Origin of the sequence: Micromonospora sp. NBC_01392 (genome assembly GCF_045040125.1) — a bacterium.
Lineage (GTDB): Bacteria > Actinomycetota > Actinomycetes > Mycobacteriales > Micromonosporaceae > Micromonospora.
On record NZ_CP109549.1, the window covers coordinates 964,369 to 1,019,978 of the forward strand.

56 protein-coding genes, 2 tRNA genes and 2 pseudogenes (2 of these 60 only partly in view) are annotated in these 55,610 nt (G+C 73.5%); 38 read left to right on the forward strand and 22 right to left on the reverse strand.

The annotated features are described in order from the left end of the window. The 3 genes in view from OG767_RS04640 to OG767_RS04650 are tightly spaced (at most 42 nt apart) and all read left to right on the forward strand, a layout consistent with a single transcriptional unit that may run on beyond the window. A protein-coding gene (locus OG767_RS04640; RefSeq protein ID WP_405092305.1) for a PHP domain-containing protein crosses the window boundary here: on the forward strand, positions 1–315 show its end. The gene continues 552 nt to the left of window position 1, outside the view; 315 of the gene's 867 nt are visible here — the last part of the coding sequence; the start codon falls outside the window, past its left edge; it ends in the stop codon at positions 313–315. Positions 316–346: 31 nt separating this feature from the next. Next, a complete protein-coding gene (locus tag OG767_RS04645; RefSeq protein WP_343443615.1) occupies positions 347–961 on the forward strand; it encodes a MarC family protein in 615 nt (204 codons plus the stop codon). 42 nt (positions 962–1,003) lie between these two features. Next, positions 1,004–1,957, forward strand: a complete 954-nt coding sequence (locus tag OG767_RS04650; RefSeq protein ID WP_405092306.1) for a RecB family exonuclease — start codon at positions 1,004–1,006, stop codon at positions 1,955–1,957. Between the two features lie 110 nt (positions 1,958–2,067). Here OG767_RS04650 and OG767_RS04655 read toward each other — a convergent pair whose 3' ends face one another. Both OG767_RS04655 and OG767_RS04660 read right to left on the reverse strand, forming a co-directional pair. Next, complete coding sequence (locus OG767_RS04655; RefSeq protein ID WP_405092307.1) at positions 2,068–2,919, reverse strand: oxygenase MpaB family protein; 852 nt, start codon at positions 2,917–2,919, stop codon at positions 2,068–2,070. 59 nt (positions 2,920–2,978) lie between these two features. Beyond that, positions 2,979–3,407 carry a Fur family transcriptional regulator gene (locus OG767_RS04660; protein WP_405092308.1) on the reverse strand — a complete coding sequence of 143 codons (429 nt, stop codon included), beginning with the start codon at positions 3,405–3,407 and terminating at the stop codon, positions 2,979–2,981. Between the two features lie 167 nt (positions 3,408–3,574). On the opposite strand from OG767_RS04660, the gene OG767_RS04665 reads away from it, so the two are divergent. Next, complete coding sequence (locus OG767_RS04665; protein ID WP_405092309.1) at positions 3,575–4,057, forward strand: DUF2231 domain-containing protein; 483 nt, start codon at positions 3,575–3,577, stop codon at positions 4,055–4,057. A gap of 196 nt (positions 4,058–4,253) precedes the next feature. On the opposite strand, the gene OG767_RS04670 is transcribed toward OG767_RS04665, so the two are convergent. After that, the gene (locus OG767_RS04670; protein ID WP_405092310.1) at positions 4,254–4,538 is read right to left on the reverse strand and encodes a hypothetical protein; all 285 of its coding nucleotides are present in this window, start codon (positions 4,536–4,538) and stop codon (positions 4,254–4,256) included. Between the two features lie 945 nt (positions 4,539–5,483). Between OG767_RS04670 and OG767_RS04675 the strand changes: the two genes are divergently transcribed. Beyond that, positions 5,484–5,666, forward strand: coding sequence for a hypothetical protein (locus OG767_RS04675; RefSeq protein ID WP_281943797.1), 183 nt, complete (start codon positions 5,484–5,486; stop codon positions 5,664–5,666). 189 nt (positions 5,667–5,855) lie between these two features. Here OG767_RS04675 and OG767_RS04680 read toward each other — a convergent pair whose 3' ends face one another. Next, complete coding sequence (locus OG767_RS04680; RefSeq protein WP_405092311.1) at positions 5,856–6,413, reverse strand: flagellar biosynthesis protein FlgA; 558 nt, start codon at positions 6,411–6,413, stop codon at positions 5,856–5,858. Positions 6,414–6,497: 84 nt separating this feature from the next. On the opposite strand from OG767_RS04680, the gene OG767_RS04685 reads away from it, so the two are divergent. After that, positions 6,498–6,833 (forward strand): hypothetical protein, encoded by a 336-nt coding sequence (locus OG767_RS04685; protein WP_405094370.1) that lies wholly within the window; start codon positions 6,498–6,500, stop codon positions 6,831–6,833. A 14-nt stretch (positions 6,834–6,847) separates the two neighbouring features. Here the strand turns inward: OG767_RS04685 and OG767_RS04690 are convergent. After that, positions 6,848–7,096: pseudogene (locus OG767_RS04690) on the reverse strand (FmdB family zinc ribbon protein); the annotation flags it as partial. Next, complete coding sequence (locus tag OG767_RS04695) at positions 7,053–7,700, reverse strand: 5-formyltetrahydrofolate cyclo-ligase (protein ID WP_405092312.1); 648 nt, start codon at positions 7,698–7,700, stop codon at positions 7,053–7,055. The pseudogene OG767_RS04690 and the gene OG767_RS04695, both read right to left, overlap by 44 nt. Positions 7,701–7,786: 86 nt before the next feature. On the opposite strand from OG767_RS04695, the gene OG767_RS04700 reads away from it, so the two are divergent. The 6 genes from OG767_RS04700 (at position 7,787) to OG767_RS04725 (ending at position 14,318) form a co-directional block, all read left to right on the forward strand. Continuing rightward, positions 7,787–9,973, forward strand: coding sequence for a diguanylate cyclase (locus tag OG767_RS04700; protein WP_405092313.1), 2,187 nt, complete (start codon positions 7,787–7,789; stop codon positions 9,971–9,973). A 9-nt stretch (positions 9,974–9,982) separates the two neighbouring features. Next, the gene (locus OG767_RS04705) at positions 9,983–10,972 is read left to right on the forward strand and encodes a UTP--glucose-1-phosphate uridylyltransferase (protein ID WP_405092314.1); all 990 of its coding nucleotides are present in this window, start codon (positions 9,983–9,985) and stop codon (positions 10,970–10,972) included. Next, the gene (gene glp, locus OG767_RS04710; RefSeq protein ID WP_107157119.1) at positions 10,969–12,282 is read left to right on the forward strand and encodes a gephyrin-like molybdotransferase Glp; all 1,314 of its coding nucleotides are present in this window, start codon (positions 10,969–10,971) and stop codon (positions 12,280–12,282) included. Before OG767_RS04705 ends, glp begins: the two co-directional genes overlap by 4 nt. Before the next feature lie 124 nt (positions 12,283–12,406). Further along, positions 12,407–13,045 (forward strand): GNAT family N-acetyltransferase, encoded by a 639-nt coding sequence (locus OG767_RS04715; RefSeq protein ID WP_405094134.1) that lies wholly within the window; start codon positions 12,407–12,409, stop codon positions 13,043–13,045. A gap of 178 nt (positions 13,046–13,223) precedes the next feature. Further along, a complete protein-coding gene (locus OG767_RS04720) occupies positions 13,224–14,006 on the forward strand; it encodes a hypothetical protein (protein WP_405092315.1) in 783 nt (260 codons plus the stop codon). A 238-nt stretch (positions 14,007–14,244) separates the two neighbouring features. Continuing rightward, positions 14,245–14,318 (forward strand) — tRNA-Ala (locus OG767_RS04725). Between the two features lie 87 nt (positions 14,319–14,405). Here OG767_RS04725 and OG767_RS04730 read toward each other — a convergent pair. Beyond that, positions 14,406–15,101 carry a proteasome protein gene (locus OG767_RS04730; protein WP_107157124.1) on the reverse strand — a complete coding sequence of 232 codons (696 nt, stop codon included), beginning with the start codon at positions 15,099–15,101 and terminating at the stop codon, positions 14,406–14,408. Positions 15,102–15,547: 446 nt separating this feature from the next. Then, the gene (locus OG767_RS04735) at positions 15,548–15,931 is read right to left on the reverse strand and encodes a hypothetical protein (protein ID WP_405092316.1); all 384 of its coding nucleotides are present in this window, start codon (positions 15,929–15,931) and stop codon (positions 15,548–15,550) included. Positions 15,932–16,408: 477 nt separating this feature from the next. Here OG767_RS04735 and OG767_RS04740 point away from each other — a divergent pair, with 477 nt between their 5' ends. Both OG767_RS04740 and OG767_RS04745 read left to right on the forward strand, forming a co-directional pair. Continuing rightward, on the forward strand, positions 16,409–17,491 hold the full coding sequence (locus tag OG767_RS04740) for an EcsC family protein (protein WP_405092317.1): 1,083 nt from the start codon (positions 16,409–16,411) through the stop codon (positions 17,489–17,491). Positions 17,492–17,587: 96 nt separating this feature from the next. Then, positions 17,588–18,457, forward strand: coding sequence for an alpha/beta fold hydrolase (locus OG767_RS04745; protein WP_405092318.1), 870 nt, complete (start codon positions 17,588–17,590; stop codon positions 18,455–18,457). Positions 18,458–18,581: 124 nt separating this feature from the next. Here OG767_RS04745 and OG767_RS04750 read toward each other — a convergent pair whose 3' ends face one another. From OG767_RS04750 to OG767_RS04770, 5 genes are all read right to left on the reverse strand, one after another. Further along, positions 18,582–19,046 carry a hypothetical protein gene (locus OG767_RS04750; RefSeq protein WP_405092319.1) on the reverse strand — a complete coding sequence of 155 codons (465 nt, stop codon included), beginning with the start codon at positions 19,044–19,046 and terminating at the stop codon, positions 18,582–18,584. Positions 19,047–19,112: 66 nt separating this feature from the next. Then, entirely contained in the window at positions 19,113–19,844 is a 732-nt protein-coding gene (locus OG767_RS04755) for a G5 domain-containing protein (RefSeq protein WP_405092320.1), read from the reverse strand. A 258-nt stretch (positions 19,845–20,102) separates the two neighbouring features. Beyond that, a complete protein-coding gene (locus OG767_RS04760) occupies positions 20,103–20,822 on the reverse strand; it encodes a VOC family protein (RefSeq protein ID WP_405092321.1) in 720 nt (239 codons plus the stop codon). 129 nt (positions 20,823–20,951) lie between these two features. Then, complete coding sequence (locus tag OG767_RS04765) at positions 20,952–22,247, reverse strand: hypothetical protein (RefSeq protein WP_405092322.1); 1,296 nt, start codon at positions 22,245–22,247, stop codon at positions 20,952–20,954. Between the two features lie 78 nt (positions 22,248–22,325). Beyond that, positions 22,326–22,982 carry a 4'-phosphopantetheinyl transferase gene (locus OG767_RS04770; protein WP_405092323.1) on the reverse strand — a complete coding sequence of 219 codons (657 nt, stop codon included), beginning with the start codon at positions 22,980–22,982 and terminating at the stop codon, positions 22,326–22,328. Between the two features lie 120 nt (positions 22,983–23,102). Here OG767_RS04770 and OG767_RS04775 point away from each other — a divergent pair, with 120 nt between their 5' ends. Next, positions 23,103–23,372 carry a hypothetical protein gene (locus OG767_RS04775; RefSeq protein ID WP_107157130.1) on the forward strand — a complete coding sequence of 90 codons (270 nt, stop codon included), beginning with the start codon at positions 23,103–23,105 and terminating at the stop codon, positions 23,370–23,372. Positions 23,373–23,428: 56 nt separating this feature from the next. On the opposite strand, the gene OG767_RS04780 is transcribed toward OG767_RS04775, so the two are convergent. From OG767_RS04780 to OG767_RS04790, 3 genes are all read right to left on the reverse strand, one after another. Then, positions 23,429–24,202: a peptidase gene (locus tag OG767_RS04780; RefSeq protein ID WP_405092324.1), complete on the reverse strand. Its 774-nt coding sequence runs from the start codon at positions 24,200–24,202 to the stop codon at positions 23,429–23,431. A gap of 2 nt (positions 24,203–24,204) precedes the next feature. Then, positions 24,205–25,494 (reverse strand): VWA domain-containing protein, encoded by a 1,290-nt coding sequence (locus OG767_RS04785; protein WP_405092325.1) that lies wholly within the window; start codon positions 25,492–25,494, stop codon positions 24,205–24,207. A gap of 359 nt (positions 25,495–25,853) precedes the next feature. After that, positions 25,854–27,524, reverse strand: a complete 1,671-nt coding sequence (locus OG767_RS04790; RefSeq protein WP_405092326.1) for a dolichyl-phosphate-mannose--protein mannosyltransferase — start codon at positions 27,522–27,524, stop codon at positions 25,854–25,856. Between the two features lie 92 nt (positions 27,525–27,616). On the opposite strand from OG767_RS04790, the gene rsmI reads away from it, so the two are divergent. Further along, the gene (gene rsmI / locus OG767_RS04795; RefSeq protein WP_405094135.1) at positions 27,617–28,456 is read left to right on the forward strand and encodes a 16S rRNA (cytidine(1402)-2'-O)-methyltransferase; all 840 of its coding nucleotides are present in this window, start codon (positions 27,617–27,619) and stop codon (positions 28,454–28,456) included. Between the two features lie 90 nt (positions 28,457–28,546). Here rsmI and OG767_RS04800 read toward each other — a convergent pair whose 3' ends face one another. Continuing rightward, positions 28,547–29,374 carry a hypothetical protein gene (locus OG767_RS04800; protein ID WP_405092327.1) on the reverse strand — a complete coding sequence of 276 codons (828 nt, stop codon included), beginning with the start codon at positions 29,372–29,374 and terminating at the stop codon, positions 28,547–28,549. A gap of 127 nt (positions 29,375–29,501) precedes the next feature. Here OG767_RS04800 and metG point away from each other — a divergent pair, with 127 nt between their 5' ends. After that, positions 29,502–31,304 (forward strand): methionine--tRNA ligase, encoded by a 1,803-nt coding sequence (gene metG / locus OG767_RS04805; protein WP_405092328.1) that lies wholly within the window; start codon positions 29,502–29,504, stop codon positions 31,302–31,304. A gap of 55 nt (positions 31,305–31,359) precedes the next feature. Here the strand turns inward: metG and OG767_RS04810 are convergent, their stop codons facing one another. Next, a complete protein-coding gene (locus OG767_RS04810; protein WP_405092329.1) occupies positions 31,360–32,211 on the reverse strand; it encodes an alpha/beta fold hydrolase in 852 nt (283 codons plus the stop codon). Between the two features lie 58 nt (positions 32,212–32,269). Next, positions 32,270–33,514, reverse strand: a complete 1,245-nt coding sequence (locus OG767_RS04815) for a hypothetical protein (RefSeq protein ID WP_405092330.1) — start codon at positions 33,512–33,514, stop codon at positions 32,270–32,272. Positions 33,515–33,596: 82 nt separating this feature from the next. Between OG767_RS04815 and OG767_RS04820 the strand changes: the two genes are divergently transcribed. The 6 genes from OG767_RS04820 to OG767_RS04845 all read left to right on the forward strand — a co-directional run bounded on the left by OG767_RS04820 (position 33,597) and on the right by OG767_RS04845 (position 39,534). Next, the gene (locus tag OG767_RS04820; RefSeq protein ID WP_405092331.1) at positions 33,597–34,550 is read left to right on the forward strand and encodes a TatD family hydrolase; all 954 of its coding nucleotides are present in this window, start codon (positions 33,597–33,599) and stop codon (positions 34,548–34,550) included. Positions 34,551–34,629: 79 nt separating this feature from the next. Further along, positions 34,630–35,499 (forward strand): 16S rRNA (adenine(1518)-N(6)/adenine(1519)-N(6))-dimethyltransferase RsmA, encoded by an 870-nt coding sequence (gene rsmA / locus OG767_RS04825; RefSeq protein WP_405092332.1) that lies wholly within the window; start codon positions 34,630–34,632, stop codon positions 35,497–35,499. A gap of 84 nt (positions 35,500–35,583) precedes the next feature. Continuing rightward, complete coding sequence (locus tag OG767_RS04830; protein ID WP_405092333.1) at positions 35,584–36,537, forward strand: 4-(cytidine 5'-diphospho)-2-C-methyl-D-erythritol kinase; 954 nt, start codon at positions 35,584–35,586, stop codon at positions 36,535–36,537. Positions 36,538–36,603: 66 nt separating this feature from the next. After that, on the forward strand, positions 36,604–38,403 hold the full coding sequence (locus OG767_RS04835) for an ABC-F family ATP-binding cassette domain-containing protein (RefSeq protein WP_405092334.1): 1,800 nt from the start codon (positions 36,604–36,606) through the stop codon (positions 38,401–38,403). Positions 38,404–38,488: 85 nt separating this feature from the next. Next, positions 38,489–38,944, forward strand: coding sequence for a DUF4383 domain-containing protein (locus tag OG767_RS04840; RefSeq protein WP_405092335.1), 456 nt, complete (start codon positions 38,489–38,491; stop codon positions 38,942–38,944). A gap of 116 nt (positions 38,945–39,060) precedes the next feature. After that, positions 39,061–39,534, forward strand: coding sequence for a DUF4383 domain-containing protein (locus tag OG767_RS04845; protein ID WP_405092336.1), 474 nt, complete (start codon positions 39,061–39,063; stop codon positions 39,532–39,534). On the opposite strand, the gene OG767_RS04850 is transcribed toward OG767_RS04845, so the two are convergent. Further along, positions 39,531–40,193, reverse strand: a complete 663-nt coding sequence (locus OG767_RS04850) for a TetR/AcrR family transcriptional regulator (RefSeq protein WP_107157143.1) — start codon at positions 40,191–40,193, stop codon at positions 39,531–39,533. The two genes, OG767_RS04845 and OG767_RS04850, sit on opposite strands and share 4 nt — an antisense overlap. A 76-nt stretch (positions 40,194–40,269) precedes the next feature. On the opposite strand from OG767_RS04850, the gene OG767_RS04855 reads away from it, so the two are divergent. The 9 genes and pseudogenes from OG767_RS04855 (at position 40,270) to cysN (ending at position 48,614) form a co-directional block, all read left to right on the forward strand. Continuing rightward, positions 40,270–41,007 carry a resolvase gene (locus OG767_RS04855; RefSeq protein ID WP_405092337.1) on the forward strand — a complete coding sequence of 246 codons (738 nt, stop codon included), beginning with the start codon at positions 40,270–40,272 and terminating at the stop codon, positions 41,005–41,007. 47 nt (positions 41,008–41,054) lie between these two features. Next, a tRNA-Gln gene (locus OG767_RS04860) sits at positions 41,055–41,125 on the forward strand. A gap of 73 nt (positions 41,126–41,198) precedes the next feature. Next, positions 41,199–42,722 (forward strand): annotated as a pseudogene (glmU, locus tag OG767_RS04865) (bifunctional UDP-N-acetylglucosamine diphosphorylase/glucosamine-1-phosphate N-acetyltransferase GlmU); the annotation flags it as partial. 50 nt (positions 42,723–42,772) lie between these two features. After that, positions 42,773–43,753, forward strand: a complete 981-nt coding sequence (locus tag OG767_RS04870; protein WP_107157145.1) for a ribose-phosphate diphosphokinase — start codon at positions 42,773–42,775, stop codon at positions 43,751–43,753. A 285-nt stretch (positions 43,754–44,038) separates the two neighbouring features. Then, on the forward strand, positions 44,039–44,722 hold the full coding sequence (locus OG767_RS04875) for a 50S ribosomal protein L25/general stress protein Ctc (RefSeq protein ID WP_405092338.1): 684 nt from the start codon (positions 44,039–44,041) through the stop codon (positions 44,720–44,722). A gap of 100 nt (positions 44,723–44,822) precedes the next feature. Continuing rightward, on the forward strand, positions 44,823–45,413 hold the full coding sequence (gene pth / locus OG767_RS04880) for an aminoacyl-tRNA hydrolase (protein WP_107157147.1): 591 nt from the start codon (positions 44,823–44,825) through the stop codon (positions 45,411–45,413). 72 nt (positions 45,414–45,485) lie between these two features. Further along, positions 45,486–46,319, forward strand: coding sequence for an inositol monophosphatase family protein (locus OG767_RS04885; RefSeq protein WP_405092339.1), 834 nt, complete (start codon positions 45,486–45,488; stop codon positions 46,317–46,319). 79 nt (positions 46,320–46,398) lie between these two features. Continuing rightward, complete coding sequence (cysD, locus tag OG767_RS04890; RefSeq protein WP_357292462.1) at positions 46,399–47,310, forward strand: sulfate adenylyltransferase subunit CysD; 912 nt, start codon at positions 46,399–46,401, stop codon at positions 47,308–47,310. After that, entirely contained in the window at positions 47,310–48,614 is a 1,305-nt protein-coding gene (gene cysN, locus OG767_RS04895; RefSeq protein ID WP_107157149.1) for a sulfate adenylyltransferase subunit CysN, read from the forward strand. The genes cysD and cysN overlap by 1 nt, the downstream gene beginning before the upstream one ends. Positions 48,615–48,746: 132 nt before the next feature. Here the strand turns inward: cysN and galK are convergent, their stop codons facing one another. Beyond that, complete coding sequence (gene galK / locus OG767_RS04900) at positions 48,747–49,907, reverse strand: galactokinase (protein WP_405092340.1); 1,161 nt, start codon at positions 49,905–49,907, stop codon at positions 48,747–48,749. Then, positions 49,904–50,890 carry a UDP-glucose 4-epimerase GalE gene (galE, locus tag OG767_RS04905; RefSeq protein ID WP_405092341.1) on the reverse strand — a complete coding sequence of 329 codons (987 nt, stop codon included), beginning with the start codon at positions 50,888–50,890 and terminating at the stop codon, positions 49,904–49,906. The genes galK and galE overlap by 4 nt, the downstream gene beginning before the upstream one ends. Positions 50,891–51,062: 172 nt before the next feature. On the opposite strand from galE, the gene OG767_RS04910 reads away from it, so the two are divergent. The 6 genes from OG767_RS04910 to OG767_RS04935 form a co-directional block, all read left to right on the forward strand. After that, positions 51,063–52,079, forward strand: coding sequence for a hemolysin family protein (locus tag OG767_RS04910; RefSeq protein WP_405092342.1), 1,017 nt, complete (start codon positions 51,063–51,065; stop codon positions 52,077–52,079). A 33-nt stretch (positions 52,080–52,112) separates the two neighbouring features. Next, positions 52,113–53,138 carry a tryptophan--tRNA ligase gene (gene trpS, locus OG767_RS04915; RefSeq protein ID WP_405092343.1) on the forward strand — a complete coding sequence of 342 codons (1,026 nt, stop codon included), beginning with the start codon at positions 52,113–52,115 and terminating at the stop codon, positions 53,136–53,138. A gap of 36 nt (positions 53,139–53,174) precedes the next feature. Continuing rightward, positions 53,175–53,738 carry a 2'-5' RNA ligase family protein gene (locus OG767_RS04920; RefSeq protein WP_396773151.1) on the forward strand — a complete coding sequence of 188 codons (564 nt, stop codon included), beginning with the start codon at positions 53,175–53,177 and terminating at the stop codon, positions 53,736–53,738. A 56-nt stretch (positions 53,739–53,794) separates the two neighbouring features. Then, positions 53,795–54,736: a YihY/virulence factor BrkB family protein gene (locus OG767_RS04925; RefSeq protein WP_405092344.1), complete on the forward strand. Its 942-nt coding sequence runs from the start codon at positions 53,795–53,797 to the stop codon at positions 54,734–54,736. Continuing rightward, positions 54,733–55,107, forward strand: coding sequence for a GntR family transcriptional regulator (locus tag OG767_RS04930; protein ID WP_396772909.1), 375 nt, complete (start codon positions 54,733–54,735; stop codon positions 55,105–55,107). Before OG767_RS04925 ends, OG767_RS04930 begins: the two co-directional genes overlap by 4 nt. 73 nt (positions 55,108–55,180) lie before the next feature. Further along, a protein-coding gene (locus tag OG767_RS04935) for a hypothetical protein (RefSeq protein WP_405092345.1) crosses the window boundary here: on the forward strand, positions 55,181–55,610 show its 5' portion. 14 nt of this gene lie beyond the right edge of the window; 430 of the gene's 444 nt are visible here — the first part of the coding sequence; its start codon is at positions 55,181–55,183; the stop codon falls past the right edge of the window.

Here is a 55,610-nt window from a genome sequence, read left to right on the forward strand (position 1 = left end):
CGGGCCGCCGGCGGGGTGCCCGTCTTCGCCCACCCGAGGGCCAGCCGGCGCGGCCGGATCGTGCCCGACGAGCTGGTCGCGGCGTTGGCGGCGGCCGGACTGGCCGGCCTGGAGGCCGACCACGAGGACCACAGCCCGGCCGAACGGGAGCACGTCCGCCGGCTCGCCGCGGAGCTGGGGCTGCTGGTCACCGGCGCGTCGGACTTCCACGGCACGCACAAGACGGTCCGGCTCGGCGCGTACACCACCGCCCCCGAGGCGTACGAGCGGATCGTCGCGCTGGCCCGGGGGGTGACCCCGGTCGCTTCAGGCTGAAGCGTTCCGGCGGCACGGCTACCGTGTCCGCGTGGATCTCAAGCTCTTCGGCGAGGTCTTCGTGACCCTGCTGGTGATCGTCGACCCGCCCGGAATGATGCCCATCTTCCTCGCGCTCACCGGGCCGCTGCCCGCCCGCGACCGGAACCGGGCCGCCTGGCAGGCCGTGGCGCTGGCGCTCGGGGTCATCGTGATCTTCGCGGTGGCGGGGCAGACGATCCTGGCCTACCTGCACGTCGACCTGCCCGCGTTGCAGGCCGCCGGCGGGCTGCTGCTGATACTCGTCGCATTGGAGCTGCTGACCGGCAAGGCGGACGACCCGAGCCAGCAGGTCACCTCCAACATCGCGCTGGTGCCGTTGGGCACCCCGCTGCTGGCCGGGCCGGGCGCGATCGTGGCCACCATGCTGTTCGTGCAGCAGGCCGGCGGCGTCACCGACTACGTCGCCATCGCGCTGGCCATCGTCGCGGTGATGGTCGCGGTCTGGGTGGTGCTGCGCTTCTCCGGCGGGATCGTCAAGGTGCTCCGCCCGGGCGGCATCGAGGTGCTCACCCGGATCGCCGGCCTGCTGCTGGCCGCCATCGCGGTGCAGCTCATCGCCGACGCGATCGCCGCGTTCGTGACCGAATACGTCAACAACGCCTGAGCCTGTCGTCCGGTGTCGGACCCGGGTGGCAGGATCGCAGGCGTGCGACGACCCCCATCGACCGGCCGCCCCGCGTCGAGCAGCCGACCCACCGGCGGCCGGGCGCCCCGGCCCCGCGCCGAGCAGGCCGAGCAGCTCGGCTTCGAGGGCATGCCGGAACGGCTCTTCGTCTGCACACCCAGCAAGCTCGGCGCCTACGCCGACTGCCCCCGGCGCTACCGCTACGCGTACGTGGACCGGCCCGCCCCGCCGAAGGGGCCGCCGTGGGCGCACAACTCGCTCGGCGCCAGCGTCCACACCGCGCTCAAGAACTGGTATGCGTTGGCCCCCGACCGCCGCCGCCCCGAGGTGCTCGGCACGCTGCTCAAGGGCACCTGGGTGCGCGAGGGCTACCGCGACGACGAGCAGGAGCGCGACGCGTTCCGGCGGGCACTGACCTGGCTGGAGTCCTACGTGGCGGGCCTCGACCCGGCCGACGAGCCGGTCGGGGTGGAGCGGGTGGTGGCGGTGAAGACCGCGGTGCTCGCCTTCAACGGCCGCACCGACCGGATCGACTCCCGCCCCGGCCCTGACGGGCGACCCGAGCTGGTCATCGTCGACTACAAGACCGGCCGCACCGGGCTCGACGCCGACGACGCGCGCGGCTCGCAGGCGCTCGCGCTCTACGCGTACGCGGCCGAGCGGGTGTTCCGGCGGCCGTGCCGCCGGGTCGAGCTGCACCACCTGCCCACCGGCACGGTCGCCGCGCACGAGCACACCCCGGAGTCGCTGCACCGGCAGCTCACCCGCGCGGAGGACACCGCCCGCGACATCATGGCCGCCGAGCGGGCGGTCGCCGACGGGGCCGACCCCGACGAGGCGTTCCCCACCGAGGCGGGGCCGCGCTGCGGCTGGTGCGACTACCGGCGCACCTGCCCCACCGGCGCGCAGGTCCCCGGCAAGGAGCCGTGGTCCGCCGTCGACCGCCCCGCGCAGCCCACCACCGACGCCGGCTGAAACCGGCACCCGCTGCCGCAGCCCTCATCGGCACCCGCGCTGTCGCCGCTGCCGGCCGCCGCAGCCGCCGGCTCAGGCCGCCGGCTCAGGCCGCCGCCGCAGCCGCCGGCTCAGGCCGCCGCGAGGCGGGCGGCGCGTTCCTTGGCGGCCTGCTGCAACGGCCCCTCCCGATAGCGCCGCGGCACCGCCGCCAGCGCCAGCCGCAACGCCCGCACACCCACCTCCGCCGACAGCGCGGTGGTGGGCAGGCCCAGCCCGCCGTAGAGCCGCAGCGCCCAGGGCGGCAGCAGACCCAACGCGGTGCCGGCCACCCCGAGGTACGCCCAGCGCGGCGGGCCGAGGTTCAGGCCGAGCCGCGCCGGCAGGCTGAGCTTCCAGGGGATCGGCGGAGCGGTCAGGAACAGCGCGGTCTCGGCCGCCTCGCGGGTCATCCGCAGCTCCGGGCGTACGTCCCGGTAGTAGGCCTCGATCTCGGCGGCGGTGCCCGGCACCCCGGCCGGGTCCAGGCCGACCAGGGCCGCGGCCCGGCGCTGCTCGGTGTAGTAGCCGTCCACCTCGTCGTCGGTCAGCGCGAGCCCGGCCCGGCGGGCGGTGCTCACGAACGACTCGACCTCGGTGACGTGCACCCACCGCAGCAGGTCCGGCTCGTCGACGCGGAACTCCTCGCCGGTGACCGGGTCGGTGGCGCGCATCCGGGCGTGCAGTGTCCGCAGTCGCCGGCCGGCTGCCTCCGCCTCGGCGGTGGTGCCGTAGATCGTCGTCGCCACGTAGGTCGAGGTCCGGACCAGCCGGCCCCACGCGTCGGCGCGGTAGTTGCTGTTCTGCGCGACGCCCGCCATCGCGCGTGGGTGCAACGCCTGCAGGTAGAGCGAGCGCAGGCCGGCGACGATCAGGATCGGTTCCTCGTGCACCTTCCACGTGACCGATCCCGGACCGAACAGGCCGAGGTCGTCGGTGTCCACCGATCAAGAGTGCCACGCCGGCCGGACCGGCCCGGTCGGGCCGGCTCAGTCGGGCCGGCTCAGTCGTCGGCGGAACGACGGGACTGGCAGGCCGGGCAGAGACCCCAGAACGTCACTTCCGCCTCGTCGAGCTGAAAGCCGTGGGCCTCGTTCGGGTCCAGGCAGGGGGCGCTGCCGACCGCGCAGTCGACATCGGCGATCACGCCGCAGCCACGGCACACCACGTGGTGGTGGTTGTCGCCCACGCGGCCCTCGTACCGGGCGGGACTGCCGGCCGGTTCGATCCGCCGGGACAGGCCGGCGCGGGAGAGCGCGCCCAGCACGTCGTAGACCGCCTGGGTGGAGACCGAGTCGAGCCGTTCGCGGACCCGCCGGGTGATCTCGTCGACCTCCAGGTGACCGCCGTCGGCGAGCACGGCGAGCACGGCCAGCCGCGGCCGGGTGACCCGCAGCCCTCGCGACCGGAGCAGTTCCTCACCCGTGGCCATGCGCTCATGACAGCACGGAGCCGGCCGGGCCGACAAGTGAGCGTTCCGCCACGCCCGGCCCCGGCCGCCGCGTGAACCGGCGCGGCGACCCGTGCGTGTGAGCAGGTGTGCGGCGGCGCCGCGTCGTACGCTGACCGCGCGAATCCGTCCACTCGCCGGAGGTGTCGGTGTTCAGGGAAATCAACGGCCTCCCGGGCCACGTTCTGGTCGTCCACGCCGTGGTGGTGCTGGTGCCGCTGCTGGCCGTGCTCACCGTCGCGTACGGCGTACTGCCCCGCTGGCGGCCCCGACTGGACTGGGCGGTGGCGGCGCTGGCCGTGGTCACCCCGATCGTGGCCTGGGTGGCGACCGAGTCGGGCGAGGAGTTGGAGGAGGCGCTGCGGTCGCGGGGCTACCCGCCCGAGGGCCTTCAGAAGATCCACGAGCATGCCGAGTACGGCGAGACGCTGCTCTGGTTCACGCTCGGCCTGGCCGTGGCGGCGCTCCTGCTGCTGCTGTCCACCGCGGGCCTCGCCCGGGCCCGGAACCTGCCCCGCTGGCTGCCGCTGGCGCTCACCGCCGTGGCCGCCGTGCTCGCCGTGTTCGCGCTGGTCTACGTCTACCTGACCGGTGACAGCGGCGCCAAGATGGTGTGGGACGGCATCGTCTGACGGCTACGGGCTGCACCTCGCCGCCAGCTACCGTGCGTGACTTCCGGCGAAGGAACTATCAAGTGTGAAGCGATATACCTCAGAGTCATAAATATGACCCTGGGGTATATCGCTTCACGCACTTCAGTGTCGCCGGCCCCGACACGCCGGAACACGGCAGCCGGCGCTTCAGCGTTGAGCGACCGCGACACCGACGCTAGAACAGCAACCGCGAGCAGAGCAGACACATCAGCAGCACCAGCACCACGCCGACGACCGCGCCGATGCCGTAGGTGAGCTGTTGGGCACGCTGCTCCGAGCGGTCCATGGCGGCCATGTCCTGCGGCGGGAGCTGCCGGGGCGGTGGCGTCCGCACGTGCACCGGCGGTCGCCAGCCGGGGGGCGGCGGCGTGCTCGGCGGCGGCCCGGCGTACCCGGCGGTTGCCGGCCCGCCGACGTTGGGCGGCCCGCCGAGGTACCCGCCGGTTGCCGGCCCACCCACATACCCCCCGGTTGCCGGGTCGACGGCGGTCCCGGGCGTGCCGGGCCACTCGCCGCCGGTCGCGGTCCAGCCACCGGTCGGTGCGGCCGGGTCCGGCCTGGCCCACGGGCTTTCCGCCGCACCCGCGCGCGACCACGGGCTGGCGACCCCCTCGACCACGCCGGCCCCACCGGCTGAGGGCTCGGTCCCGTGCGTCCCGGTGGTGTGCGGCCCGGCGGCCTGCGGTCCGGTCCCGTGCGGTTCGGCCGTGTGCGGTTGGGCGGTGTGCGGTTCGGCCGTATGCGGTCCGGTGTGTGGCTCGGCCCCGCCGGCCTCGGTGGTGGGGTGCTCGATCGGGTCCGTCCCGGTGGTGGGGTGCTCGACCGGGTCCGTCCCGGTGGTGGAGTGCTCGATCGGGTCCGTCCCGGTGGCGGACCACGTGACCGTGCCGGCCGCGATCGTGGGCTGTTCGGTCGATCCAGTGCCCGGACCGTCGCCGGTGCCGGTTGTCGGGCGGTCGATGGCAGCGGTGCCGGATGGAAGGTCCGCGTCCGTACTCCCGGGGCGATCGGCATCGGCCAGGTCGGCATCGGACGGGTCGGCGTCGACGGTGGGATCTGTCTCCGAGGGCGTTTCGGGGCTCACTCCGGCTGGCGGATGGTCAGCGGGCTGGTCCTCGAGCGGTGTCCCGTCCGGGGCGGCCGGCTGCTCGGGGCGTCGCCAGGTCTCGTCGTCGGTGCTGCCACCACTCGGCGTCGTCACGCCGACCGACGCTACCAACGCCGCGGCCGACCGGCCGCCCGACGCGGCGAAGCCCGACCCACCCACGCCACACCCCACACCCCCCGTCCAGCCCGCTGATTCACGGAAAGCGTGGCTATTGGGCGCGTAATGACCCCTCTTTCCGTGAATTTGCGGGCGGGGTCACCGAGGGGCGGGGTGGCCCGCCCGGCGGCGGTATCGTTGCTGCTCGTGACCGAACCCGGCATCCGCGTCCCGCGCGGCGACGACGACCGCGTGGTCGACCTCAGCGACGACCTCGTGGTGCTGCCCGAGCAGACCACCGACGACACCGACCACGGCTGGGGCGAGCGGCCCGGCGGCGACGACGACTGGCTGCTCGCCGAGCGTCCTCCGCACTGGGGCTGACCCCCGCCGGGCGGCCCCGGCCGGCTGCCCGCCGGGCCGGCGCAGGCTGGCTCCCCGCCGAGCGGCCCCGGCCGACTTCCCGCCGAGCGGCACAGGCCGACTTCCCGCCGAGCGGCACAGGCCGACTCCCGCCGTGCGGCACAGGCCCGACCCCTGCCGGGCGGCGCGGGCTGGTCCGGGCGGCGGTGGTCAGCTGCGGACCACCACGGCGAAGCGGCTGCCCTCGGGCAGTCCGACCGCGCGCCGGGCCTGCTCGGGCGGCAGAGCCAAATAGAGCGCGGACGAGCCGTCGACCGCCCCGCGGGCCCCCACCACGTCGAGCACCAGCGCGCGCGGGGCGAGCAGCGTGGGGTCCGGTGAGCCGCCGGCGGGCACCACCAGCAGGTCGACCCGGGCGCCCGGACGCAGCACCGCGAGCGCGGCTGGTTCGGCCAGCCGGATCGGCACGCCCACCGACCCGTCGGGCAGCGGCTGAGGGCCGGCGGACGGTGCGTCGGCGGACGCCGTGACGCCGGTGCCCGTGGACGACCCGGGCGGAGCCGACCCGGACGGAGCCGACCCGGACGGAGCCGACCCGGACGGAGCCGACCCGGACGGCGGTGACCCGGGCGGACAGCCGGCCGGGGTCCGGAGCACCGCCGCGGCCAGCCCCAGCAGCACCGCGACCAGCGTCACCCGCACCAGCGTGCGGCGTCGGGGCAGCCCGCGCCAACGCACCGGCCGTAACGTCGCCTCCCGACCCGTCACCGCTGCCTCCCGCCCGCCGGCCGACCGTTTCGCCAGCAGGCTAGGCGCGCCCGGTACCGCCGCGTCGCCCCGTCGCCTGCGCCTGTGGACAACCCGGCCGCCCTGTGGACAACCGGCGACGGCGGGCACGGAAGTGGCCGCCCCGGGGGCGGGGACGGCCACGTCGGGTCAGCGCGCGATCAGGAGGAGCTGGAGGCCGCCGGCGCCTTGCTGGCCGAGCCGGAGCCCGAGCCGGACGAGCCCGACCCGGACGAGCCGGACCCCGAGCCGGACGAGCCGGAGCCCGACCCGGAGGACGAGGACGAGCCCGAGGACGAACCGGACGACGACGAGTCGGACGAGGACGAGTCGGACTTCCCCGGCTTGCTCGCGGGGCTCGACGCGTTGTCGGAACCGGACGAACGGGAATCCGTCCGGTAGAAGCCGGAGCCCTTGAACACGATGCCGACCGAGTTGAAGAGCTTGCGCAGCCGCCCCTCACACGCCGGGCACTCGGTCAGCGGCTCGTCCGAGAAGGACTGCACCGCCTCGAGCTGGTGGCCGCACGCGGTGCAGGCGTACTGGTACGTGGGCACGTTCTCCTCCGGATCTCTGGCACGGCCGGTCTGGCACTCGTGGTCTTCGAGTGCCAATGGTGCGTCATCGCACCCGGATTCGTCCAGCGGAAGCGCCCGGTCCCACATCCGGCACCGCCACCAGCCCGTCCCCGGGCGTGATCACGCAGTGCACCGGTCGGTCGTGCGGATCGGCGGGCACGGCCGTGACCAACTCCCCGTCGTGCAGCAGCGCCACCGTCGGCACGGTGGCGGGCACCCGGGCCAGCGCCCGGTCGTACGAGCCGCCGCCCCGGCCCAGCCGGACGCCCCGGCGGTCCACCGCCAACGCGGGCACCACCACCAGGTCCGCGCCGGCCACGGCGGTCCGCCCCCACGGCGGGCCGGTCGGCTCACGCAGCCCTCGACCGGCGGCGCGCAGCGACTCCCGCCCGGTGTAGGCGGCCCAGTCCAGGTCCAGGTCGTCCCGGAGCACCGGCAGCAACAGCTCCGCCCCGGGCGGCAGCGCGGCCCGCAGCACCTCCGGCAGATCGTCCCCGCCGGGCTCGGAGGCGACCGGCACGTACGCGGTCATCCGGGCCGGGCGCAGCCGGCGTACCAGGGCGGTCAGCTCGGCCTGGACGGACGCCGCCGCCTCGGCGCGGCGCGGCGCGGACAGCGACCGGCGGGCGGCGAGCAGCGCGACGCGCAGTTCCCGCTTCGCCTCGTGCACCTCATCCGAAAAATCCGGCACGCAACACTCCTGACGCAACGCTTGCCTACCGGTCGCTCTGTGTCAGCATCGCACCAAAGGGCGCGGAACTTCCGGGGGGAAGGCTTTTGACGCTACGCGGGCGGTTGACGGTGGCCTTCCTCGTGGTGGTCCTCGGCCCCGTCCTGCTCGGCGCGTTCTTCGTCGGCGCCTCACTCAGCGCGGTCGACCGCAGCCGCGCCACCGAGCGTCTGGGCCTGGCCGCGGCCGGTGTGCGTACCTCGGTCGACGCGCTCTGCCAGCAACTGCGCGCGGCGGCCGACGCGGTCGCGCTGGTGGCCGACCCGGTTGCCCGATCGCGCGCCGCCGACCAGGTGGTCGGCCGGGGGCTGGCCACCGCCGTCGTGATCGCCGACGCCGCCGGCCGGACCACCTACGCCACCGCCGGTGGGCCGGCCGGCCCGTGGCAGGACTGCGCCGGCGCGCCTACCGGCCGGGTGGGGGCGCTCGCCGTCCAGGTCCGGCTCCGCGACCCGACCGGCGCCGACCTGGGCGCGGTCGCCGCCGCGCAGCCCGTCGACCCGGCCTTCGTGGCGCGGCTCGCGGCCGTGACCGGCGTCGACGTCACCCTCCTCGACGGCCCCGGGCGGATCACCCACACGACCGAGGACCCGGGGGTACGCGCAGCGGTGCTGGCCGCCGCCGGCCAGGCGGTCGGGGACCGGGTGGCCGGGACCGGCGACGGGCGGTACGTGCGTCGCGTCGGGCCGGCCCCGGGGCAGCCGCTGCCGTTGGTGCTCTCGGTGCCGGCCCGGCGTCCACCCGTCCTGTTCGGCGCGCTGGCCGCGGCGGTGGCGCTGGCCGCGCTGCTGGCCGTGCTGGCCGCCTGGCGACTGGCCCGGGTGACGACCCGGCCCCTGGTCGAGCTGGCCGGCGCGGTGGACCGGGTCGCGCAGGGCGACCTGACCGCGCGGGTGCCGGTCCGCAGCCGCGACGAGATCGGGCGGCTGGCCGCCGCGTTCAACCGGATGATGCGTGAGACCGGCAGCTACGTGGCGGCGCTGACCAGCAGCCGGGACCAGCTCCGCAACCACCTCGTCGTGCTCGGCGACACGCTGGCCAGCACGCACGACCTGCAACGCATCCTGCGGGTGATCCTGGACAGCGCGATCGCCGGGGCCGGCGCGCGGGCCGGCGCGGTGCTGCTGCTCGACGGTCACGGCGTGCTGGTCGGCCAGTGCGTCGAGGGGCTGGCCGGGCGCTGGCCGACCGACGACCCGGCGGACCCGGCGACGCTGCGGGTGCCGGTCGGCACCGGCGTGGTCGGCGCGGTGGCCGCCACCGGCGAGCCGGTGCGGGGCCGCTGGACCGCGCCGGACCCGCCGACCGGGGAGCCGACCTGCGAGACGTACGTGGCGGTGCCGTTCGCCGCCCCCGACCCGCGCGGCCCGGAGCGTCCCGGGCATCCGCCGCTGGACGGCGACCCGGCCGCGCCGCCCAGCGCGGCGCTCGGCGTGCTGGCCCTCTACGACCGGCTCGGCGGGCACGAGTTCGACGACGACGACCTGGCCACGCTGCGCACCTTCGCCGGCCACGCGGCGGTGGCGGTGGAGAACGTCCGGGTGCACGAGGAGGCGCAGCGGCTCTCGCTCACCGATCCGCTGACCGGGCTGTGGAACTACCGCTACCTGCGCGAGTCGATCCGGCGGGAGGTGGAACGGGCGAACCGGTTCGGCCGCATGCTCAGCGTGCTCGCACTCGACCTGGACCGGTTCAAGCACGTCAACGACACCTGGGGGCACGCCGCCGGGGACGCCGTGCTGGTCGAGTTCGCCCGCCGGGTACGCGGCGTGATCCGCGAGGTGGACCTGGCGTTCCGGCAGGGCGGCGAGGAGTTCGTGGTGCTGCTGCCGGAGACCGACGCCCGGGGCGCCACGATCGTCGCCGAGCGGCTCGGGGCGGTGGTGCGGGACCAGCCGGTGCCGGTCGACGGGCACGGCGACGAGCCGCTGCGGGTGCCGGTGACGGTCTCCATCGGCATCGCTGTCTACCCGGACCACGCCGCCGGCGGCCAGCAGGTGCTCGACGCGGCCGACGACGCGCTCTACGCGGCCAAGGCGGCCGGGCGGGACGACTACCGGATGGCCCCCGTAGCCGTCGGAGATCCGGCTCCCACCCAGGAGATTCCGGTGGTGGCCGCCACCGTCAGCCCGCCCGACGGGCTGCCCCGGGCCGGCGCGGCGGACCCGGCGGGCGCCGCGCAGGGCGGCGCGTCTTCCGGTCCTCACCCGCCGCGGCAGAGCCGTGGCCGATAGTCTCGCGGCATGTCGGAGCACTCAGCGAACCCCTCAGCGGCCCCCGGTCGCTCCCGTGCGGTCAAGGCCGTCATCCCGGCCGCCGGCCTGGCCACCCGGTTCCTGCCGGCCACCAAGGCGGTCCCGAAGGAGCTGTTGCCGGTCGTCGACCGGCCGGTTCTCCAGTACATCGTCGAGGAGGCCACCCAGGCCGGCATCACCGACGTGCTGCTGATCACCGGGCGGGGCAAGACCGCGATGGTCGACCACTTCGACCGGCGGCCCGACCTGGAGGAACGGCTCGCCAAGAAGCCCGAGCTGCTGGCCGCCGTCAAGCGCACCGAGGAACTGGCCGCCGTCCACACGGTCCGCCAGCCGGAGCAGCTCGGCCTGGGCCACGCCGTCGGGTTCGCCGAGTCGCACGTCGGTGAGGCCGCCTTCGCGGTGCTGCTCGGCGACGAGTTCGTCAAGCCCTCCGAGCCGCTGCTGCCGGCCATGCTGGAACTCCAGGCCCGCACCGGCGGCGTGGTGCTCGCGTTCTTCGAGGTCGACCCGGCCGAGACCAGCCGTTACGGCATCGCCTCGGTCGAGCCGGCCGAATCGGAGTACGCCGACATCGCCGAGGTCGTCAGGGTCACCGGCATGGTGGAGAAGCCCAGCCCGGAGGACGCGCCCAGCAACCTGGCCGTCCTCGGCCGGTACGTGCTGCCGGGGCGGATCTTCGACGCGATCCGGCGGACGAAGCCGGGCAGCGGCGGCGAGATCCAACTGACCGACGCGATGGAGCTGCTGCGCACCGAAGGGGTGCCGGTGCACGCCATCGTCTACCGGGGCACCCGCTACGACACCGGCATGCCGCTCGGCTACCTCCAGACCGTGGTGCAGATCGCCGCCGAGCGGGAGGACATCGGCACCGAGTTCCGCAAGTGGCTCGCGGAGTTCGTCAACAACGGCGACGAGACGGTCACCGACGCGGTCCTCAACGGGCTGCGCAACGCGTCCGGCGGTGCCGATACATGACCGCGACGGCCGACGCCGAGGCGGCCGCGAACGAGTTGACGCCGCTCGCCGACTACCTGGGCAGCGTGCTGCGCAGGTTACGCGCGCTGCCTCCGCTCGACCTCGACCTGACCCAGGCGTACGGCAACGTGCTCGCCGAGGACGTGGTCGCCCCGCACTCGTTCCCCGCCTTCGACCAGGCGGCGGTGGACGGGTACGCCGCGCGCTGGGAGGACATCTCCGGAGGGAGCCGGGGGCCGGGCTACGTCCCGGCCCCCTCCGGTATCCGCGGCGGGCGCAGCATCCGGCTCAACGTGGTCGGTGACCTGGGCGCGGCGAGCTGGCGGCCGGTCCGGCTCACCCCCGGCGCCTGCTTCTCGGTGGCGGCCGGCGCGCCGCTGCCGGTGGGCGCCGACGTGGTGGTGCCGGTGGAGTGGACCGACCAGGGCATGGCCGCCGTGGAGATCTTCCGCGCGCCCAAGCGCGGGTACGGCCTGCGCCGCGCCGGTGAGGAACTCGTCGCCGGCACGCTGCTCGCCCGCGCCGGCGCGTACGTCTCACCGGCCCTGGTCGCGGTGTTCGCCGCCACCGGCATCGGGCACGTGGTGGTGCGGCCCAGCCCCCGGGTGGTCATCGTGGCCACCGGCGACGAACTCGTCGACGTGGGACGGGGCAGCCAGCCCGGCCAGGTGGTGGACACCAACTCGCACGCGTTGACCGCGGCGGCGGCCGAGGCGGGCGGGCTCGCGTACCGGGTCGGGATCTGCGACGACGACCCGGAGGCGCTGCGCGGCCTGCTGGAGGACCAGACGCTGCGGGCCGACCTGATCATCACCACCGGCGGCACCGGCACCGGGCCGGGCGACATGGTCCGCCGCATCCTGTCCCGCCGCGACGGCGGCCGGGCCGGGCCGGTGGCCTTCACAGAGGTGGCCCTCTATCCCGGCACGGCGCTCGGGTTCGGTACGGTCGGCGCCGAGGAGGTGCCGGTGGTGTGTCTTCCCGGTGAGCCCGGCGCGGCGCTGATCGGTTTCGAGGTGCTGGCCCGCCCGGCCATCCAACTGCTGGCCGGCGCCGAGCCGGTGTTCCGGCCCAGCGTGCGCGCGCACCTGCTGGAGACCGTCTCGTCGCCGGGCGGGCTGCGCGAGTTCCGCCCCGCGCACGTGGCCGAGCGGCGCGGTGGCGGCTACACCGTGCAGCCGCTGGCCGGTGGGCCGTACACGCTCTCCGGCCTGGCCGAGGCGAACGGCCTGCTGGTGCTCGGCGAGCGGGTCACCACCGCCGCCGCCGGCTCCACCGTGGACGTGCTCCTGCTGGACCGGCGCCGGTGAGTGCGAGGAGTGCAGCGGAGCGGAGCCCCGCAGTCGCGAACGATTTCGGCCCGGTGAGCGCGAGGAGTGCAGCGGAGCGGAGCCCCGCAGTCGCGAACGATTTCGGCCCGGTGAGCGGTCGGTGATGTTCCGACGGGCGCCGGGGTGGCCGGCGGTGCTGGTGGACGGTCCGGTGGTGCTGCGGCCGTACCGGCGTTCCGACGCGGCGACCTGGTCGGCGATCCGGCGCGCGAACCGGGAGTGGCTGGCCCCGTGGGAGTCGCACGTGCCGGGCGGCTGGGACGCGACGAACTCGCCGGCCGCGTTCCGCCTGGTCCACGCCGACCAGCGGAGGTCGGCGCGGACCGGGGACGGCATGCCGTTCGCGGTCTGCCTGCGCGAGGACGGGCAGGAGCGGCTGGTCGGCCACCTCAACGTGGGCAGCATCGTGCGGCGGGCGTTCTGCTCCGGGTACGTGGGCTACTGGGTGGACTCACGGGTCGCCGGGCGGGGTGTGATCCCGACCGCTGTCGCGCTCGCCGTGGACCACGCGTTCGGCCCCGGTGGCCTGCACCGGATCGAGGTGAACATCCGGCCGGAGAACGTCCCGTCCCGGCGGGTGGTGGAGAAGCTCGGCTTCCGCGAGGAGGCCTACCACGTGCGGTACATGCACATCGACGGCGCCTGGCGGGACCACATCGGATACGCGATGACCGGCGAGGAAGTGGCCGCCGAGGGCGGTCTGCTGGCGCGGTGGCACCGCGTACGTGACAGCCGGCGCTGAGCCGTTCCGGCCGTGACGCCCGGCGCGGCGCACGGTGAAGCGGGTTGGCGGCCCGTAACCTCAAGTAACTGCAAGCTGTGGCAAGCGCTGCTGGCCCGCACGATGTGCGCCGTTAACGAGAGTCGACGGAAGAAGTTGCGGCCGTGTGGCGCTCGCCCCGAACTTGGTGACGGGAGGGGTGAGGGTGCCGACGTCGGTGCTCCTCGCCGTCCTCGCCGCCGCCGGTCTGCTCGCCCTCGCTCCGGCGCTGGTCCGCCGGTACGACGCCACCGAGCGGCTGGTGGCGGAGCGGGCGCAGTCGACGGCGCGGGTGCTTCAGCGCCAGCGTCGTCGACGCACCGTGCCCGGACGTCAGCCGGTACATCCGCCCCGTGCCCTTATCGTCACCTTGAGTGAGAACTCCGACACGGGCGGTCTGGCCCGTCCGGTCTCCGCGCCCCCCGTCCGGCGGCGCTCCGGCCGGCTCCGGCCCGTCTCGGCGGTCCCCGCGCAGTCCCGCCGACGGCACCCGACCCGCCGACGGCACACCCCGGCCGTCTACCGCCGACGCCGGGTGCTCGCCGCGCTGCTGCTGCTCAACCTGGTCGAACTGGTCGGCGTGATGCTGGTCGGGCCCGGGTTCTGGATCAGCGTCTCGGTCACCGGCGCGCTGCTCGTCGCGTACGTCGTACACCTGCGGCAGCGGGCCCTCGCCGAACGCCGGCGGCGGCGCGCGGACGCCCGGGAAGCGGCCTGGCTGGCCGCCCGCCAGGCCGAGGTGCGCCGCGAACAGGCCCGGCGCGCGGCGGCCCGGCGGGAGGCGCAGCGCCGGCTGGCCGCCCAGCGGGAGGCGGTCCGGCGTACCGCGATGGGCCTGGACCGGCCCGCGGACCTGCCGCCGGCCGCGAGCGGCGGCTCGGTGTCCTACCGGCGGGCGGGCGGCCTGCGTGGCCGCCCGTACCAGTCCGGCCGGGGCGCCTGACCGCGCCTGTCCTCGGGCGCTCGCCCCGCAGGGCGCTGCGTCGATCTTGGAGTTGTGGTGCCAGGGTTCGCCCCTTTGCGGGCTTATCAGAGGTGCCACAACTCCAAGATCGACGGGCTGGGCCGGGTGGGGCCTGGGGCCGGGCAGGGCGGTTCGCGTGGTGGGGGCGTGACCTGTTAGCCTTGTGCCGGCCCGCCCGGTGCAAGCCGGGTGGGACCTACGCTGGTCCGCCAGCGGAGGGGCTGTGGCGCAGACTGGTAGCGCACCTCGTTCGCATCGAGGGGGTCAGGGGTTCAAATCCCCTCAGCTCCACCCAATTCAAAGGCCGTTCTCCGCTCGTCGGAGACGGCCTTTTCTGCCGTCTCCGACGAGCCGCTACGTCGCCGGTCGTCCGCGGCGTCAGTCGAACAGCCGGTCGAGCGTTTCCTGTTCGAGGTCGCGCCAGCGCTGACAGTCCTTCAGCGCCTTGGCGATCTCCTTCTCGTCGAGGTGGTGGGCACCCTCCTCGCGGATGCACGCCACGCTGAACGGCCCGCCGACCGACGGCGAGGTCCGCTCCAGCGCCTCCAGCACGCGTACCACGCCCACCACGCCGTACTCGACGGTGCGCGTGGTCATCCGGAAGTGGGACAGCAGTGCGCCGGCTTGCTGGGCCATGGGCGCTCCGGAGCCGATGGCGTGGAAGCCCACGTCCTCGTAGCGGCCGATGAGCCCGTTGGGGTTGATCTCCACGACCCACGGCCCGCCCTGGCTGTAGCCGGCCGCGAGCAGGTACGCCGACACCCCGCCGCCGCTGCCCTCGCCGGGTACGTCCGGGATGTAGTTCTCATAGTGCTTCTTGAACACGGGCAGGACGCGCTCCTGCAACTCGTCGCCGATGTCGGGTGCTTCGAGGATGGCGGTGGCCGAGTCCTGGAGGAGGGGGCGCAGGTCGTTGAGTACTCCCCGCGCGCCGCTGCCGCCCCAGGCGGCGCAGGATCCCAGCGGGTGCAGCTTCTGGGCGGGGAAGCTCAGACCGCGGTCGCTCTCGGTGATCTGGGAGTCCGCACCGATCACCACCCCGTCGCTGCAGACAACGGCGAGCACGACGGTCATAAGGTCCTCCTGAGCAGGGGTACGGGGTTGGGCGCGAGGTACCCGGCATCCCGTCCACCTACACCCCGGCAGGTGTCGGCCCGTTCGGCTGACGATGACAGCGTCGTTTCTGTCCCTGGCCCCGATTCGCAACCGGCTGATTGTCGCCGCCGGTGGATTCTCCGCGTTACCCGCAGGCTGATTGACGTCGGACGAGCCTCCACCCGATCCGTCCACGGCCGGTTCGTGTCGAGAAGGCAGGTGCGCCTGCACCATTGACGCCAATGGTCGGCGGAAGTTCAGAGCGAGTGGGTGAGCGGCGAGGTTGCCGCAGACAGTTTGGGATGCCGATCCTGCGTCATCCCACTGCCTGCGGCAACCCCACCACATCGTTTATCGGTCGGTCCGACTAGATAAGGCGTGGCGGTGCCGTGGTGGCTTTCCGCGCGTCAATTCGTCGGTTCGGATCAGGTCTTGTCCCGCTGCTCCCCGCCGACAATCGCCGTGCAGCAGCCGGGGTTCGCCCAACCCTGCGCGGTAAGGTTCCAGACGATCGTCGTGTTCTCCGGGAAGTCGTAGTTGCAGGTCTTGGAGGTGCCCGCGCCGTTGCTGTTCACACACTGGCCGGTGCGGCTCCCCACCTGCCAGAAGGCGATTGCGGCCCGCCCGTCGCTCTCGTCGTCCCAGACGGTGAACTTGTCGCCGTAGCTGGTGAAGGTCGCGTGCGCGATCCGGTTCGGCCAAATTCCGTAGATGGTGTCGCCGGAGTCGGCGAGTGCGGGGGTCGCGGATGCGGCAACAAGTGCCACCACGGCACTGGCGGTGAATCCGATCCTTCGGGCTAGCTTCATGACGAACTCCGTTCCCGGGCACCGCATTCGGTGCCTTCATGGTTCGTTGAACACAACATCCGGGGAATCGGCACACCCGCCGCCCCCCAGCGATCTCCGCCGAGCATAGTCCACTGTGTCTACCCCCGTTCGGAAACGTCGATGGGTGATCGGTCGGTGACGCGGAGACTACGATAGGAGCGCTCCCAAACGCAGCTATCGGTAAAACCGCTAGAGTGCATGACAATCGCTGCTCTGGCCCTATTCGGACTGACTTATCGGGTGTCACCCGGCATGACAGGTGCAAATCCCGCGCAGTTCGACGGCCCGCCGTTGTCCTTTTCGGACTCGGGCCCGGGTCGGCCATACCGCCCACCGCCACGGGTGGCCGCTCTTGAGTCGGATAGCCGCTTGTCGGATCGCTTGAGGGCCCGAGTCCCCGGCACCAGACTTGAGCGGGTTTTCACGAGTCGATGGGGGACGCTGATGCGGGAAGGCATGTCCGACTACGAGGCCCGGGCCTGGTCCAGCCTGCTGGAGAGCGAGCGGAAGCGCCGCGACGGCGTGCGGGCGCGCATGGTCGGCCAGGTCGCGTCGCTCACCAGGCGTGCCGGCGAACAGATCAAGAAGATCCCCGGCGGGAGCCGGACCATGCAGCTCGGCGACGAGACCATCATGAAGGCGCTGGAGGGTGGCTTCCGGGCGATCTTCCTGCCGGCCCTGCGTTCGGCGTCGCTGACGAAGCGGGCCGAGCGGCTGCGCCGCGACCACCCGGATCTGGCCGCCGGCTCGCCGTTCGGCTTGCTCGACCTCAAGGACCTCGACAAGGGTCGGCCCGCGATGACGATCCCGTTCGTCGGGGTGATCGAATCCGGCCTCGCCTCGGTCGCGGTCACCGGCGCGACGGTCAGCACCACCGTCAGCGGCGGTACCACGGCGGGTGTCGCGGTCGCCGCGGTGGCGTCGGACGTGGTGATCTCGCTGGCGCTGCTCGGCCGGGCGGTGGCCGAGGTGGCGGTCCACTACGGCTACGACCCACGGGACCCCGAGGAGGAGTTGTTCCTGATGGGGGTCCTGAACTACAGCATGGCGTCGTCGTCCGCGAGCAAGACGGCAGCGCTCGCGAGCCTGTCGCGCCTCACCCAGCAGATGATGCGCCGCGCCACGTGGACCCAGTTGGGCCGGGACCCTCTCGTCCGGGTCATCCAGCAGATCTTCAAGCTGCTCGGGCTGCGGCTGGTCCGGACGCGGCTGGCGAACGTCGTGCCGATCGCCGGCGCGCTCGTCGCCGCCGGGCTCAGCTTCGCCATGCTCCAGTCGGCCATCGAGGACGCGACCCGGCTCTACCGCGCCCGCTACCTGGCGGAGAAGCACGGGCTGTCGTGGGAGGAGTGGATCACGAAGCCGGCGTCGGCGGCGGACGCGACGGAGCCCGCCCCGCAGGCGGACGCGACGGTGGTCGAGGTCGACGAGCTGCTCGACGACGTCACGTCCGTCGAGCAGGGCGACTCGTCCGTCGGGGAGGACGCCGACGACGTCCGGCCCGCCTCGGACGACCGGCTTAACGGTCCCCGCGCCTGACGGGTGGCGGTGGGCGTGGACACCGCCGTGAGCCGCACCGGCATGGGAATCCCGGCGGACCGATGAGTTTCCGGGCCGGCGGCTGTCGACCGGAGCATGACCACGCACACGCTCCAGACACCCGACGTCGACCTCGTCTACGACGTGCACGCCCCGAACACCACCACCGGCGGGCACCGGCCGCTGTTCATGATCGGCCAGCCGATGTGCGCCGACGGCTTCGCGGCGCTGGCCTCGTACTTCCCGGACCGGACCGTGATCACCTACGACCCGCGCGGGCTCGGCCGCAGCGTGCGCCGGGACGGCCGGACCGACTCCGTGCCCGAGACCCAGGCCGGCGACGTACGGGCCGTCGTCGACGCGCTCGGCACGGGCCCGGTCGACATGTTCGCCAGCAGCGGCGGCGCGGTGACCGCGCTCGCCCTCGTCGCGGCGTACCCGGACACGGTGGGCACGCTGGTGGCGCACGAGCCGCCGCTCGTCACGCTGCTGCCCGACGCGGACGCCGCCGCGCGGGCCACCGCGGCCTGCCAGGAGGCGTACCAGAAGAACGGCTGGGGTGCCGGGATGGCCGCGTTCGTGGCCATGACGTCGTGGCGCGGCGAGTTCACCGACGACTACTTCGCCCGGCCCCTGCCCGACCCGGCGGCGTTCGGGATGCCGGTCGAGGACGACGGCTCCCGGGACGACCCGTTGCTCTCCGACCGGTCCGTGGCGGTCACCAGTTTCCGGCCCGACGTCGACGCGCTCCGCGTGGCACCGACCCGGGTGGTCATCGCGGTGGGCGAGGAGTCGGCGGACACGTTCACCGGCCGTACGTCGGTGGCGACGGCCGAGCTGCTCGGCGGGCGGCCGGCGGTCTTCCCGAGCCACCACGGCGGCTTCGTCGGTGGGGAGGGCGGCTACGCCGGCCAGCCGGAGGCGTTCGCCCGCCGGCTGCGCGAGATCCTCGACGACCAGGGCTGACCGGCCGGCCCCGGCCTCCCGCCCGGCCACCGCGTCGCGGGCGTCGCCGGCGACCCGGTCACCGCGCTACGAGCGTCGCGGGCTCCGCGGCGACGCGGCACGGTGCTGGTGCGGTTGAACCGCCTCAGGCCCGGCGCAGCTCGGTGACCATGACCGGGTAGGGGCCGGCCGGCGTGTCGGGGCCGGCCTGGTCCGCCGGGACCACGTTCTCCATCACCAGCCGCAGCGTCGACGGGTCGGCGGCGTCCAGCGTGATCCGCCACCCCCACCCGCCGGCGTACTCCGCGGCCAGCTCGACCGCCGACGCCGCGCCCGTCGCGCCGGTGAGCGTCATCGCGGTGGGCTGCTGGTGCCACGAGTCGCCCCACCAGGCGGCCAGCGACCCCGGCTGCTCCCCGCTGGCGATCACGAGCAGGCCGTCCTGCGGGCCGTCGTCCGGATGCGCCCACGCGTACGCCACGGTGGTCAGGTGACCGCCGGCAGCGGTCGTCACGGTCAGCGTGGCCGGCGACTCGGCGAACGGATCGGCGGGCAACATCCGGAAACCGTTGGTGCCGGCCCAGGAACCGGTGGCGTCAGCGAGGATCACCGGCCCAGCATAGGGGCGCGGAAGCCCTCCCCCGCGCCCCTTGCGCCGGCACCCCGGCAGCAGCCGTCAGTCGTCGCAGCCCACCCCGTCGCCGTCCCGGTCCAGGTCGTAGATGTCGCTGCCGACGACCCGGACCGGGCCGTCGACGTACGCGGGACCGTTGCCGCTGCCGCCGGAGCAGTCCACGTCGCTCGCGACCGGTACGCAGGCCCCGCTGTAGTTCGGGTCGCACCTGCGCGCCGGCTTGGTGCCGACGGCGACCACCTGCGTCACCGGCTGCCTGCTGACCACGGACCGGATGAGCTTCCGGGCGGTCTGCACGCCGTCGGTGACCGTCACCCGGTAGGTCAGCGTGCGCACCCCGTTGACGCCGCGCGTGCGTACCTTCCTCGTGCCCTGCGGCAGGGTGGCGTCCTTGACGGTCCGGGTGGAGTAGGCGATCTTCGCGGTCGCGGTGACGGTAGTGGTCCGGACCTGGGGCGACGGCGGCGCGCTCGGGCTCGGGCTCGCCTCGGTCGGCGACGCGGCCGGGGACGGGACGGAGGTCGTCGGCGCGGCGACCGCCGCCGCCTCGACACCGGTCGTCGCGGAAGTGGCCGGCGCGGCCTTCTTCCCGGCCGGAGCCGAGGGGGAGTCGGGGCCGGCACCGATCGCCACGCCGCCGCAGCAGCAGAGCACCAGCACGCCCGAGGCCACGACCGCGACCTTCGCGCCGCTGGAGAGCCGGCGCCACCAGGACTGTCTCGGAGCGGGATACGCCGGGCGGGGACCCGGGACCTGCGGTGATGGGTTCGTCACGCACCACAGTCTGCTTGCGTACGCAACGATTGCCAGCGGTCAATCGGTGCGCTCCACATCGACGCTGCGGCAGCGTCCGGCGACGACGAGTCGCGGGATTCGGACAACCGGCGGGCCCCGGGGCACCCGTCGACCGGCCCCCCGGCCGGCAGACCGACGACGGCCACCCGATCGGCCCGCCGCACCGCCATAGATCTTGGTACGGGACCGCCCTCGCCGGGGCCGTTCTGTACCAAGATCTCGGTGCGGCGGGAACGGCTACAACGGTGGCAGCAGGGCGGTCAGGTCGGCGGCGTGCCGCAGCGTGTCGGCCAGCCGGCCGCGCAGCGCCTCGTCCAGCGGCACCGCGTCGGCCCGCCGCAGCAGCCCACGCGCAAACGCCGGCTCGTCCAGCAGCAGCGCCAGCTCGGCGCGGTAGACGAGCGCCTCGACGTGGACGGCCGGATCGTCGGCGGCGTCGGGCCGGGCCAGCGCGCCGTCGAGGATCCGGGCGGCCTGCTCGGGCAGCCCGCGCGAGTCGGCCTGCACCACCGCGTTCCGCAGTGCCCGGGCCAGCCCGGCCCGGTCGTCGTCCGCGTCCGGGGTGGCGGCCCGGGCCACGAACCGGATCCAGTTGCCGCCGGGGTCGACGATGCTGAACCCGGTGTGCCCGTCGGCGTTCCGCCGGAGCCGGGGGCGCGTCATCCGGGGCACGCCGGAGACCAGCACCTTGCCGTAGGCGGCCCGCAGGCCCGCCGCGAAGGCCCGGTGGATGCCGACCGGATCGTCCACCACGACCAGGCAACTGCCGTACGAGGTGGCCGGATCGAACTCCGGCATGCCGAAGAAGTGCAGGTTCAGATCCTCCCGGCGCAGCGCCAGGTACGGGTTGGGGCGCGCCTGCCGGTGCGTCACTTCGAAACCGAGGGCCCGGTAGAACGGCGCCACGTCGTCCAGGGAGCGGCACGGCAGCAGCGGGATGGTGGTCTCGTTCGCCATCCGTCGAGCCTGACGAACAGCGGGCGGCACGCGCACACGGAACGACCCGAACGGCTCGGCGGCACCGACCGAACGGCCCCCGGGGCCGGCCCTCGACGGGACCGGGCCCCGGGCGGGGTCACGCTCCGGTCAGGGCTTCCAGGACCCGGCGGTACGCAGGTGGTGCTCGTACTCGACGACGCCGTTGCGGTCCTTGACGTCGAAGATGAGCTGGCCGCTGCGCTTGGAACCGGCCGGCAGGTTGTTGCCGGAGGTCATCAGCTTGCCGCAGCCGGAGAACGCGCCGGCGATGCCGCTCTCCTCGGTGCCGTCCGCGCCCTTCCAGGTGAAGAAGAACGGGTTGATAGAGCCGGTGCCCTTGGTGACCTCGGCGGACACGTCGGCGATCAGGAACGTGCCGTTCTTCGGGGCGGACGCGTACTCCCGGCAGGCGGTGTCCTTGGTCCGGAAGTTGCCGACGGTGATCTCCACCGTGCCCTCGTCGTCGTTGACGATCAGCTTGTCGCCGGCGGGCATGTTGAACGTCTCGTCGTCGGTGGTGCCCGGCTGCGGCGTGGTGACGGACGGGTCACCGGTGGCCGGCGGGGGATCGATCGGGTTGCTGTAGCTGATGTCCGGGGTGGGCAGCGTGTCGATCGCTTCCTTGGTCTTCTTCGCGCCGCTGTAGAGCGCGAAGACGCCACCGCCGCAGCAGAGCAGCAGCAGGACCACCACCACGATGCCGACGGTGAGCCAGACGTTCCGGCCGGACTTCTTCGCCGGCGGCCCGAACGGCTGCCCCGGTGGCGGCGGGTACGGCCCGGTCGCCGGGTACGCCTCACCGCCCGGCGGCGGGTACTGCCCACCCGGCGGCGGGTACGGCGCGCCCGACGCGGGCGGATACGGCGGCTGCGCCCCGCCCGGCGGCGGGTATCCACCCGCCTGCGGGTAGCCGCCCGCCTGCGGGTACGCCCCAGCCGGTGGGTACGGCGCGCCCGACGTCGGTGGCGCCGGCGGGAACGCCTCGGTGGACGGTGGCGGCGGGAACGCCTGGGTCGACGGCGTCGGCGGATAGGCCTGGGTCGGCGGGGCCGGCGGGATCGCCTGGGTCGGTGGGGCCGGCGGGAACGCCTCGGTCGGCGGGGCCGGCGGGATCGCCTCGGTCGGCGGCTGGGGCGCGCCGGAGGTCGGCTGGGACGGGATCGCCTCGGTGGCCGGGGCCGGCGGGAACGCCTGGGTCGGCGGGGCCGGCGGCTGGGGCGGCCCGGAGACCGGCGGGTGGGGCGCGCCCGAGATGGGGGCCGTCGGCGCGTCCGAGGTCGGCGGCGGCGCCCAGGGGCTGCCGGACACCGGCGGCATCGGCGCGGTGGGGAACGCCTGCGTCGGCGGTTCCTGCGGCTGCTGGTCCGGGTCCTGTGACCCGGACGGAGGCTGAGGGTGGCTCACCGTACTCCTTGGGCACCTTCGGAGGAGATTTCAGTCGGGACGACGGTACAAGCCGGCTACAACGCCGCCGTCCGGCCCTCACCGACGTGCCAGGACGGCGGCGGTACGGATCAGGTCGTCGTCCACCGCGAACCGTCCGGTGATCGACGACGGCGGATCGGGCACCGGGGCGGCGGCGAGCCGGGCCGGCGCGATCTCGGCGCGGAACGTGCCCGCGTCGGGGTCGAGCGTGAGCCGGGCGTCCGGGAAGCCCAACCAGGTGCCGACGAGCGGGTACCAGACCTTGTAGACGGTCTCCTTCGCGCTGAACAGCACGGTCGGCCAGGGGAGCCCGGACGGCAGCCGGACCAGGTCCGCCTCCTCGTCGGGGCGGCACACCTTCCGGCGTACCCCCGGGGGGAGCGGGCGGTGCCGCTCGGCGTCGATGCCGACCGCGCGCACGTCGGTGGCGCGGGCGACGGCGGCGGCGCAGTAGCCCTGGGTGTGGGTGATCGCCCCGACGACGCCGGCCGGCCAGACCGGGGCGCGGTCCGCGCCGGTGGGCAGCGGCGTGACCGGCAGGCCGAGCGCGGCGAGCGCCCGGCGGGCGCACGTCCGGCCGGCGGTGAAGTCGCGTCGGCGGCGGGGCACCGCGCGGTCGCCCAGGCCGGCCCGCTCGGCCGGCAGCAGCGTGCCGGACCAGTCGGCCGGGCCGGCCACCGCCACCGCCACGGTGGACGGCAACAGGTCACGCACGTGCGTCAGTGGGTGACGGGGACACGCGGTGACCGTACCGTAACGGCGGAGCGCAGTGTGGCGCTGAAGGAACGTTGTGGGGGGAGGCAGCGTCGTCGACATCGATGGAAGGAGTGGCCGATGGCCCCCTGTGTGGAGGCGTCGGAACCACGGTCCGGCGAGCACGTCCCCGTGACGCCCGACTGGACCTGCGGCTCGTGCGGCGAAGACTGGCCCTGTGCCACCAAACGCCGGAACCTGCTGATCGAGTACCAGGTGGACCGGGCGTCGCTGAGCGTCTATCTCGGTTCCTGCCTGGCGGCAGCCACGCACGACCTGCGTGCCGCGCCGGTCACCGCGTTGCAGGACCGGTTCATCGGCTGGGTGCCGCGCGGTTCGCGTACGGTCTGAGTGTCGCGCTTCCGGTGGCCGCCGCGTCGGGTTCGCGGCGGCCACCGGTCGCGGTCTCAGCGGCGGCGGGGCCGCCGGGTGAGGGCGAAGCCGACCACGCCGGCCACGGCGGCGAGCACCCCACCCACGCTGGTCCACACCCAGCGCGAGCCGGCTTCGGGGAGCCAGCCGGTCAGGTCGGTCTCCTCCTCGGCGGCCGGCTCCGGCGTCGGCTCGGCGGTCAGGACCGTCCCGGCCCGCGTGTTCGGCACCAGTGGCGCCGCCAGTTCACCGTCGTCACCGGACGCGCCGTCGGAGTCGGTCGCGCCGGCCAGCAGGTCCACCTCGATCGGCAGGCCCAGGTCGGGCTCGGGCAGGTCGGTGACGGAGAGCCGGACGTAGTAGGTGCCGGGCAGCGGGTCGCCGGACCACGGCTCGGCCCACGGCCGCACCCGGCGCAGCGTGCAGCCGAGCGTCACGCCGGTCGCCGCCGCGTCCACGGTGGGGGTCTGCGCGCCGGCCGTGCACGCCTGCCGGCGACGCAGCCCGTCGAACACGTCGACCGTCCAGGTGGACGGGCCGGTGCGCGGCTTTCCGAAGGTGACCGTGACGCCGACCTCGTGCACCTGCCCGGCCTCGGCCCGGAACGACCAGTACAGGTGGTCGCCGGTCGAGGCGCCGACCCGTACCGGCTGGCCGGCGGTGATGGTCGTGGCGGTGAGGAACGAGGTGCCGGCCTTGGTCACGGTGGTCGCGCCCGGGGACGGGCTCGGCGCGGCGAGGGCGGCGCCGGGCGTGAGCGCGAGGCCGGCGGCGGCGGTCGCCGCGGCGACGCGGATGAGGGTACGCATCCTCAGTTCTCCCTCCAGGTGGCGACCCACCAGCGGGTGAGCAGCCCGGCGACCAGGCCGGTGACGAGACCGGCCAGGGTGAGCAGGAGCAGCAGGGCCCAGCCGCGGCCCAGGTCCGGCCCGTCCGGGGCGGGGGAGGCGGCGACCACGTCCACGGTCAGCTCCACCGGCATGCCCGGTTCGGCGCGGGTGCCGGCGCGGGGCGCGAACGAGTTGCTGACGACCAGGCAGACGGTCCGGGCCGTCGCCGTCGCGCTCGGGGTGGGCGTCGGGCCCGCCGCGTCCTCCTCCTCGGCGGCCGACCAGCGCAGGCCGGCCGAGACCACGTCGGTACGCCCGCTGCCGGCGTCGACGCCGCGCACCAGTTCCCGCCCGTCCGGCGCGGTGGCCCGCAGCAACACGCCGTAGTCCGGGTTCACCGGCCGGTCCAGCCCGATGCTGACCGAGGCGCGCAGCTCCTGCCCGGCGCGCACCGGCACCCGGTACCAGCGGTGCTCGGAGAACGCCTCCCGGTCGGTGTAGACGCCGGGCGCGAGCAGCGGGGCGTCCGCGCAGGCCGCCGTGCCGCCGACCACCGCCGGGGTGACCGTGTACGTGTCGCGGGCCCGGTCGACGAGTTGCTTGATCCGGCCGGTCAGCTCGTCGGCGCTCTGCGCCGCGGTGTAGGTGCCGCCGGTGGCGCCGGCGATGCAGAGCAACTGCCGGCGTACCTTCTCGTCGGGGGCGAGGCCGAGCGTGTCGACCACCAGCCGGGTGCCCTGCGCGGCCAGCTCGCGGGCCACCTCGCACGGGTCGGGCGGGGCGCAGGTGTCCTCGCCGTCGGTGATCAGCACGATCCGGCGGGCGGTGCTGCCGGTGCCCAGGTCCTGCGCGGCGGAGCGCAGCGCCAGCCCGACCGGGGTGAAACCGGTGGGGCGCAGCCCGGCGACGGCGGCCTTGGCCTGGGCCCGGTCCACCGGGCCGACCGGCACGATCTGCTGGGTGTCCCGGCAGCCCTGCTTCTTGTCCTTGCCCCGGTAGGTGGCGCCGAGCACCCGGATGCCGAGCTGCGTCTCGTCGGGCAGGCCGTCGACCACCTCGTTGAACGCCTGCTGGGCGACGCTGATCCGACTGCGCCCGTCGATGTCGCGGGCCCGCATCGAGCCGCTGACGTCGAGCACCAGCTCGACCTTGGGTGGTTCGGCGGCGGGTTCGGTGGTCTCGTCGTCGGCCCCGGCGGGGCTCGGACCGATCAGCGCGATCACCGCCAGCAGTCCCCACAGGACAGCCGTCGATCGTCTCTTGTTGATCACCGGGCGAGTGTAGTGAGATCCACAATGGAAGATCATCCGGGTGGTGGGGTGCGACCCGGTCGACGATGGTGTCGAACTCGTTATGTTCCCGGGGGATGACCCACCGTTAGCTGCCCGATGTAAACCTTTCGGGGGGTGGCGCGTTGGTCGGAAATCTGACTGAGCTGCACCCGTTGTGCGGTCGGCGCAGTGTGGTTAAGCTCTTTCTTGCGCGCCCCAATCGCCCGCTTCCCCCGTGGCAGGCGATCGGGGCGCGCTTTTTCTGCCCCAGGGCCGCTAAGCAGATCGGCGGCGTGGGCGCAAGCACATTTCGGCCCGGTGGAGAGGTCTCCACCGGGCCGTCGTGTGTTCAGCCGGGCTCAGATCCAGCGGCCGTCCAGCCACATCCGGGCGGACCAGTCCGCGTACGGCAGCAGCTTCCCCACGAAGATCGGATAGAAGTAGCCGAAACAGAGCGCGACCAGCAGCACGTAGGCGCCCGCGATGATGCCGCCGACCAGACGGCGGTCATTGGTCTGCTCCTCGCTCGGCGGCGCGGCCGTGCCGGTGACCGGTGCGGGGGTGACGATCGCGCCCAGCACGTAGACCACGGCGAGCACCAGGAACGGCACCGCCGGCGCGGCGTAGAACGAGAACATCGTCCGGCCGTCGAGCGCGAACCAGAACCAGGGCAGCAGCCCGGCGGCCGCGCTCAGCAGGATCGCCCCGGCCCGCCAGTCCCGCCGGGCCAGGCCCAGCCAGACGGTCGCGGCCAGCGCCGGCAGGAACGACCACCAGAGCAGCGGGGTGCCCAGCAGCAGCACCTCGGAGGCGCAGCTCGCCGCGCCGCAGTTGCCGTCACCGGACCAGGAGAACGCCACCGGCCGCCCCAGCAGCAGCCACTGCCACGGCCAGGACTGGTACTTGTGCGGGTCGTCGAGCTGGGTGTGGAAGCCGTACGCGGCCTTGTGGTATTCCCACAGGTTGATCAGCGCGCCGAACACGGGCGTGTCACTCAGGCCCTCGACGTTCGGATAGCGGGCGGCCAGGCGGTAGTAGCCCTCGTCGCTCAGCAGCCAACCCGACCAGGTGGCCACGTAGGTCACCACCATCAGCACGCCGGCCGCGAGCAGCCAGGGCAACTCGTCGAGGACGGCGTCCCGCCACGGGCGGCGGACCCCGGCCGATCGGCGGACGCCGACCTCCCAGAGCACCACCAGCAGCGCGAACGCCGGCACGAAGTAGAGCCCGCTCCACTTCACCGAGCAGGCGCCGCCGAGCAGCACGCCGGCGAGCAGCCGCCACCACGGCCAGTTCCGCCAGCCCGACGCCGGCCGGCCGGCGCGCCCCGGCGCCGTCGGGTCGAGCCCCGCCTCCAACGCCCGGGCCCAGCGTCGCCGCCGGGCGTCCCGGTCGAGCACCAGCGCGCCGAACGCGGCCAGCACGAACAACAGCAGGAAGATGTCGAGGATCGCGGTGCGGGACAGCACCAGGTGGAAACCGTCGAGCGCGAGCAGCAGGCCCGCCGCGCAGCCGAGCGTCGTGGAGCGGAACATCCGCCGGCCGATGCGCACCAGCAGCAGCACCGACAGCGTGCCGCAGACCGCCGCGCCGAACCGCCAGCCGAACTCCGGGGCGGTGGTCATCAGGTGCCCCGGCACCGAGATGTTGGTCTCGGCGTCCTGGTAGCCGAAGGCCCACTCGCCGAGCCCGATCAGCCACTTGCCCAGCGGCGGGTGGACCACGTACGACGGGCCGTTGTCCTTGTAGTTCCACTCGACGCCCCGGTCGATGAGCCCGTAGGCGTCCTTGGCGTAGTAGGTCTCGTCGAAGACCTTGCCGGCCGGGTGGCTGAGCCCGACGAAGCGCAGGATCGCGGCGATCGCCACCACCACGGCGGTGGCCAGCCACGCCTGCCCCCGGCCCAGATGGTCGTCGACGGTCGCGAGCCGACGCCGGACCGCGGCCGGGATGCCACCGCCGTCGTCGCCCGGTGAGCCGGCGGCCCGGTCGGTGGTGGAGGGCTCCTGTGCTGTCGAGGCACTCGTCACCCGGCGATCGTAGGCTGCGAGGGTGCCCGGTGGCGTCCATCGTCCCCGAAATTGGTACGACCATCGATGAAGGAGCGCACGTCGTGGGGGAAATGTCCGAGGTGGGACGGTTGGTGCTGCTCGGCGCGCCGCTGGGCAACCCGGCCGACGCGTCCACCCGGTTCCGCGAGGTGCTCGCCACCGCCGACGTGGTCGCCGCCGAGGACACCCGGCGGCTCACCCGGCTGGCCCGCGACCTCGACATCACCGTGCCCGGCCGGATCGTCTCCTACTTCGAGGGCAACGAGGAACGGCGCACCCCGGAGTTGGCCGAGGTGCTCACCGCCGGCTACACCGTCGCGCTGGTCACCGACGGCGGCATGCCGAGCGTCTCCGACCCCGGCTACCGGCTGGTCCGGGCCGCGCTGGAGGCCGGCGTCCCGGTCACCGCCGCCCCCGGCCCGAGCGCGGTCACCACCGCGCTGGCGCTGTCCGGGCTGCCCTGCGACCGGTTCTGCTTCGAGGGCTTCCTGCCCCGCACCCCCGGCGCCCGCCGCTCCCGGCTGCGCGCACTGGCCGGCGAGGAACGCACGCTGGTGCTCTTCGAGGCGACCCACCGGATCGCCGGGGCGCTTGTCGACCTGGCCGAGGCGTTCGGCCCGGACCGGCCCGCCGCGCTCTGCCGCGAGCTGACCAAGACCTATGAGGAAGTGGTCCGCCGGCCCCTGGGCGAGCTGGCCGAGTGGGCCGCCGCGGGGGACGTACGCGGCGAGATCACGCTGGTGGTGGCCGGTGCGCCGGCGACCCCGGCGGTCCGCCCCGACGACGACGCGCTGCGCGCCGCGGTGGCCGGGCGCGAGGCGGCCGGGGCGTCCCGGCGGGACGCGATCACCGAGGTCGCGACCGCGTACGGGCTGCGCCGCCGCGACGTCTACGCGGTCGTGCACCGCTGACGTGTAAGGAGGGGCCCCCTTTTAACACCTCGCGGTGAGAGGGGGCCCCTTCTCTACCGGAGGCGTTAACAAGGGGCCCCTCCTTCCACCTCACCAGGTGGCGGTGAGGAAGCCGATCAGGATCAGCAGGGGGCCGGCCACCGCCAGGCCGACCGCCCAGCGCCGCTGTCGCGGGTCCGCCAGTCGGGTCGCGCCGGTCCATCGGGCGATCCCGGCGGCGCAGGCCGCCACCAGGGCCAGTCCGAGCAGCCAGCGCAGGTGCCGCCCGACGCCGGAGTCCGCGTACGCGGTGGCGCCGCCCGGTCCGGTCATCCGGGCCGGCAACGTGCTGCCGGTGGCGGTGTGCCCGGCGGGCACGCCGCTGACCCGTACGCCCTGCGCCTGGAAGCGGTCGCCGTCGGCCTGGAAGATGCCCCGGCAGCGCTGGGTGAGTCCGCCGCCCGCGCACTCGGTGATCATCACGGTGCCGCCCGTCGAGTGCCCCACCGCCAGCCAGAACGGGCCGGCGCTCACCCAGGCGAAGAACGCGGCGAGCAGGCTCAGCGTCACCAGCACGGCGAGCCCGACGGGCGGGTTCGGCGGGTTGGCCGGGCGGGCCGGCGCCCGCCGGGCGCGGATCCGGACGGTCCGGCGGCGCGGCTCGTCGCGTAGCGGCGTGCCGTCCCAGTGCACCTCCTCGATCGGCGCCCAGCCGGTCGTCTCGTCGCCGGCCGGGGCCGACCACCGCTGCCAGCGCGGCTGCCGCACCGGCACCCGGCGCGGCACGGCGTCCACCGGCGCCCCGGTGGTCGGCTCCACCTCCACCGTCGGATCCACCGGGTCCACCCGGGGCTGCGGGGCGACCGGCGTGCCGCGCGGCGCGGCCCGGGCGGACGCGGACGGCTCGGGCGCCGCTGGTCTGCTGGTCACGCCGTTCATTCCACACCTGCGGCGCGGGCTCGCCGGGCAGCTCAGGCCGCGTGTCGGCGACAAATCGGGCGTACGCCGGGCCGGCCCGCCCTATTGGTTCGCGGGACGCCCACGGCAATCACTAGTCTTGACGCTCATGAGTCACGTTCTCGCCGCGGTCGCCTGGCCCTACGCCAACGGCCCGCGCCACATCGGCCACGTCTCCGGATTCGGCGTTCCCTCCGACGTCTTCGCCCGGTACATGCGGATGGCCGGTCACGACGTGCTCATGGTCTCCGGCACGGACGAGCACGGCACCCCGATCCAGGTGCAGGCCGATGCCGAGGGGGTCACCGCGCGAGAGCTGGCCGACCGCTACAACCGGGTGATCGCCGAGGACCTGCGGGCGCTCGGCCTGTCGTACGACCTGTTCACCCGCACCACCACCCGCAACCACTACGCGGTGGTGCAGGAGCTGTTCACCGGGCTGCACCGCAACGGCTACATCGTCCCGAAGGTCACCACCGGGGCGATCTCCCCGTCCACCGGCCGCACCCTGCCGGACCGCTACATCGAGGGCACCTGCCCGATCTGCGGCTACGACAGTGCCCGCGGCGACCAGTGCGACAACTGCGGCAACCAGCTCGACCCGATCGACCTGATCCACCCCAAGTCGAAGATCAACGGCGAGACGCCGGAGTTCGTGGAGACCGAGCACTTCTTCCTCGACCTGCCCGCCCTCGCCGACGCGCTGCGGCAGTGGCTGGACACCCGGGAGGGCTGGCGGCCCAACGTGCTGCGGTTCTCCCGGAACCTGCTCGACGACCTCCAGCCCCGGGCCATCACCCGGGACCTGGAATGGGGCGTGCCGATCCCGCTCGACGGCTGGCAGGACCGGAACGACAAGCGGATCTACGTCTGGTTCGACGCGGTGATCGGCTACCTGTCCGCGTCCATCGAGTGGGCCAGCCGCACCGGCGACCCGGAGGCGTGGCGGAAGTGGTGGTCGGCCGACGCCGAGGGGAAGGACGCGCTCGGCTACTACTTCATGGGCAAGGACAACATCGTCTTCCACTCGGTGATCTGGCCGGCGCTGCTCGGCGGCTACTCCGGCGAGGGCGCCCGCGACGGCGAGCCCGGCCGGCTGGGCCGGCTCAACCTGCCCACCGAGGTCGTCTCCAGCGAATACCTCACCATGGAGGGGCGGAAGTTCTCCTCCTCCCGCAAGGTCGTCATCTACGTCCGGGACTTCCTGGAGCGCTACGACGCCGACGCGCTGCGCTACTTCATCGCGGTGGCCGGCCCGGAGAGCAACGACACGGACTTCACCTGGGCGGAGTTCCTCCGGCGCAACAACGACGAGCTGGTCGCCGGCTGGGGCAACCTGGTCAACCGGTCCGTGTCGATGGCGGCGAAGAACTTCGGCGCGATCCCGCCGGTCGACCCGGCCGGGCTCACCGACGCCGACCGGGCGCTGCTCGACGTCGCGACGGCCGGCTTCGCCACCGTCGGCGACCTGATCGCCCGGCACCGGCAGAAGCAGGCCATCGGCGAGGCCATGAAGGTGGTCGCCGAGGCCAACAAGTACCTGTCCGAGCAGGCGCCCTGGAAGCTCAAGGGCGACGACGACAAACCGCGGATGGGCACCATCCTGCACGTCGCGCTCCAGGTGGTCAGCGACGCCAACACGCTGCTCACCCCGTTCCTGCCGCACTCCGCCCAGAAGATCCACGAGCTGCTCGGCGGCACCGGCACGCACGCGCCGATGCCGGTGATCGAGGAGGTCGACGACCTCGACGGCGGCCCGGCGTACCCGGTGCTGACCGGCGACTACACGGTCGGAACGCGCTGGGAGTCCGTACCCCTGGAGGTGGGCCGGCCGCTCGCGGCGCCCAAGCCGGTGTTCCGCAAGCTCGACCCGTCCATCGTCGACGAGGAACTGGCCCGCCTCGCCGGCTGACCACCGACGCGACAGCGGCCCCGGGGAGACCCCCGGGGCCGCCTGCCGTCCGGGGTCAGGCCCGGGCCATGCTCGGCTTGCCGATGAACTCCATGATCGCGTTGTTGACCTCGGTCGGATGCGTCCACGGGGTGCCGTGCGGCGCGCCCTTCAGCGTGACCAGCTTGGCGTCGGACAGCATGTTCACCAGCCGCTGACCCGTCTTCGGGTACGGCAGCACCATGTCCTTGTCGCCCTGGATGATCAGCACCGGGATCTTGATGTTCGGCAGGTCGCCGCGGAAGTCGGTCTGCCAGGCGTCCACCGAGTCGTGGGTGCCCTTCGCGGACGCCTGCGCGCCGATCTGCCAGTGCGCGTGGTACGCCTCGTCGCTGACCAGCTTGCCCTTGTTCTCGCTGGCGTTGAAGAACGCGTCGCAGAACTGCGTCAGGTAGGCGAACCGGTCCTGGATGATCGCCTGCTGGAACCCGTCGAACAGGCTCTTCTCGACGCCCTCCGGATTGTCGGCGGTCTTCAGCAGGAACGGCGCCAACGGGGCCATCACCACCGCCCGCGACACCCGGTCCGACCCGTACGCGCCCAGGTAGCGGGTGACCTCGCCGGTGCCCATCGAGTGCCCGACCAGGATCGCGTCCCGCAGGTCCAGCTCGGTCATCAGCACGTCCAGATCGGCGGCGAACGTGTCGTAGTCGTAGCCGAACGCCGGCTGCGCGGAACTGCCGAACCCGCGCCGGTCGTACGTGATCACCCGGTATCCGGCGGCGAGCAGCGGACCGCTCATCTTCTCCCAGGTCGCCCCGTTGAACGGGAAACCGTGGATCAGCACGATCGGCTGACCCAAACCGTGATCCTCGTAGTACAGGTCGATGGGTGCGGAGTTCTCCGTACCGACGGTGACGAAAGGCATGTCGGAATTCCCCCTCGCGTGGGTCTCGGACGCCCACGCCTTCCCGACCCGCCGCCGGCTATGCGTCGCGGCGCGGGTACGGCAGGTCCACCACCCGGTCCTCGGTCAGCTCGCCACCCGGCGCCCACACCTCGTAGACGCCCCGTTCGTGACACTGCGCCCCGGTCACCGCCACCGCGTCCGGATCCGGGCGACGCAGCCGCAACCGCAGCCAGCCCGCCTCCTCCCGCAGCACCAGACAGGGCACCCCGCGCCACACGGCCGTCCGCAGCCGCCGGGCCGCCGCGTCCACCGGATAGCGGGCCGCCCGGGTCATCGCCAGCACCCGGAACCCGCCGGGCTGGTCGGCCACCGCCTCGTACTCGGCGCCGGCGTACGCGCCGACCAGCCGGGTCGAGCGCGGCGCGTCGCCGGTCGGCACGTACTCCTGGTCGGCGGCGAGGCCGGGCACCGCGGCCAGCAGGTGCCGCCACTGCGGACCGGCCAGCCGCAACCAGCCGCGCTGCTCCGCCTGATAGGTGTAGAGCACCACCTCCACCCCCTCCGCCGGGTAGGCGAGCAGCGTGGCGTTGGCCGGCACCGGCAGGTCGGCGAAGTCCCGGGTGACGAACTCCGGGACGAGCTGCCCGTCGCTCGGCACGAACCCGGTGCCCAGCACCGGCGGCCCGATCCGGTCCCGGGGCGGCAGGGCGGTCAGCCCGCGGTGCGCCGGGCCGACCGGGACGTCGTAGTCGGCCGGGTCGGCGGCCCGCCACCGCAACGCGTACGCCACGTCGCCGCCCTCGGAGTCGCCGCGCAGCACCGCCAGCCCCGCCGGCGTCCGCAGGTGCGCCACGTCGTGCTCCCGGTAGCAGAAGCCGTGCGGCAACCAGCCCCGCACGTAACCGGCGAGCTGCCGGGCGGAGAGCACCTTCACCATCCGGGTGCCCGGCCGGATCACCGCCGACGCCCGCACCGCGGCCAGCGTCGGGTCGTCCGCCGCCGCCGGCCGCTGGCTGAGCTGGTGCACGTACGCCCAGCCCCGGTCCCGGTGCACCGGCATCAGCAGCGGCGAGTCGGGCTCCTCGGTCGGCTCGGCCGCCCCGTGCACCGCGTCCACCTCGGTCGCGTGCACGAACTTCCGCCAGGGCAGGCCGCCACCCGGCCGGGGACACCACTCGAAGCCGGGCACCTCGTCGGCGCTGAACAGCTCGTACGCCGCGCCCCGGGCGAGTTCCTCGGCCGGGTGCACGCGCCCGTCGTACGCCACGCGCAGCCCGGTCCGCTCGGAGGCGGCGCCGCCGGTACGGTCCGTGACGGTCATTTCCGGGACGCTAGGCCGGCCAGATGTGGGGCGTGTGAACGGCCGGTGGCGGTCCGGGAACGCGGCCCGGCGCGGGTGTGTGATGCTGGCCGCGATGACCGAGCAGACCGAGACCCGCAAGCAGCGCGCCGCTCGCCGCGCCGGCGAGTTCCCACCCGCCCCCGAGCCGCTGCCGGCGCCCGTACCGGACAGCCACACCCACCTCGACATCACCGTCGGCGAGTACGGCGCACCCCCCGGCGGGGACGGTGGCTCCTCGCCGGGCGGGGACGGTGGCTCCTTCCCGGGCGGCGCGGGCGACGGCGACCCGGTCGCCGCCGCGCTCGCGGTCGCCGCCGACGCCGGCGTGGACCGGCTCGTCCAGGTCGGCGTGGACATCGCGTCGTCCGAGTGGGGCGCCGACGTCGCCGACCGGTACGCCGCGGTGCTGGCCACCGTGGCGCTGCACCCCAACGAGGCGCCCCGCCTCGCCGACCTGGACGAGGCGCTGCGCCGCATCGAGGCGCTGGCCGGGCGGGACCGGGTCCGTGGGATCGGCGAGACCGGGATGGACTTCTTCCGCACCGGCGAGGCGGGCCGGGCCGCGCAGGAGGAGAGCTTCCGGGCGCACATCGCCATCGCCAAGCGCCACCGCAAGGCGCTCGTCATCCACGACCGCGAGGCGCACGCCGACGTGCTGCGCATCCTCGACGACGAGGGCGCCCCGGACACCGTGGTGATGCACTGCTTCTCCGGCGACGCCGACTTCGCCCGCGCGTGCGTGCGCCGGGGCCACCTGCTCAGCTTCGCCGGCACGGTCACGTTCGGCAGCGCCGCCGCGCTGCGCGAGGCCGCCGCCGTCACCCCGCCGGATCAGATGCTGGTGGAGACCGACGCGCCGTACCTGACCCCGATGCCGTACCGGGGCCGGCCGAACGCGTCGTACCTGATTCCGCTGACGGTCCGGTTCCTGGCCGACACCACCGGCACCGACCTGGACGAACTCTGCGCCGCGCTGTCGACCAACGGTGAGCGCGCCTTCGGCCCGTGGCGGTGAGAAGGGGCCCCTTCTTGACGCCAGGCGTTAAGAAGGGGCCCCTCCTTTCACGAATGGGTGGGCAATTACGCTACGGGGTGTGACTGGACTCCTCGGCCCGGCGGAGATCCGGGAACTCGCCGCGCGGCTCGGCGTCACGCCGACCAAGAAGCTCGGCCAGAACTTCGTGCACGACCCGAACACGGTGCGCCGGATCGTCACCACCGCCGGGCTGGCCCCGGACGACGTGGCGCTGGAGGTCGGCCCCGGGCTCGGCTCGCTCACCCTGGCGCTGCTGCCGGTCGCCGCGCACGTGCACGCCGTGGAACTCGACCCGGCGCTCGCCGCCGCGCTGCCCGGCACCGCCGACCGGTTCGCCGGCCCGGACGCCGCCCGGCTCACCGTGCACCCCGCCGACGCGCTGCGGATCACCGCCGCCGACCTGGGCGACCCGGCCCCCACCGCGCTGGTGGCGAACCTGCCCTACAACGTGGCGGTGCCGGTGGTGCTGCACCTGCTCGCCGAGCTGCCCACGCTGCGGCACGGCCTGGTGATGGTGCAGAAGGAGGTCGCCGACCGGCTCGTCGCCGGTCCCGGCTCCAAGGTGTACGGCATCCCCTCGGTCAAGCTCGCCTGGTACGCCCGCGCCCGCGCCGCCGGCAAGGTCCCGCCGAACGTGTTCTGGCCGGTGCCCAACGTCGACTCCGGACTGGTCGCGTTCACCCGCCGCGAGCCGCCCCGGCCCGAGGTACCCCGCAGGGCGGTCTTCGCGGTGGTCGACGCCGCGTTCGCCCAGCGCCGCAAGACGCTGCGCGCCGCGCTGGCCGGCTGGGCCGGCGGCGCGGACCGGGCCGCCGCCGCGCTCACCGCCGCCGGCGTGGACCCGGGCGCCCGCGGCGAGTCGCTCACCGTCGAGCAGTTCGCCGCCATCGCCGCGTCGGCCCCGGACGGCTCCGTCGGGGCCCAGTAGGCTGGCGCCGTTGCCCGACCCCGCCGAGGAGCTGACCGTGCAGAAGCCGTTCGACACCCGCCTGCGCCCACGGGAGCTGTCCCGGTGACCGAGGCCTGGCGACCGGAGGACGAGGACGGGCAGCGGCGCGGCTCCAGCGGCCCGGTCAAGGTGCGGGTGCCCGCCAAGGTCAACCTGCACCTCGGGGTGGGACCCCTGCGGCGGGACGGCTACCACGAGCTGAACACCGTCTACCACGCGATCTCCATCTACGACGAGCTGACCGCCCGACGCGGCGACACGCTCGCGCTCACCATGGAGGGCGAGGGCGCCGGCGAGCTGGCCCTGGACGACACCAACCTGGTGCTGCGCGCCGCGCACGCCCTCGCCGGCTACGCCGGGGTCGCCCCGCACGCCCGGCTGCACCTGCGCAAGCACATCCCGCTCGCCGGCGGGCTGGCCGGCGGCAGCGCCGACGCCGCCGCCGCGCTGGTCGCCTGCGACGCGCTCTGGGGCACCGGCCTGTCCCGCGACGAACTGGCCGGCATCGCCGCCGACCTCGGCTCCGACGTGCCGTTCCTGATCCACGGCGGCACCGCGCTCGGCACCGGCCGGGGCGAGGCGGTCAGCCCGGTGCTGGCGCGCCCCACCTCCTGGCACTGGGTGGTGGCCATCGCCGACGGCGGCCTCTCCACCCCGGCCGCCTACCGCGAACTGGACCGGCTGCGCGACACCGGGGCCGCCGGCGCGCCGCTGGGCAGCACCGACGCGCTGCTCGGCGCGCTGCGCCAACGGGACCCGCGGGTGCTCGCCGCCACGCTCGGCAACGACCTCCAGGACGCCGCGCTGGCCATGCGCCCGGCGCTGGCCGGGACGCTCAAGGCCGGCGAGGCCGCCGGTGCGCTCGCCGGCATCGTCTCCGGCTCCGGGCCCACCTGCGTGTTCCTCGCCGCCGACCCCGCCGACGCGGAGCGGATCGCCGACGAGCTGACCGCCGCCGGAGTGTGCCGGGAGGCACGGGTCGCGCACGGGCCCGTGCACGGCGCCCGCATCGTCTGACGCCCCGTACCCTTGACTCAGGCGTCCCGGACCCCGGGGCGCCTGAGTCGTGTGAAAGGTGAACCAGTGGCCAACATCGTCAACCTGGACCGGGTGTCCAAGGGGTACGGCGCCGCCGGGCCGCTGCTCACCGACGTCTCGCTCGGCCTCGACGACGCCGATCGGATCGGCGTGGTCGGTCTCAACGGCGCCGGCAAGTCGACGCTGCTGCGGATGCTCACCCGCACCGAGGAACCCGACGACGGCCGGGTCACCCACCGCCGCGACCTGCGGGTCGCCTGGCTGCCGCAGCGCCTCGACCTGGCCGGAGACCTCACCGTGCGGGACGTCGTGCTCGGCACCGCGTGGCTCGGCGAGAGCATGGGCGCCGAGCACGAGTGGGCCGGCGACGCCGGCGTCCGGGCCATCCTCGACGGCCTCGGCATGCCCCACCTCGGCCTCGACGCCGCGGTCGGCACCATGTCCGGCGGGGAGCGCCGCCGGGTCGCGCTCGCCGCGCTGCTGGTCCGCGACGCCGACCTGCTCGTCCTCGACGAGCCCACCAACCACCTCGACGTCGGTGGCGTCGACTGGCTGGCCCGGCACCTGGTCACCCGCAAGGGCGCGCTGGTCGTGGTCACCCACGACCGCTGGTTCCTCGACGCCGTCTGCACCACCACCTGGGAGGTCGCCGACCGGACCGTCCGGGCGTACGAGGGCGGCTTCGCCGCGTGGACGCTGGCCCGCGTCGAGCGGCAGCGGGTCGCCGCCGCCACCGAGGCCCGTCGGCAGAACCTGCTCCGCAAGGAGATCGCCTGGCTGCGGCGGGGCCCGCCGGCGCGGACCTCCAAGCCCAAGTTCCGCATCGACGCCGCGAACGCGCTCATCGCCGACGTGCCGGAACCGCGCGACACCATGTCGCTGCAACGGCTCGCCACCGCCCGGCTCGGCAAGCAGGTGTACGACCTGGAGCACGTCACCCTGCACGCCGGCCCGAAGGAGATCCTGCGCGACACCACCTGGCAGGTCGGCCCCGGTGACCGGATCGCGATCCTCGGCCGCAACGGCGCCGGCAAGACCACGCTGCTGCGGCTGCTCGCCGGCGTGACACGCGCCGACGGCGGGCGCTTCGCCGCCGGGCAGACCGTGCGGCCGGCGTTCCTCTCCCAGGAACTCGCCGAACTCCCCGGCCACCTGCGCGTGCTGGAAGCCGTCGAGGAGGTGGCCCGCCGGGTGCAGTTCGGCGACCGGGAGATCAGCGCGTCCCAGCTCGCCGAGATCTTCGGCTTCGACGACCGGCGGCTCTGGACGCCGGTCAGCGACCTGTCCGGCGGCGAGCGCCGCCGCCTCCAGATGCTGCGCCTGCTGGCCGGCGAGCCCAACGTGCTGCTGTTCGACGAGCCCACCAACGACCTGGACACCGACACGCTCGCCGCGCTGGAGGACCTGCTCGACTCGTGGCCCGGCACCATCGTGGTGGCCAGCCACGACCGCTACCTGATCGAGCGGGTCACCGACGTCGCGTACGGCATGTTCGGTGACGGGCGGCTCGTGCACCTGCCCGGCGGCATCGACGAGTACCTGGCCCGGGCCGCCGCGGCCGGTGGCCCGGCGCCCGCCGACCTCACCCCGGGCACGGCCGCGCCGGCCCGCGACGGCATGTCCGCCGCCGAGGTACGCACCGCGAAGAAGGAACTCAACCGGCTGGAACGACAGATCGCCAAGCTCGAACAGAAGGAGGCGGGCCTGCACGAGCAGCTCGCCGCCAACGCCACCGACTACGCCCGCGTCGCCGAGCTGGACGCCCAGCTCAAGGAGGTCCGGGCCGAGCGGGACCGCACCGAGGAGACCTGGTTGGCGCTGGCCGAGGAGCTGCCCGCCGGCTGAGGCGTGGGGGGTGTGCGGCGTCACTGACCGCCGTACGGGACAATCACCGAGGAACCCTCATCCGAACGGTCTTGGAGACGCTGAGATGGCCCACACCCCCGTCAACCACCCCGCGCGGCCGATCTACCGGGCGATCGGCGGGCTCGTTGGTCTGTACTTCGTCGTCTTCGGCGGCCTCGGCATCATTGCCAGCGCCGGCAACGACTTCTTCGCCCAGGACGACACCAGGGTGCTCGGCCAGGGCACCAACATGGGCTTCTCGCTGCTGTCGATCCTGATCGGCGTGGTGATCCTGGTCGGCACCGCGATCGGCCGCAACCTCGACGTGGCGGTCAACCAGTGGCTGGCGTACACGCTCATGGTCATCGGCCTGGCCGCGCTGGCGTTCCTCCAGACGGACGCCAACGTCCTCAACTTCTCGATCGTGACCGTCGTCGTGGTCCTGACGCTGTCGCTGGTCCTGCTGGTGGCCGGCATGTACGGCAAGGTCGGCACCGACGACGAGCACGAGGCCTGGCAGAAGGCCCGCCTGGTGCTCTGATCCCGATCCACCCCGAAGGCCCGGCGTCCGCGCCGGGCCTTCGGCGTTTCCCGGTACGGAACCGGACGCCCCGGGGGACAATTGCCCCGAATCAGTCTCCACGGCTGGAGGGCACCATGGCGCACTTCCCGGTGAACCACCCCGCGCGACCGCTCTACCGGGTGCTGTCCGGGCTGATCGGCCTCTACATCCTGGCCTTCGGCGTCTGGGGCGTGTTCGAGACCTGGGGCGACGGGCTGTTCAGCCGGCAGGACACCTACGCCCTCGGGCTGCGTACCAACCTGGCCTTCTCGCTGGTCTCGGTGGTCTTCGGCGCGGTCCTGATCATCGGCGCGTCCCGCCGGAACAACCTCGGGCACTACATGAACCTCACCGCCGGCGCGGTCTTCCTGGTCACCGGCATCCTGATGATGGCCGTGCTCCAGACCTCGGCGAACTTCCTGAACTTCTCGATGTCCACCGTCATCGTGTCGCTGCTGTTCGGGCTGATCCTGCTCGCCACCGGGCTCTACGACAAGGTCGGGCCGCCCGAGCACGCCGAGGAGGAGCGCCGCCGCCGCTACCACCCGCTCGCCGAGGGCAATCGCTAACCCTGGATCGGCCCCGGTTTCGACTCCAGGTGCGACAGGCCGTTCCAGGCCAGGTTCACCAGGTGCGCCGCCACCGTCTCCTTGCGCGGCCTGCGCACCTCCAGCCACCAGCGCCCGGTCAACGCCACCATGCCCACCAGCGCCTGCGAGTAGAGCTCCGCCAGCTTCGGGTCGTACCCCCGGCTGGAGAACTCCGCGCCGAGGATGTGCTCCACCTGGTGCGCGACGTCGTTCATCACGCTGCTGAAGTTGCCGGTCGCCGACATCAGCGGTGACTCCCGGACCAGCACCCGGAAGCCGCTGGTCTCCTCCTCGATGTAGGTCAGCAGCGTCAACGCGGCCTGCTCCAGCAGTTCGCGCGGATGGCCCGCGGTCAGCGCCGTGGTGATCCGGTCCAGCAGCGAGCGGACCTCCCGGTCCACCACCACCGCGTAGAGCCCCTCCTTGCCGCCGAAGTGCTCGTAGACCACCGGCTTGGAGACCTTGGCCCGCGACGCCACCTCCTCGATCGAGGTGGCGTCGAACCCGCGCTCGGCGAAGATCTGCCGGGCGATCGAGATCAACTGCTCGCGCCGCTGCGCCGCGGACATCCGCACCCGGGGCTTGGCCGCCGGGACGGCCCGCCGGCGAGCACTGTCGCTGCCGGGAACGTCGGTCACCCACCCCATCCTGCCAGGCGCGGTCCGCGCCGGCCGACCGGCGACCATTGTCGTACACCTGTTCTAATCTTCGCTCGTGGTGGCCGATGACGAACCCCCCGACGCGCCGACCTATCGCGGCCGGAAGCCGGAGTTGTACGCCGAAGCGCTCGCGTTGCGGCGATCCGGCTCCCCGGTGGGGGAGATCGCGGAGCGGCTCCGGGTGTCCAAGTCGACGGCCTACCTCTGGACGCGGCATCTGCCGCTCGATCCCGAGGTGGTGAGCCGGCGGCGCCGGGCCGCCCAACGCACCCGTTCCGATGCCCAGTGGTCGGCACATCGCGCGGCTCGCGACGCGGCCCGCGCGGAGGGGGTCGCGGCGGCTGCCGGATGGGTGCGGCAGCTGGGTCGACGCGAACTCCTGCTGGTCGGCGCGGCGATCTACTGGTGCGAGGGCGGAAAGGCCAAACCGTGGCGTCCACACGACTGCCGGATCACGTTCGTCAACAGTGATCCCCTGCTGGTCGGGCTTTTCCTGCGCTTCCTGGACGCCGTCGAGGTGCCGCCCGACGACCGGCGGTTCCGCGTCAGCATCCACGAGACGGCGGACGCCGCCGCCGCGGTCCGGTGGTGGGCGGCGCGGGTCGGGGTGCCGGCGGAGCGTTTCCAGCGCACCACGATCAAGAGGCACCGCCCGACGACCTCCCGAAAGAACGTCGGCGGCGGTTACCGCGGTTGCCTGACCGTGTACGTGGTGGGCGGCAGTCGGCTCTACTGGCGGATCGAGGGGATCATGAAAGGAATGAGCAATGAAGATCCACCTCTCGACCGGTAAGGTGTAGGCAGCCGTCGGGCAGCGTCCTTTCTGCCCGTTTTCGACCATCCCGGGTCGTCTAATGGCAGGACGTCAGGTTTTGGTCCTGATTATAGGGGTTCGAATCCTCTCCCGGGAGCTTCTGCTCTTTGCCCTTCGTCGCGTGGTTAGCATGACCGCGAGACTGTCGCCGTCCCGACGGGAGCCACGTCGTGTCCCAGCCCCACCTCCGCACCGTTGTCGTGCTCGCCGCCGGTGAGGGCAAGCGGATGAAGTCGTCCCTGCCCAAGGTGCTGCACCCCTTGCTCGGCCGTACCCTGCTCGGTCACGTCCTGGCCGCGGCCGGGCCGCTCGGCGCGGACCGCACCGTGGTGGTGGTCGGCCACGGCGCCGACCAGGTGCGGGAGCACCTGACCGAGGTGGCCCCGGCCGCCTCGCCGGTGCTCCAGGAGCGCCAGCTCGGCACCGGGCACGCGGTCCGCATCGCGCTGGACGCGGTGCCGGACGCGGCCGGCACCGTCGTGGTGATCAACGGCGACGTGCCGCTGCTTCGGCCGGAGACCGTCGCCGCCCTGGTCGCGGCGCACGAGGAGGCCGTCGCCGCGGCAACCGTGCTGGCCGCCGAGGTGCCGGACCCGACCGGCCTGGGCCGGATCGTGCGGGACACGGACGGGCGGTTGGCGCAGATCGTCGAGGAGCGCGACGCCACGCCGCAGCAGCGCGCGCTGCGGGAGATCAACGCGGGCATCTACGCGTTCGACGCGGTCCGGCTCCGGGAGGCGCTGGGCAAGCTCTCCACCGACAACGACCAGGGCGAGGAGTACCTCACCGACGTCTTCGCGCTGCTCCGGGACGCGGGCGAGCCGGTGGCGGTGCACCGGGCGGCCGACCACGTGGAGACGCTGGGCTGCAACGACCGGGTGGAGCTGGCCGGGCTGCGCCGGCTGCTGCGCGACCGGGTCAACGAGGGCTGGATGCGTACCGGCGTGAGCCTCCTCGACCCGCACACCACCTGGATCGACGTGACGGTGACGCTGGAACGGGACGCGGTGGTCGACCAGAACACCCAGTTGCGGGGCGCCACCACGGTCGGCGCGGGCGCGTCGGTCGGCCCGGACACCACGCTCGTCGACACCACGGTGGGCGAGGGCGCGAGCGTGGTGCGCAGCCACGCGGTGGGCGCCGAGGTGGGCCCGCAGGCCAGCGTCGGCCCGTACGCGTACCTGCGGCCGGAGTCGCGGCTGGCCCGCAAGGCGAAGGTCGGCACGTTCGTGGAGACCAAGAAGGCGACGATCGGTGAGGGCTCGAAGGTGCCCCACCTGTCGTACGTGGGGGATGCGACGATCGGCGACCACAGCAACATCGGCGCCGCCACGGTGTTCGTCAACTACGACGGGGTGCACAAGCACCACACCACGATCGGCAGTCACGCGCGTACCGGGGCGGACAACATGTTCGTGGCCCCGGTGCGGGTGGGCGACGGCGCGTACACCGCCGCCGGTTCGGTGATCACCGGTGACGTGCCGCCGGGCGCGATGGCGGTGGCGCGCGGTCAGCAGCGCAACGTGGAGGGCTGGGTGCTGCGCAAGCGGGCCGGCACGGCGGCGGCGGACGCGGCCCGGCAGGCCCGCGACGGCGAGGCCGGGCCGGGCGCGGCCGCAAGCGAAGGTGACTGAATCCACGGGGACCGCCGGGCGGTGGGTGGACCGGTGAACCCGGGGGATACTGCAACCGAACAGTCCCCGGCCGCGCCGGGCACCACCGACATACGGGAGCAGACGGGCCCATGGGCAGCATCGTCGCCGAGAACCGCAAGAGCCTGATGCTCTTCTCCGGGAGGGGTTTTCCGGAGCTGGCCAAGGAGATCGGTGAGGTGCTCGGCGTCGCGCCGACGCCCGCCGACGCCTACGAGTTCGCCAACGGTGAGATCTTCGTACGGTTCAAGGACTCGGTCCGTGGTTCGGACGCCTTCGTGGTGCAGTCCGTGACGCACGGAGTGAACACGTGGGTCATGGAGACCCTGATCATGGTGGACGCGCTGAAGCGTGGTTCGGCCAAGCGGATCACCGTGGTGTTGCCGTTCTACCCCTACTCGCGGCAGGACAAGAAGCACCGGGGTCGGGAGCCGATCTCGGCGCGGCTGGTGGCCGACCTGCTGAAGACCGCCGGCGCGAACCGGATCCTGACCGTGGATCTGCACACCGCGCAGATCCAGGGCTTCTTCGACGGCCCGGTGGACCACCTGTTCGCGATGGACGTGCTCGCCGAGTACGTGGAGCACAAGTACGCCGGCCGGCCGATGACGGTGGTGGCGCCGGATTCGGGCCGGGTGCGGGTGGCGGAGCGCTGGACGGACCGGCTGGGTGGTTGCCCGCTGGCGTTCATCCACAAGACCCGGGACCCGTTGAAGCCGAACCAGGTGGTGGCGAACCGCGTGGTGGGTGAGGTCGAGGGCCGGGTGTGCCTGATCGTGGACGACATGATCGACACCGGTGGCACGATCTCCAAGGCGGCGGACATCCTGAAGGAGTCCGGGGCGGCGGAGATCGTGGTCGCGTCGACGCACGCGCTGCTGTCGGACCCGGCGACGGAGCGGCTGAAGAACAGCCCGATCAGCGAGGTCGTGGTGACGAACACGCTGCCGTTGCCGCCGGAGAAGCAGCTCGACAAGCTGACCGTGCTGTCGATCGCCCCGCTGCTGGCGCGGGCGATCCGGGAGGTCTTCGACGACGGTTCGGTGACCACCCTGTTCGGTGGCCTGAGCTGACCGTGGGGTCCGGTCGCCGGTGTGGTCCGGCGGCCGGGCCGTCGCGCTGCAGACCGGCCGGCGTGGTGATAGTGGGGGACTGCCGGCAGGCGCGGAATTCGCTCGGGTAGACTGGTGCGGTTGCCACGGCGAGGGTGCCCGGCGGGCTGTTGACCAGCACCGCACGGAGGCGCCGTCATCGACGCGGTGCTCCGGGCGGTCGTTCATGACCTTGAGCCCCAGCGAGCCCCTCGCCCAGCACCGCCAGACGACAAGCCGCCGCAGCGAAGTATCAGGAGTTTCCCCGTGTCCGAGGTAAAGATCAGCGCCGAGCCCCGTACCGAGTTCGGCAAGGGTGGTGCCCGTCGTACCCGCCGGGCCGGCAAGGTGCCCGCCGTGCTGTACGGCCACGGCGAGAAGCCCAAGCACATCGCGCTCCCGGCGCGGGAGTTCGCCGCCGCGATCCGTAAGGGCGGTGCGAACCAGCTCTTCGCGATCGAGGTCAGTGACGGCACCCAGGTGCTGGCGCTGCCGAAGGCGATCCAGCGCGACCCGATCAAGGACTCCTTCGAGCACGTGGACCTGCTGCTGGTCCGCCGTGGCGAGAAGGTCACCGTCGAGGTCCCGGTCCAGCTGACCGGTGAGGCCGCGAAGGACACCCTGATCGTGCACGACCACGACACGCTCTCGGTGACCGCCGACGCCACCAAGGTGCCGGACCACCTGGAGGCGTCGATCGAGGGCGCCGAGCCGGGCACCACGATCACCGCCGCCGACGTCGAGCTGCCGTCCGGCGTCGAGCTGGCCACCGACGAGGAGACCGCTGTCGCCTCGGTGACCGCCGCCCCGACCGCCGAGCAGCTCGAGGCCACCCTCCCCGAGGTCGAGGAGGCCACCGAGGAGGCCGAGGCCGAGACCGGCGAGGAGACCGCCGAGGCGCCGGAGGGCGCTCCGGCCGGCGAGGGCGCCGAGGCGAAGACCGAGGCCTGATCGGTCCGCAGGCTGTGCGACAGGCGTCCCCGGGGTTCGGGGGCGCCTGTCGGCGTATCGGGGCGGGTCGTCGGGGAAGCGAGCGGGAAGGGGCGTCGGGGTGACGGACGAGGCGGGGCCGTGGCTGGTGGTCGGCCTGGGCAACCCCGGTCGGGAGTACGCGGCCAACCGGCACAACGTCGGGTTCATGGTGGCCGACCTGCTGGCGGCGCGGGTGGGCGCGAAGTTCGGGCGGCACAAGCGGGCGATGGCCGAGGCCGCCGAGGGGCGGTTGGGGTTCGGCGGCCCGAAGCTGGTGCTGCTGAAGCCGCTGACCTACATGAACCTCTCCGGTGGGCCGGTGGCCGGGCTGGCGCAGTTCCACAAGATCCCCCCGGCGCGGGTGATCGCGGTGCACGACGAGCTGGACATCGGCTACGGGCAGGTGCGGGTGAAGTGCGGCGGCGGCGAGGGTGGCCACAACGGGCTGCGGTCGATGTCGAAGTCGCTGGGCACGAAGGACTACGTCCGGGTGCGGTTCGGCATCGGGCGGCCACCGGGCCGGCAGGACCCGGCGGACTACGTACTCTCGGATTTTTCCGGCGCGGAGCGCAAGGAGTTGGAGTTCCTGGTCGACCGCGCCGCGGACGTGGTGGAGTCGGTGGTCACCAAGGGTGTGGAGCCGACGCAGAACCTGTACCACGGGGCTTGACCGGCTCCCGGTGTGCCGGCCGGTAGTCTGCGCCTCGCGACGTGAGCGGGGCCGGCGACGGGAGCGGTGACCATGGGCAGTCCTCCGATGATCGACGGCGCGTTCGCCCGCTGGCTGGCGTCGCGGGCGGGGCAGGCGTTGACGGACCTGCGCACGGAGTTGGGTTTCGCGGACGCCGGGGCGCTGACGTCGGCCGGGGACAAGGTCGCGCACGACCTGATCCGGACCGAGCTGGCCCGGTGGCGCCCGGCGGACGCGGTGTTGTCGGAGGAGGACGAGGGCTCGCGGCTGGCCTGGACGGCCGAGGTGAGCCGGGAGGCGATGTCCCGGCTGACCGCCGACCGGGTGTGGATCATCGATCCGCTGGACGGCACCCGGGAGTACGCGGAGGAGGGGCGCGCGGACTGGGCGGTGCACGTGGCGCTCTGGTCGCGGCACGCGCCCACGCCGCACGGTCTGGTGGCGGGCGCGGTGGGCCTGCCGGCGCAGCACCGGGTGCTGGGCACGGACCACCCGCCGGCGTACCCGCCGATGACGTTGGAGGCGGCCACGGCCGGCGACGCGCGGGCCGTCCGATTGGCAGTCAGCCGTAGCCGTCCGCCGGTTTTCCTGACCGATCTGGCAGCGGACGTCGGCGCTCATCTGGTTCCGATGGGCTCGGCGGGTGCGAAGATCGCCGCGGTGGTGACCGGCGAGGTCGACGCGTACATCCATGCCGGCGGCCAGTACGAGTGGGACTCGGCCGCTCCGGTCGCTGTGGCGACGGCCACCGGACTGCACGCTTCCCGGATCGACGGTTCTGCGCTGAAATACAACGAGGCCGACCCGCGCCTACCCGATCTGCTGGTCTGCCGCAAGGATCTCGCGAGTCGGTTGCTTGCGGCGTTGCAGCGTCATTCCGGGTAACCTGAGCGTTCTTCTTCACGACTCCGACCGGAAAGGTCTGGAATCCGATGTACGGATCCGAGCGAATCGAGTTCGTGTCATGACGTCCCCCGCCGCGTACCAGGTGTCGCACCTCGACGCGCTCGAGGCGGAGAGCATCTTCGTGATGCGCGAGGTCGTCGCCGAGATGGAGCGGCCGGTCCTGCTCTTCTCCGGTGGCAAGGACTCGATCGTGATGCTCCGATTGGCGCAGAAGGCGTTCGCGCCGGCCAACATCCCGTTCCCGGTGATGCACGTGGACACCGGGCACAACTTCCCCGAGGTGCTCGAATACCGTGACCAGCGGGTCGCCGAGCTGGGCCTGCACCTCATCGTGGCCAGCGTGCCGGAGGCGCTGACCAAGGGCATGGTCCGCGAGTCGGCGGACGGCATGCGCAACCGCATCCAGACCCCGGTGCTGCTCGACGCGGTGGAGAAGCACCGCTTCGACGCTCTGTTCGGCGGCGCCCGGCGGGACGAGGAGAAGGCCCGGGCCAAGGAGCGGGTGTTCAGCTTCCGCGACGAGTTCGGCCAGTGGGACCCGAAGAACCAGCGCCCCGAACTGTGGTCGCTGTACAACGGGCGGCACCACCCCGGCGAGTCGATCCGGGTGTTCCCGCTCTCCAACTGGACCGAGCTGGACGTCTGGCACTACATCGCCCGGGAGCGGATCCCGCTGCCGGCGATCTACTTCGCGCACGAGCGCGAGGTGATCGAGCGCGACGGCATGTTCTACGCGGTCAACGAGTTCTTCCGGGCCCGCGCCGGTGAGCAGCCGTTCAAGGCCCAGGTGCGGTACCGGACCGTGGGTGACGCCTCCTGCACCGCGGCGGTCCGCTCGGACGCCGACACGGTGGAGAAGGTGATCGAGGAAGTGGCCGCCACCCGGATCACCGAGCGCGGCGCGACCCGCGGCGACGACCGGGTCAGCGAGGCCGCCATGGAGGACCGCAAGCGAGAGGGCTACTTCTGATGAGTGTCGACACCTGGGCGCCGGCCGACGGTGAGACCGCCGCACGGCCGATGGACCTGCTGCGGTTCGCCACCGCCGGCAGCGTCGACGACGGCAAGTCGACCCTGATCGGTCGGCTGCTGTACGACACCAAGTCGCTCTTCAGCGACCAGCTCGCCGCGGTCGAGGCGGTCAGCGCGGCGCGGGGCGACGAATACACCAACCTGGCGCTGCTCACCGACGGCCTGCGCGCCGAGCGGGAGCAGGGCATCACCATCGACGTGGCGTACCGCTACTTCGCCACGCCGCGGCGGAAGTTCATCATCGCCGACACGCCGGGGCACACCCAGTACACCCGGAACATGGTCACCGGCGCGTCCACGGCCGACCTGGCGCTGATCCTGGTGGACGCGCGCAAGGGTCTGGTGGAGCAGTCCCGCCGGCACGCGTTCCTCTGCTCGCTGCTGCGGGTGCCGCACCTGGTCCTGTGCGTCAACAAGATGGACCTGGTCGACTGGTCGCAGGAGGTCTTCGAGCGGATCGCCGACGAGTTCACCGCGTTCGCGGCGAAGCTCGACGCGCCGGACCTGACCGTGGTGCCGATCTCCGCGCTGCGCGGCGACAACATCGTCACCCGCTCGGAGAACATGCAGTGGTACGAAGGTCCGTCGCTGCTGCACCACCTGGAGCGGGTGCACATCGCGTCGGACCGCAACCTGGTCGACGTCCGGTTCCCGGTGCAGTACGTGATCCGGCCGCAGTCCACCACCGTCACCGACTACCGGGGTTACGCCGGCCAGGTGGCCTCCGGCGTGCTCAAGCCGGGCGACGAGGTGATGGTGCTGCCGTCCGGCTTCACCAGCCGGATCGCCGCGGTGGAGACGGCCGACGGTCCGGTGGAGGAGGCGTTCCCGCCGATGTCGGTGACGGTCCGGTTGACCGACGAGATCGACATCTCCCGGGGTGACCTGATCTGCCGGCCGAACAACGCCCCGATGGTCGCGCAGGACATCGAGGCGATGGTCTGCTGGATGGACGAGAGCCGGCCGTTGCAGGTCGGCGGCCGGTACGCGATCAAGCACACCACCCGTTCGGCGCGGACGATCGTGCGGGAGCTGCACTACCGGCTGGACGTCAACTCGTTGCACCGGGACGAGACGGCGGCCGAGTTGAAGCTGAACGAGATCGGCCGGGTCCGGCTGCGCACCACGGTGCCGCTGCTCGCCGACGAGTACCGCCGCAACCGCACCACCGGCGGCTTCGTCATCATCGACGAGGCCACGAACCGCACGGTAGGCGCCGGCATGATCGTCGAAGCCGCCTGACGCCTTCCCTTCCTCCCCTTCTCGTCGCGCAGATTCACGGAAAGAGTGGCCATCCGAGCGCGGATGGCCACTCTTTCCGTGAATCAGGGGCGCGGGCGGGCGTCGGGGGCGTCGGGGGGCGCGCGGGGGGCGTTAGGGGAGGCGGGTGACGCCTGGTGCGGGGAGGGCGGTCAGAGTGCGGGGGGCGGCGTAGCCGCGCTCGGCGTACGCGGCCGTGACGGCGGCGGCCACCTCCTCGGCGGCGTCCGCGTCGACCAGGGCGAGCACGCAGCCGCCGAACCCGCCGCCGGTCATCCGCGCGCCGTACGCGCCGGCCGCGAGCGCCGCCTCGACCGCGGTGTCGATCTCCGGGACGGTGATCTCGAAGTCGTCGCGCATCGAGGCGTGCGAGGCGGTCAGCAGCGGACCGGTCTCCCGGACCCGGCCGGCGCGCAGCAACGCGACGGTGTCGAGCACCCGCTGGTTCTCGGTCACCACGTGCCGGACCCGTCGCCGCGTCTCGTCGTCGTCGAGGCGGGCCAGCGCCGCGTCGAGACCGTCGGTGGGCACGTCGCGCAGCGCGGTCACGCCGAGCGTCGCGGCGGCCCGTTCGCAGCTCGTGCGCCGGGCCGCGTACTCGCCGTCGGCGTGCCGGTGCGGCGCGCGCGAGTCGATCACCAGCACGGCCAGCCCGGCCGCGTCCAGGTCGAACGGGATCTGCTCGACCTCCTCGGTGCGGCAGTCGAGGAAGAGCGCGTGACCGGCCCGGCCCCGGATCACCGCGGACTGGTCCATGATCCCGGTGGGCGCGCCGACGTACTCGTTCTCGGCCCGTTGGGCGAGCCGGGGCCAGCGGTCGGCGGGCAGGTCGAGCCCTCCGAGGTCGACCAGCGCGGCCAGCACCGCCGCCTCGATGGCGGCCGACGAGGAGAGGCCGGAGCCGACCGGCACGTCGGAGGCGATGGCGAGCCGCGCGCCGGGGACGTCGAGGCCGGCGGCCCGCAGCGCCCACACCACGCCGGCCACGTAGGCGGCCCAGCCGTCGACCCGGCCGGGCTCGTCGGCCTCCGCGGCACCGAACTCGACCGGCGCCTCGTCCAGCTCCGACCAGACCGTCCAGCGCGCGTCCGGGCCGGGCGCCGCGGCGACCACGGTACGCAGCGGCAGCGCGAAGGGCAGCACGAAGCCGTCGTTGTAGTCGGTGTGCTCGCCGATCAGGTTGACCCGCCCGGGAGCCGCCCAGTGGCCGGCCGGCTCGGCGGCGTACCGCTGCCGGAAGCCTTCGGTGGCGCGGTCCGCGACGTCGCCGCTCATGAGGTGGGCCCGGTGCGGTGGTCGCGGTAGAACGCCCAGGCGTCGCCGACCATGTCGTGCAGGGTCGGCTTCTCCGGCACCCAGCCCAGCTCGTCGCGGGCCAGCGCGGACGACGCGACCAGCTCGGCGGGGTCTCCCTCGCGGCGGGGCGCCACCTCGACCGGCACCGGGTGGCCGGTGACCTCGCGGACCACGTCGACGACCTGGCGGTTGGTGAAGCCGTTGCCGTTGCCCAGGTTGTAGATCCGGTGCCGGCCTCCGGTGGCGGCGTCGAGCGCGAGCAGGTGGGCGCGGGCGAGGTCCTCGACGTGGATGTAGTCGCGGACGCAGGTGCCGTCGACGGTGGGGTAGTCGTCGCCGAAGAGTTGGAGCTTCTCGCGCCGGCCGGCGGCCACGTCGAGCGCGATCGGGATGAGGTGCGTCTCCGGGTCGTGCCGTTCGCCGATCGCCGTCCCGTCGCGCAGGTACGCCCCGGCGACGTTGAAGTAGCGCAGCGAGACGGCGCCCAGCTCGTGCGCGACCGCCTCGGAGGTGAGCACCATGTCGACGGCCAGCTTGGTCGCCCCGTACGTGTTGGTGGGCGCCTTGACGGCGGTCTCCGGGATGGGCAGCTCGGTGGGGTTGCCGTAGACGGCGGCGGTCGAGGAGAAGACCATCCGGGGCACCCGGGCGGCGCGGACGGCGTCGATCAGGGCGATCGAGCCGACGGTGTTGGTGTCCCAGTAGAGCTCGGGGCGGATCATCGACTCGCCGGCGGCGATCAGGGCGGCGAAGTGCAGCACGCCGTCGAACCCGGCGTCGGGGGTGAGCACCCGGGCGGCCTCGTGCACCGGCAGGTCGACGTGGGTGGCGTCGGGGGCGAGCGCCTCGCGGTGACCGGTGCGCAGGTCGTCCAGCACGGTCACCTGGTGGCCGTGGTCGAGCAGCATCCGGGTCACCACGCTGCCGATGTAGCCGGCGCCGCCGGTGACGAGCAGTTTCACGTCGATCCTCCTGCCTGGCCGCGTCCGTGTCGGCCGTTTGTGATCACCCTACGGCCGGCGGCCACGGCGCGGCGGTCGAGTGAGTGTCACTCCATTCCACCACGATCCATCAGGATTGAACAGATCCGCACATTCGGCCGGCTGGCACCGGTCGCTGTCTACCATGCTTGTCATGCGGGAAGCGGGTGGTCCCGGGCCCCGGCGGCGACCGTCGGGGCGGCCCCGACGCGAATCCGGCCCGCTGGCCCGGGCCGTGGCCCGGCTCGTGGTGCGGGCCGCCGACGGCGCCACCCGGGTGGTGACCCACCTGCTCGGGGCGAGCCCCACCGCCGGGCGGGAACGGATCAGCGAGGCCGACCTGCGCGACCTCGTCGCCGCCAACACGCTGCTCGACCCGGACGAACGCCGGATCATCGACGAGGTGCTGGTGGCCGGCGCGCGGCTGGTCCGCGAGGTGATGGTGCCCCGCACCGAGGTGGTCTTCCTCGCCGCCGGCCTGCCGGTGGCCGAGGCGCAGCGGCTGGTGCGGGCCGACCCGCACACCCGCTACCCGGTGGTGGACGGCACGCACGACGACGTCGTCGGCCTGGTGCACCTGCGGGACGTGCTGCTGCGCCCGGAGCCGGCCGGCCGGGTCGCGGTCGGCGCGCTGACCCGCGAGGTGAAGCGGCTGCCGGGCAGCAAACGGGTGCTGGCGGCGCTCACCGAGATGCGTCGGGAAGGGCACCACCTGGCCGTCGTGGTCGACGAGTACGGCGGCACCGCCGGCATCGTCACCTGCGAGGACCTGGTGGAGGAGTTGGTCGGGGAGATCCGCGACGGAAGCCACGGCCCATCCGATCCGGGGCCCGCCGGCCTGCCCGCCGTGGTCGACGGCCGGCTCAACCTGGCCGACTTCGCCGAACGCACCGGGGTGCCGCTGCCCGCCGGCCCGTACGAGACGGTCGGCGGGTACGTGATGGCCGCGCTGGGCCGCCTGCCGGTGGTCGGCGACGAGGTGCCGGTGCGGGACGACCCGGCCGACGGGCCGGATACCGCCGATCCGGAGGGCTGGCTGCTGCGGGTGCTGGCGCTCGACGGCCGGCGGGTGTCCCGCCTGGCGGTCTCCGTACGCCGGCTGCCCGAGCCCCGGCGCGAGGTCAGCGGCCCGCGCCCATCCGTACCCGCCCGACCCGCCGGCCCGTCATGACGGACCCGGGGGCTTGCTGACAGAATTGCCGCCATGTCCGACGTACCCGCCCGCCCGCGCGTCTTCTCCGGCATCCAGCCGACGGCCGACTCGTTCCATCTCGGGAACTACCTGGGCGCGCTGCGGCACTGGGTGGCGCTCCAGGACAGCCACGACGCGTTCTACTGCGTCGTCGACCTGCACGCGATCACCGCGGGGCACGACCCCAAGGTGCTCAGGCAGCGCACCCGGGTGGCCGCCGCGCAGCTCCTCGCGCTCGGCATCGACCCGGAACGCAGCACCCTGTTCGTCCAGTCGCAGCTGCCCGAGCACCCGCAGCTGGCCTGGGTGCTCGGCTGCATCACCGGGTTCGGCGAGGCCGGCCGGATGACCCAGTTCAAGGACAAGGCGCAGAAGCAGGGCAGCGACCGGGCCAGTGTCGGCCTGTTCACCTACCCGATCCTCCAGGCCGCCGACATCCTGCTCTACCAGGCGCACGCGGTTCCGGTCGGCGAGGACCAGCGGCAGCACCTGGAGCTCTCCCGTGACCTGGCGCAGCGGTTCAACTCGCTGTTCGGCCCCACCTTCCGGGTGCCGGTGCCGCACATCGTGAAGGACACCGCCAAGATCGTCGATCTCCAGGATCCCACCGCCAAGATGTCGAAGTCGTTCTCCGCCCCGGCCGGCATCATCGACCTGCTGGAGGACCCGGCCCGCTCGGCCAAGAAGATCCGCTCGGCGGTCACCGACACCGGCCGCGAGATCGTCTTCGACGCGGAGGGGAAGCCGGGCATCTCCAACCTGCTCACCATCTACTCCGCGCTCTCCGGTCGCGGCATCGACGACCTGGTCGCCGCGTACGACGGCCGGGGCTACGGCGACCTCAAGAAGGACCTCGCCGAGGTGGTGCGGGAGTTCGTCACCCCGATCCAGGAGCGCACCAACGGCTACCTGGACGACCCGGCCCAGCTCGACAAGCTGCTCGCGCGGGGCGCGGAGAAGGCCCGGGCGGTGGCGGTCGACACGCTGCGCACCGCGTACGAACGGGTCGGGTTCCTTCCCCCGGTGCGGTCCGCGTAGCGGCGCGGGCGGGGAACGGTGACGGTGAGCGGAGGGATGGCGCGCAACGTGGCGGGCAGTGACGCAGCGCCGGGCGGCGGGGACACGATCCAGATCGGGATCGCGGTCGACGTGCCCGAGCCGTGGGGCGGGCTGCTCACCCGCCGCCGGGTCTCCGCAGGCGACCCGCAGGCCGTCCCGGCGCACGTCACCCTGCTCGGGCCCACCGAGATCCCGGTACGCGCGCTGCCCGCGGTCGAGGCGCACCTGAGCCGGGTGGCCGCCACGCACCTGCCGTTCACGCTGCACCTGCGCGGCACCGGCACGTTCCGCCCGGTCACCCAGGTGGTCTTCGTGACGGTGGCGGCCGGGATCAGCGAGTGCGAGCTGCTCGCCGCCGCCATCAACTCGGCCCCGGAGCTGCACCGCGAGGCCCGCTTCCCGTACCACCCGCACGTCACCGTGGCCCAGGACGTGCCGCCCGAGGTGCTCGACAAGGCGTACGAGGACCTGGCCGACTTCTCCGCGCTGTTCGAGGTGGAGGCGTTCACGCTCTTCTCGCACAGCGGGGCGACCCGGTGGCAGCCCCGTCGCGACTTCCGGCTCGGCGGCCCGCGCTGAACATCCGGCCGGCCGGGCCGCCTCCGCCGAGGGCGACGATCGGCGAGGATGGCGGGGTGAACGTCTTCGGCCGGATCGAGGTGGCGGTCGGGCGTCGGATCGACGCGGCCCGCGGTCGCTCGTCCGCCTTCGACCACGTCTGGCTGGCCGGGACGCTCTACGCCGACCTGCTCGCCGGGCGGCTCGCCGCCGCCATCGCCTACTACGGCTTCTTCGCCGTGTTCGCGCTCGCCCTGGTCGCGTATTGGATCTTCGGCGCGGTGCTGCGGGACAACGAGGACGTCAGCCGCGCGGCGGCCGAGTTCCTCCGGGAGAACCTGCCCTTTGTCGACCCGGCGCAGATCGCCGAGAGCAGCAACACCGTCGGCGTGGTCGGCCTGATCATCCTGGTCTTCACCGGGATCGGCTGGGTGGAGGCGATCCGCTCGTCGCAGCGGCTGATGTACGGCTTGAACCAGCAGCCCGGCAACCTGGTGGTGCGCCACCTGGTCGACCTGGGCGTGCTGGTCGCGGTCTTCGTGCTGCTGTTCGTCTCGGTCGCCGCCGTCGACGCGCTGGAGTCGCTGCTGCGCTTCCTGCTGCGCAGCACCGGCTCGGTCGGCCTGACCACGGTCAGCGCGGTGCTGAGCGTGCTGGTCAACGCCGTGCTCGCCGCCGCGCTGCTGTTGGCCGTGCCCCGGCTGCGGATGAGCCGCCGCCGGTTGCGCCCGGCGGTGCTGACCGTCGCGATCGGGATCACGCTGCTCAACACCGTGGGGCGCTACTACGTGGTGCGCACCGAGCGGAATCCGGCGTACACGGTGGTGGCGACCGCCGTCGGCCTGCTGCTCTACCTCTACCTGCTCAACCAGATGGTGCTCTTCGGCGCCGCGCTCGCCGCCACCAGCCGGTACGGCCGGGTGGTCGACCTGGCCGAGGGCGGTGCGCGGGAGGTGGACGTGGAGGCCGACGTGCTGGACGAGGAGACCGATCCGGGCACCCCGGGTGGCGGGGGATGAGCCCGCGGATCCGGGTGGACGCGGAGTCGGCGACACCCCCGTACGAGCAGGTGCGCGCCCAGCTCGCGAGCGCCGTCGGCGACGGACGGCTGCCGGTGGGCACCCGGCTCCCCGCGGTCCGGCAGCTCGCCGCCGACCTGGGGCTGGCGGTGAACACGGTGGCGCGGGCCTACCGCGAGCTGGAGGCCGCCGGGCTGGTGCAGACCCGGGGCCGGCACGGCACGGTGGTGGCGCCCGGGCGCGACGACGCCACCGACCGGCTGCACCGGGCCGCGGCCGACTACGCCGCCGAGGCGCGTCGCCTGGGGGTGCCGCCGGAGCGGGCGGTCGCCCTGGTCCGGGCGGCGCTGGACGCCGGTACGCGCGGCTGAGCGCCGTCGCCTGAGCGGTGGGACTCGGGGGATTGCGGTCCCCGGGCGGGCGCGGAACGACAATGATGGGCCGGTGGGCGCACTCGTGACACTGGACCTGCCGGACGACTCGCCGATGCTCGGCCTGCCCTGGATCATCACGTTCGGCCCGCTGGCCGCCGACGACGAGTGGGAGCCCGTGGTCTGCGGCCCGTACGAGCGGCCGCACGCGCTGGCGCTGGCCGAGGCGGTGGTGGCCGAGGAGCAGTTGATGGCGGTCGTGGAGCCGTTGCTGCCGGCGCTGACGCCGGAGGAGATCCGCGGTGAGATCGCCGCCGCGCAGATCGCCGCCGAGGACGAGGCGGCCGAGGCCGACCAGGCAGATCTCTACGGCGACTTCGAGGACGTCATCGACGACGAGCTGGAGTTGGCCGCCGAACGCCAGCCGGAGCCGGAACCGGCGCAGCCGCCGGACGCCGACGAGGTCCGCGCCGGCTTCGCCCGGATCGCCGCGCTGCTCACCG

What these genes read in the sequence shown, in the direction of transcription:
- OG767_RS04735 (WP_405092316.1), bottom strand. Translation starts at nt 15,931, where the DNA reads ATGAAGCTAGCCCGAAGGATCGGATTCACCGCCAGTGCCGTGGTGGCA.
- OG767_RS04930 (WP_396772909.1), top strand. Translation starts at nt 54,733, where the DNA reads ATGAGCCCGCGGATCCGGGTGGACGCGGAGTCGGCGACACCCCCGTAC.
- OG767_RS04730 (WP_107157124.1), bottom strand. Translation starts at nt 15,101, where the DNA reads ATGACCGTCGTGCTCGCCGTTGTCTGCAGCGACGGGGTGGTGATCGGT.
- metG (WP_405092328.1), top strand. Translation starts at nt 29,502, where the DNA reads ATGAGTCACGTTCTCGCCGCGGTCGCCTGGCCCTACGCCAACGGCCCG.
- glp (WP_107157119.1), top strand. Translation starts at nt 10,969, where the DNA reads ATGACCGCGACGGCCGACGCCGAGGCGGCCGCGAACGAGTTGACGCCG.
- OG767_RS04660 (WP_405092308.1), bottom strand. Translation starts at nt 3,407, where the DNA reads ATGGCCACGGGTGAGGAACTGCTCCGGTCGCGAGGGCTGCGGGTCACC.
- OG767_RS04705 (WP_405092314.1), top strand. Translation starts at nt 9,983, where the DNA reads ATGTCGGAGCACTCAGCGAACCCCTCAGCGGCCCCCGGTCGCTCCCGT.
- OG767_RS04845 (WP_405092336.1), top strand. Translation starts at nt 39,061, where the DNA reads ATGGCGCACTTCCCGGTGAACCACCCCGCGCGACCGCTCTACCGGGTG.
- OG767_RS04775 (WP_107157130.1), top strand. Translation starts at nt 23,103, where the DNA reads ATGGCCCCCTGTGTGGAGGCGTCGGAACCACGGTCCGGCGAGCACGTC.
- OG767_RS04910 (WP_405092342.1), top strand. Translation starts at nt 51,063, where the DNA reads ATGCGGGAAGCGGGTGGTCCCGGGCCCCGGCGGCGACCGTCGGGGCGG.
- OG767_RS04920 (WP_396773151.1), top strand. Translation starts at nt 53,175, where the DNA reads ATGGCGCGCAACGTGGCGGGCAGTGACGCAGCGCCGGGCGGCGGGGAC.
- OG767_RS04780 (WP_405092324.1), bottom strand. Translation starts at nt 24,202, where the DNA reads ATGCGTACCCTCATCCGCGTCGCCGCGGCGACCGCCGCCGCCGGCCTC.
- galK (WP_405092340.1), bottom strand. Translation starts at nt 49,907, where the DNA reads ATGAGCGGCGACGTCGCGGACCGCGCCACCGAAGGCTTCCGGCAGCGG.
- OG767_RS04885 (WP_405092339.1), top strand. Translation starts at nt 45,486, where the DNA reads ATGGGCAGTCCTCCGATGATCGACGGCGCGTTCGCCCGCTGGCTGGCG.
- OG767_RS04740 (WP_405092317.1), top strand. Translation starts at nt 16,409, where the DNA reads ATGTCCGACTACGAGGCCCGGGCCTGGTCCAGCCTGCTGGAGAGCGAG.
- OG767_RS04840 (WP_405092335.1), top strand. Translation starts at nt 38,489, where the DNA reads ATGGCCCACACCCCCGTCAACCACCCCGCGCGGCCGATCTACCGGGCG.
- cysD (WP_357292462.1), top strand. Translation starts at nt 46,399, where the DNA reads ATGACGTCCCCCGCCGCGTACCAGGTGTCGCACCTCGACGCGCTCGAG.
- OG767_RS04760 (WP_405092321.1), bottom strand. Translation starts at nt 20,822, where the DNA reads ATGGCGAACGAGACCACCATCCCGCTGCTGCCGTGCCGCTCCCTGGAC.
- OG767_RS04815 (WP_405092330.1), bottom strand. Translation starts at nt 33,514, where the DNA reads ATGACCGTCACGGACCGTACCGGCGGCGCCGCCTCCGAGCGGACCGGG.
- OG767_RS04810 (WP_405092329.1), bottom strand. Translation starts at nt 32,211, where the DNA reads ATGCCTTTCGTCACCGTCGGTACGGAGAACTCCGCACCCATCGACCTG.
- OG767_RS04800 (WP_405092327.1), bottom strand. Translation starts at nt 29,374, where the DNA reads ATGAACGGCGTGACCAGCAGACCAGCGGCGCCCGAGCCGTCCGCGTCC.
- trpS (WP_405092343.1), top strand. Translation starts at nt 52,113, where the DNA reads ATGTCCGACGTACCCGCCCGCCCGCGCGTCTTCTCCGGCATCCAGCCG.
- OG767_RS04870 (WP_107157145.1), top strand. Translation starts at nt 42,773, where the DNA reads ATGGGCAGCATCGTCGCCGAGAACCGCAAGAGCCTGATGCTCTTCTCC.
- cysN (WP_107157149.1), top strand. Translation starts at nt 47,310, where the DNA reads ATGAGTGTCGACACCTGGGCGCCGGCCGACGGTGAGACCGCCGCACGG.
- OG767_RS04820 (WP_405092331.1), top strand. Translation starts at nt 33,597, where the DNA reads ATGCTGGCCGCGATGACCGAGCAGACCGAGACCCGCAAGCAGCGCGCC.
- rsmI (WP_405094135.1), top strand. Translation starts at nt 27,617, where the DNA reads ATGTCCGAGGTGGGACGGTTGGTGCTGCTCGGCGCGCCGCTGGGCAAC.
- OG767_RS04715 (WP_405094134.1), top strand. Translation starts at nt 12,407, where the DNA reads ATGTTCCGACGGGCGCCGGGGTGGCCGGCGGTGCTGGTGGACGGTCCG.
- OG767_RS04745 (WP_405092318.1), top strand. Translation starts at nt 17,588, where the DNA reads ATGACCACGCACACGCTCCAGACACCCGACGTCGACCTCGTCTACGAC.